The organism is Agromyces agglutinans, from assembly GCF_009647605.1.
Classification (GTDB): Bacteria; Actinomycetota; Actinomycetes; order Actinomycetales; family Microbacteriaceae; genus Agromyces; species Agromyces agglutinans.
The window spans coordinates 56,428-111,807 of record NZ_WJIF01000005.1 but is presented as its reverse complement, the minus strand read 5'-3'; the positions used below and the strand labels follow the sequence as shown (position 1 = coordinate 111,807).

Genomic DNA, 55,380 nt, shown 5'->3' with positions numbered 1-55,380 from the left:
CCGCCGTCGACGAGCAGGGCGAGGTGACCGCCCTCGCCGCCGGCACCGCGACGATCACCGCGACGTCGAAGGCCGACTCCTCGATCAGTGCGACCTCGACGATCGAGGTGCGCACGGCGGAGCATCCGTCGATCGATCTCGTCGACCAACTCGGCGACGCGGCGAACTGGCCGGTCTCGGAAGCGGTCGACTTCGACGAGGGCTCGCTGCGGATCGACCAGGAGGGCGTGTACGGCTACTCCGGCGAGACGTTCGGCGACGGCCTGCTGCGCTTCACCGCCGAGGTCGACGCCTTCGACGGCGGATGGTACGGCTTCGCCGTGCGCTCCGATCGTGCGGGCGATCCCACGTGGGTGAACGGCAACAAGGGCTACCTCGTCGTCGTGAAGGAGGACACCATCGAGTTCCAGAGCTGGAAGCCCCAGCAGACGATGATCGACGTCATCCCGAACACGGCGATCCGGGCCGGCGAAGAGCACGAGCTCGAGTTCGGCGCCGTCGCCGTCGAGGGCGGCACCCGCCTGGTGCTGCGCGTCGACGGGGAGACGGTGTGGAGCGGTCTCGACGCGGGCGCGACGAACCCGATCGCGGCCACGGGGTACCTGAACGTGTACCACTACGTCGAGTCGAACGCGCTCCGGCTCGCGCCGGTCGCGCTCGACGACGGGGCCGTCGCGGCACCGGGTCGGGCCGAGCTGTCGAACACGAGCGGGTGGATCCACGGCCTCCACGACGGGACCTACGACGTCGCGATGAACCTGTGGTGGGGCACGCCGGGCACGGTGTTCCGACTGTACGAGAACGGCGCGCTGGTCGAATCCCGCACGCTCGAGCCGACGACGGGGATGACGCAGTCCACGAGGATCCCGTTCGCGGGCAAGCCGAACGGCACGTACGTCTACACCGGTGAGCTCGTCAACTCGAAGGGCACGACGGCGACGAGCTCGACGACCGTGCGCGTGGTCGACGCGGCGCCTGCGGCACCGGTCGTCTCGCACGACGACTGGGATCGGGACGGCACCTTCACCGCCACCGCGAACCTGTGGTGGGGAACGAACGCGACCTCGTACCGGTTCGAGCTCGACGGCGTCGTGGTCGGCTCGGGCGAGCTCGCGGCGGCGACGCCGTGGGCGCAGGCGGTGCGGCTGACGGTGACCGGGGTGGCACCCGGCGAGCACACGCTCGTCGCGGTGTTCGCGAACGCCAACGGCGAGACCGCGTCGAAGCCCGTGAAGGTGACGGTCGGCTGACGGCCGACGGCCGAAGCGGCCGGCAGGCCGGGGGAGGGGGCGCCGCGTGGGCTCCCTCCCTCGCCGTGACCGCGTGAAGGAACCCGGCGCTGCCTAGGATGGGCGCCAGAACCGCGAAGGAGCGACTCCAGATGACCCGAACCCAGACCCTCGCCTTCGTCGGCGACTCGATCACCGATGCGGGGCGCGACCGGGCCGACGCCGGTTCGCTCGGCGACGGCTACGTGCGGCTCGTCGCCGACGAGTTCGCCCGGCGCGGAGCATCCGTGCGCGTGGTGAACGCCGGCATCGCCGGCAACCGGGCCGTCGACCTCGAGCGGCGGTGGGCGCCCGACGTCGCGCCGCACGAGGCAGACGTCGTGACCCTCTTCATCGGCGTGAACGACATGTGGCGCCGATACGACCACGACGACCCCACGAGCGCCGAGGACTTCGAGGCGACGTGCCGCCGGCTGCTGGCGGCCGAGGCGCAGTCGCGGCCGGTCGGGCCGAAGTGGATCCTGATGGAGCCGTTCCTGCTGCCCGTGCGCGAGGAGCAGCATGCCTGGCTCGACGACCTCGACGGCAAGCGGCAGGCCGTGCGGCGCCTCGCCGAGGAGACGGGTGCGCCGCTGGTGCCGCTGCACGACATCTTGACCGCGGCGGCTGGTGCGGAAGGCGCCGCGGCGCTCGCGCCCGACGGCGTGCACCCCACGCCGCTGGGATCGCGACTCATCGCCGACGCGTGGTTCACGGCGTTCGACGGGGTGTCCGCGTCGGGGCGTGAGGCTGCGGCGCCGGCGGCGGAGGCATCCGCCGCCACGGCGTGATTCTTCATTAACGATTGTCGATTATGAAGTAGGCTGGAGACCATGACCGACCCGCTCAGCACGTTCTCCGGGCTCAAGCGCGGCCTCCTGTCCGACCAGATCTACGACCTCATCAAGGCGATGATCAAGGACACGACGCTCGAGCCGGGCGAGCAGCTCGTCGAGTCGCAGCTCGCCCGGCGGTTGCAGGTGAGCCAGGCGCCCGTGCGCGACGCGCTCAAACGGCTCGCGCACGAGGGCCTGGTGACGCACATCCGTCACCAGGGCAACTTCGTCGCGAGCTACACCGACGAAGAGGCCGAGCAGGCCAAGGTCGCGCGCAGCGTGCTCGAGGGCCTCGCGGGCGAACTCGCATGCGGGCAGCTCGACGCGGCGACGACCGAGCGCCTCGAGGGTCTCATCGAGCAGATGCACGAGGCCGCGGCCGACCGCAACTTCTCGGAGTTCCGCGAGCTCGACTTCGCGTTCCACCGCTCGGTCATCGAGGCGAGCGGCAACGCCTACCTCCCGCGCATGTGGGACATCATCGAGCCGAGCCTGCGCTCGATGCACGTGCTCGGCGACCCGAAGTTCGGGGGCGACTGGCACGAGGTCGCCGAGTGGCACCGCAGCCTGCTCGAGCTGCTGCAGGGCGACGACGGCGAGGCCGCGGCGAAGCTCTTCCGCGCGCACGCCGCTGGCACGCTGCTCGACGACGCCGATGCCGCCGCCGGTGCCGCGGCCGCTGGTACCGCCGCGGCGCCCGCTCGCCCGGCACGCGCTTCGACGGCTCAGCCGGCCGCAGCCGGCGCGTAGCAGCGCCTCGCCGTACCCGACCAGAACTCGGTGAGCCCGGCCTCGTCGAGCTCGGGCAGCGCCAGGGTCGTGCGCCGCACCACCTCGGCGTAGGTCGCGAAGCGCGCGCTGATCGGCCAGTCGCTGCCGAACATGAGCCGGTCGGCGCCGAGCGCCCCGACCGCATGGCTCAGGATGTCGCGGACCCGCGCGTCGTCGCGTTCGCGGTCGGGCTCGGGAGCGTGGCGCACGAGTCCCGAGGCCTTGGCGACGGCGTTCGGCTGGGCGGCGAAGGCATGCAGGCCATCGAGCCATCGCGCGTCGACCGCGTCGCCTCCGATCGCGAGATGGCAGGCGACGATCGTGAGGGCCGGATGCCTCGCCGCGAGCGCGGCCGCCGCGGGCAGCTGCTCGGGGCGGATGAGGAGCTCCAGCACGCGCCCGGTGCGCGCGAGTCCGTCGGCCAGGCGATCGAGCCCCGCGACGTCGCCGAAGTCGGCGGCGCCGCCGGGTGTCGCGAGCCGGATGCCCGCGATGCGCGCGGTGCGGCCCGGTCGGGCGCCTGCTCGACCGCCGTCGGCCCCGGTGCGGTCGATCAGCGGCTGGGCCATGCCGGCCCAGGCCGAGGCATCCGTTCGCGCGTCGTACTGGAGCACGACGGCGCGCAGGAACGGCTCGCGGGCCGCGAGGCCGGTGAGCCAGTCGGCCTCGCCGAGGGTGTCGGCTGCCTGCACGGCGATCGCGCCGCGGCCGCCGACGTCGCGGGCCGCCGCGCGCAGCGCGTCGAGCGTCGCGGCGCGCGGCAGCCCGAGGTCGGCCCGGAACCACGACAGGTGCATCCGGTCGACGTCCCAGAGGTGCACGTGCGCGTCGATGAAGCCGGTCACCCGCGCTCGAGCTCCTGCCAGAGCGCGTCGGGGATCTCGACCGAGGCTCCGTCGACGAAGTCGTCGACCTCTGCGGGCGTGCGGGCGCCGACGACGACCGCCTCGACGGGCTCGCGACGCAACGGGAAGCGCGCGGCCGCGTGCGGCAGGGCCACGCCGTACGCCGCGCACGCTCGCTGCAGGCGCAGCGCGCGCTCGACCTGCTCGTCGGAGGCGGGCTTGTAGTCGAAGTACGGCGCCCCGACCGGATCGGCGAGCACGCCGGAGTTGAACACGCCGGCCGCGATGACCCCGACGCCGTGCCGGATCGCGTCGGGCAGCAGCTCGTCCTCGGCGGTGCGGTCGATGAGGGTCATCCGACCCGCGATCATCACGACGTCGACCGGCGCCTCGCGCACGAACCGGGCCAGCGGAGCGCTCCAGCCGATGCCGACGCCGATCGAGCGCACGACGCCCTGGTCGCGCAGTTCGACGAGCGCGGGCACGGCCGTGCGCAGCGCGCCGTCGACGTCGTGATGCGGGTCGTGGAGGTGGAGCAGGTCCACGCGGTCGGTGCCGAGCCGGCGAAGGCTCCCCTCGAGGCTGCGCAGGATGCCGTCGCGGCTGAGGTCGGCGACCGTGTCGGTGCCGATGCCGCCGACCGGCACCGCGGCGCCGTCGGCGTCGACGACCCGTCGGCCGACCTTCGTCGCGATGACGACGGCGTCGCGGTCGACGCCGGCGATCGCGCGGCCGAGTCGCTGCTCGCTCGCACCGGCACCGTAGTGCGGCGCGGTGTCGAAGAAGCGGATGCCGCGCTCGAGCGCCCGCTCGACCGTCGCGACGGCGTCGTCGTCGGCGAGCGGCCGGTACAGGTTGCCGATCGGCGCGCAGCCGAGGCCGAAGGCGTCGCCGACGGCGGTGCTGCCGGCGACCCGGGTGCCGGACGCGGCGCCCGAGTCCCCGCTCGAGCCTCCGCCCGCGCTCAGCGGCCGGCGGGCCGGGCCGAACGCCACGTCTCGTACTCCTCGCGCGTGTCGGGGGTGAGCGGGTAGTAGTCGCTCAGGCGCGCGCCCTCGTCGAGACGGTGGCGGCTGAACACCTCCCACTCCTCGTGGTCGCGGGCCGAGTCGGCGACCTCGCGGGCCATCGACTGCGGCACGATGACCGGCCCGTCGTCGTCGGCGACCACGAGGTCGCCGGGCAGGCACAGGGCGCCGCCGACCGCGACGGGCACGTCGTACGCCCACGGGAAGAGCTCGGACTGCGACGCGTAGTGCGGTGTGACGCCGGTCGACCAGATCGGCAGGCCGAGCTCGCGGATGCGGCCCGAGTCGCGGATGCGCCCGTCGACGACGATGCCGGCGCCACCCTTGCGCAGGAAGTACCGCGCGAGGATGTCGCCGATGCAGCCCGAGAACTTGCTGCCGTAGGCCTGGATCACGAGCACGTCGCCCGGCTGCACGGTCTCCATCACGGCCCACAGTGCGGTGTGCCGCTCGACGTACTCCTGGCCGAGGCCCGAGGCGAGGTCTTCGCGCTGGGGCATGAACTGGAGCGTGATGGCCGAGCCGACGACGCGCTGGCCGGCCTGCAGTGGGCGCGGGCCCTCGACGAAGGTGCGGCTGACGCCCAGCTCATGCAGCTTCGCGCAGGCCGTGGCGGAGGAGACGCGGTCGAGCCCGTCGATGAGTTCGGAGCCGGCGCGCTCGAACGCGCCGCCGCGCACGGGAAGCTCGATGGCTGCCCGGGGCGGGGTCGTGACGGTGTCGGTCATGGTGGTCCTCCTCGTAGGGGTGGAGCGGTCGGTGTGGTCCGGGGGTGTCATCCGACGGCGCCGATCGGGATCCGCGCGGTGGCCGGTGCGCCGACGTGGTGCGGGCGGCCGTCGGCCGGCGCGGTCATGAGCGTGAGCACGGCGCGGTGCGACGGCGGCAGCTCGACGAGCACGTCGGCGGCGTCGAGTTGCACGGTCTCGGTGAACGCCGTGCCGGGGGTCGACGCGTACGCGGTCGAGCGGCCCGGGTAGGCGCCGTCGCGTTCGCCGTGCGATTCGACGGCGACGAGCCGCTGCTGCGCGAAGCGCGATGGCCGCACGCGGAGCCGGCGCGCGTGCGAGCCGGAGAGGTTCACGAGCTCGAGCTCGATGCGGTCGCCGTCGAGCCGCGTGACGAGCGCCGCGACGTCGGGCGGCAGGCCCGGGCGGTCGCGGTCCGCGTCCTCGTAGGCGACGGCGGTGAAGGGCAGCCCGCCGTTGTAGAGCACCTGCGGCGTGCCGGTGACCAGCTGCCCGAGCACCTCGGTGACGACCGGGTTGGCCCGCTGCCAGAAGTGCAGGTGCACGTTCGCGGGGTCGACGGGCTCGGCATCCATGACGGCGAGGCGCCGGGCGACCTGGCCGAGCGCCATCGACAGCGCCCGCACGGGGTAGTCGGGCAGCTCGCCGTCGAGGAACGCGATCCACGGCGCCTCGTGGCCCGCCTCCGCCTTGTCGCGGAACGCCTTCACGGGCTCGTCGGTCGCCGGCAGCCCGTCGATCACGCGGCGCAGCCGCGCGCGGTCGGCCGGGTCGCGGCTCCACCACCACAGCCAGGTCGGCAGCTCGAGCGGCATGGGTCCGTAGTCGAACCAGCCGTCGCGGCCGTGGCGATACGGCACGAGCAGCGCGGGCTTCGAGGCATCCGCGCCGAACCGGGCCAGGGCGCCGCCGCGCAGGCTGAACGGCGTCTCCTCGACCGACGCGGTGATCGCGTGCTCGAGCACCGTGTCGAGCATCGTGCGGGTGAGGTCGAGCGCGCCGGCGTCGCCCGACACGAACGAGGCGTTCAGCTCGCCGATGAGCGTGCTCATGCCGACGGAGTGCAGGCCGTGCGGCCAGTTCCAGCCGTAGTGACCGCCGTACCAGCGGCCCTCGTGGAGCCCGCCGACGGTACCGTCGGGGGCGACGTTGTCGGGCAGCAGCCCGCCGTTGGCCGCGGCGCGGTCGCGCCATCCGTCGACGTAGCGCAGGATCCACTCGGCCGAGCCGGCGTCGCCGTCGTAGAGCCAGCGGTTGGCGACGAGGCTCGTCGCGGCGAGGTTCACGGGCACGTCGCCCGCGGCCAGGCGCTGCATCGCCTGCCCCATGGCGTCGGCGTTCGCGGGATCCTCGAGGTCCTCCCAGCGCTCGATGCCCGGCAGGTGCTCGAGCGGCAACCCGTAGGCGCGCATCTCGCCCTGCCCGGCCGAGTACGCCTGCCATTCGGGACCGAGGCCCGGCAGCGGCCCGAGCGCGCCGTTGTGCGGGGCGCGGATGACGTTCCTCGCCGGGTCGTAGTTGCCGTTCGCCGGGTCGGTGTAGAGCTCGGCGAAGCGGCGCGCGCGATCGGCGAACGCGGTGTCGCCCGGATCGGCGGCGCACAGCCCGTAGAAGAAGAGGAGCGACTCGCCCTGGTGGAACCAGTCGTAGCCGTTCTCGTACTCGTCGGTGAGCATGCCGGCCTCGGTGAGCTGCGCCGTCACGCCGGTCCAGTGGTGCTTCGCCTGGTCGAGGATGTCGTCGCTGCCGCCGAGCGCGTGGAAGGCGGGCCAGTTGAAGAACGGCTCGTAGAGGTCGTCGACGCCGTCGCGCGAGTCGAAGCCTGCGGCGAACCGGATGCGCCCGTCGGGCTCGCAGTAGCGGGCCGAGAACGCCCGCCACGCGGTCTCGATCTCGTCGAACAGCCGCCGCTCGAGCACGGCCCACGCGGGGATCTCGCGCATCGGCGTGGTGTGGATCCTGGGGGTCGCCACGGGTCAGCCCTTCGTCGCCCCGGCGACCAGGCCGCCGATGATGTGCCGCTGCATGATGATGAAGAACACGACCGCCGGCGCGATCGCGAGCAGCAGGGTCGGGAACACGGTCGTGTAGTCGGTGGAGAACTCGCCGACGGCCGCGTAGACGCCCGTGGTCACGGTGTAGATGCCCGAGCTCGGGCCGAGGATGATCTGCGGGCTGACGAAGTCGTTCCAGACGCTGATCGAGTTGAGCACGACGATGGTCGCGACGACGGGCTTCATGATCGGGAAGATGCACGACCAGAACGCCCGGATGCGTCCGGCGCCGTCGAGTGCGGCCGCCTCGTCGATGTCGCGCGGCACGGTGCGCAGGTACGCGGCGAAGAGGAAGATCGTCACGGGCAGCGTCGCGGCCGTCTCGAACAGGATGAACCCCGGGATCGTGTTGATGAGGCCCAGCAGCCGCAGGATGAACACGACGGGGATCAGGGTCACCTGGCCGGGGATGAACAGGCCCGAGACGAAGAGCAGCAGCAGGCCGAGGTGCCACTTCGAGCGGCCGCGGGCGATGACGTAGGCCACGGGCGCCGACAGCACGATGCCGAACACGTTCACGAGCGCGACGAACAGCAGTGTGATGCCGTAGGCGCCGATCACGTTGAACTTCTCGCTCGTGATCGCGTCGCCCAGGTACTCGAGCGTGAAGGTCGAGGGCGAGATCGCCAGCGGGTGCCGGATGATCTCCTCCTGCGGCTTGAACGCGCTGATCACCATGATGTAGAACGGCACGAGCATCACGAGTGCGCCGGCGCCGAGCAGGATCCACTTGATCGTCGCCGCGACCGGCGAGGTGCGGATCTTCGTCGCGGCCGCGGGCTTCTGCGGCCGGCGCGACCACGAGAACCGGCGCCGGGCACGCAGCTCGTCGGGGTCGTCGAGCAGCAGCTCGGCCGCGGGATTGATCGTCGTCTGGGTCGTGGTCGTCATCAGTCGGTCACCTTCTTCTCGGATCCGCGCCGGGCGAGCGTCACGCCGAGGCCGAGCACGGCCGTGACGATCAGCAGCACGACGGACTGCGCGGCGCCGAAGCCGAGGTCGGCGTTCGCGAACGAGTCGCTGAGGATCTGGAACACGATGGTCTGCGTCGAGCCCGCCGGCCCGCCGTTGGTGAGCGCGAGCACGACGTCGTAGACCTTCAGGAGGCCCACGAGCGTGAGCACGAGGTTGACGGTCACGACCGGGGCGATCAGCGGCAGCGTCACGTTGCGGAACTGCTGCCAGCGGGTCGCGCCGTCGACGGTCGCGGCCTCGTAGTACTCGACCGGGACCGACTTGATGCCGGCCAGGTAGAGGATCATGTTGAACCCGAAGTGCGACCAGACGATCGTGAGGATGATGCTCGCCTTCGCGAACGTCACGTCGGTCAGCCACGGCATGGCGGGGATGCCGACCTGCGCGAGGAGGCTGTTCACGACCCCGGTCGGCGCGAGCATGGCCGACCAGATGAAGCCGATGATCAGCGAGCTGATGATGTACGGGTAGAAGAAGACGGTGCGCATCACCGTGTTCGCCCGGCCCGGGCCGGAGATGAGCGCGGCGGTCGCGAGGCCGACCCCGTTGCAGAGGATGGTGCCGAAGAACGCGACGACGGCCGTGAAGATGGCCGCGTCGACGGTGCGCGGGTTGCGGAACGCGTCGGCATAGTTCTCGAGGCCGATGAACGTGAAGTTCAGGCTGTAGCCGTTCCAGTCGGTCAGGCTCAGCACGAACGCGAGGATCATCGGGATGATGAACATGGCGATGAAGACCAGCACCGCCGGGCCGCCCATGATGATGCCGGGCAGGCGGTTGCGCCAGGTTCGGAGCGCGCGGTCTCTGCGCTCGATCGGCGCGCGCAGCAGGCCGGGTGCGCGCGTCACGGTGTCAGCCATCGTGGATGAACCTCCGTCAGTGGGGGAGTAGGGGCCCGGGCGCGGCGCCGGGAGTGGTTCACCGCGCCCGGGAGTCAGGATGCCCGGTCGACCGGACGTCGGGTCACCGGACGTTGGCGGCGAACCAGGCGTCCATCGAGCTGAGCACGTCGGACGCGGGCGTTGCGCCCATGAGGGACTGCGTCTGCACGTTGATCTCGTCGGCGTAGCCGTCGGGCAGTGTGCGCTCGCCGTAGCCGCCGCCGGTGGGCGTGTAGTCGCTCGGCGGGGTGTCGGCGACGATCGCGAGCAGTTCCTCGCCGAGCGGGGTCATCTCGTACTCGTAGCCGTCGCGGAAGTTGCCGTCGACCGCGAGCTGGCTCGCCACGGCGTCCTGGTCGGTCGTGAGGAACTCGACGAGGTCCGCGGCCGCCTCCTGGTGCTTCGAGGCCTTCATGATGAAGTAGGGGCTCGCGATGTTGGCGCCCATGGCGGGGTTGTCGACGCCGGCTTCAGCCGGTGCGCGGAACACGCCGATCTCGGGCGCATCGGGCGTCTTCGCCTCGGTGCCGGCGAACCAGCTGCCCATCGGGTAGATCGCGGAGTTGCCGGCGAGGAAGTTCTGCTCGGCGTCGGGGTACTTGACGCCCAGCGCGTCCTTCGGGATGTAGCCCTCGGCGACCCAGTCGGCGTAGCGCTCGACGGCGTCGGCGTAGGTCTCGCTGAACGTGAGGTCGCCCGCGCTCATCTCCTGGAACCAGTCGGGGTACTCGGCGATGATCGTCGGCAGGCCGACGGCCTGGAGCACGTGGCTCGACATCCAGTCGCCGCCGGTCTGGATGGTGGTGTCCCAGCCGGCCGCTTTCAGCGCCGCCAGGGCGTCGTCGAGCTCGTCGAGCGTCGTCGGGGGCTCGGCGATGCCCGCGTCGGCGAAGGCCTGCTTGTTGTAGAACATGAGGCTCTGCAGCTGCACGCCGATGCCCGCCATGTAGTACTTGCCGTCGATCGAGTACTGGTCGGCGAGCGGGCCGCTCGAGGCCCATTCGTACTCCGACAGGTCGACGAGCTCGGGCACGAGGTCGGGCGTGGGGGCCTGCGACTGCACGATGTCGGGCACGTCGCCGGCGGCGAGCAGGCGCGGCACGGCCGCGGCGACGCCCTCGGCGCCCGGGTTCTGGATGACGACGTCGACGTCGGGGTTGGCCTTCTCGAACGGCGCGACGAGTTCGTTCCAGTACTCCTCGGTGAGGTTGGGCGTGACGTTGACGAGCACGCGGAGCTCGGTGGCGCCGCCCTCCTCGTCGCCGCCGGGGCTGGAGCAGGCGGCCAGGGCGAGCGTGGTCGCTGCGACCGCGCTCAGTGCTGCGATGGTGCGTCTGTTGATCATCATCGATCCTCTCGTGTGCACGACTCTGTGGGTGAGACTCTGGGGTGAGACGACTGGAACATTACACTAATCGATAATCGCTTGTCGAGTGATTCCACTACTCCTCCGGCAGCGCGATCACGGTCACCGGTCGGCCGTCGAACGAGCGGGCGGATGCCTCGTCCGAATCGGTCACGGCGACGATGCCGTCGGCGTTCGCCCAGCCCCGCCACCACGTGGCATCCGTCACCTCGAGGTCTTCGGCGGCGACCGGGCCGCGCCCGATCGTCGAGGGCTTGATCGCCGTGAGCCAGGCCGCAGCGCCCTCGAGCGTCGCACGCTGCACGCGAGGGATCTCGCCCGCCGCGGTCGGGCCGACGTTCAGCAGCAGCCGCCCGCCGCGCGACACCACGTCGGCGTAGAGCCGCGCGAGCTCGCGCGGCGACAGGGTGAGCGAGGCGTCCTCGACGGCGTTGAACCCGAACGAGTAGCCGAGGCCGCGGCAGTGCTCCCAGCCGGGATCGGATTCGTGGTCGCCGTGCGCGTCGTACTCGCTCGTGCGGAAGTCCCAGACGTCGGCGCCCCAGCGGTCGTTGACGATGCCCTCGGGCACGCGCTCGCGGTACTCCGCGATCAGCGCGTCGAGCGAGCCGGGGCCGGGTGCCTTGCCCGCGTCGGGCCAGTCGATGTCATTCCAGAGCACGTCGGGCCGGAAACGCTCGACGAGGTCGGCGACATGCGCGCGCGCGTAGGCGTGGTAGGCGGCATCCTGCGGTCGCAGGGCCTCGAGATCGGGCGTCGAGCGGTGCGGCGGCGCATCGGTCACCGACCAGTCGAGCCCGCCCGAGTAGTAGACGCCGAACCGCAGCCCCTCGGCACGCACGGCGTCGGCGAGCGGGGCGATGAGGTCGCGGCGCGGTCCGCGCGCGACGGTCGTGAGGTCGGTGCCCGGCGCATCCCACAGGGCGATGCCGTCGTGGTGCTTCGTCGTCGGCACCACGTAGTCGGCGCCGACCGCGCGGAACAGGCGAGCCCATCCGACCGGGTCGTACGCCTCCGCGCGCCACTCGTCGAGGAACGCCTCGTAGGGCGCGCCGCCGTGCACGCGCGCGTGGTGGTCGGCCGCGGGCGACCCCTCGATGCGGATGGTGTTCGCGTACCACTCGGCGTATGCGTTGTGCGTGTACCACTCGTCGTCGGGCACCGCGCCGAGCGCGCCCGAGGGTTCGGCCCACGCGGGCACCGAGTACGCGCCCCAGTGCACGAAGATGCCGAGGCTCGCGTCGCGGGCCCAGTCGGGAAGAGGGCGACCGGATGCCCCGACGGGGAGCCAGGGCGTGGATGCGGGGGTGTCGGCGGACATCGGCGACCTTTCGTCAAGCGGGCGAACGTGGGAATGATCCTATGTTCGGGGGTCGACACGTCCGGATGCATCGTCTGGAGGGGGCGTGGGCGCCCAGACATCGGATGTCGTGGGAAATCGTGGCAGGCCTCGCGGAGCACGGGGGCGACGGGCGACAATGGAAGGCGACCTGGACCGATCCTCCCGGGTCGCCGACGCCCGATCCGACATCGAGGGGAGCGTCCGATGAGCGGTGGGCCTCCGCAACGCGTCGCGGTGGAGTTCGAGTCCTCGGGGCAACGCATCGCCGCGGTGGTGTACGGCGTCGACGGCGCCGCGGACGCACCGGTGCCGGCCGTGCTGATCTGCACCGGCTTCGGCGGTACGCAGGACACGCCGTCGATCGTCGCGGCCGCCGAGGCATTCGCCGCGGAAGGCTGGCTGGCGATGACGTTCGACTACCGCAGCTTCGGCCTCAGCGCGGGTGAACCCCGGCAGGTCGTCTCCGTCCCGCGACAACTCGATGACATCCGGGCGGCGATCGCCCACCTGAGGGATCGACCCGAGGTCGACCCCGACCGGGTGGCGCTGTGGGGTTCCTCCCTCGGAGGCGGTCACGCGATCACGGTCGCGTCCGACGACCCGCGTCTCGCCGGCGTCGTCGCACAGGTCCCGTTCAACGGATTCCCCAAGCACGTCGAGGGGCGTTCGACGAAGGATGCCTATGCGCTGCTCTGGATCGCGGTCCGCGACCGGGTGCGCGGCTGGATGGGCCGACCGCCCCTCTACGTCAAAGCCGTCGGAGACGCCGGCGAGCGGGCCATCATGGTCGGCGGCGACTCCAACCGCACGATCGAGGTGCTCACCGGCGGTACCTGGCGCAACGAGGTCGCTCCGCGGGGTCTCCTCGACATGATGGCCTACCGGCCGGGTCGGAGGGCGGCAAGGATCCAGGCGCCGCTCCTGGTCTGCATCGGCGAGTTCGACCGGGAGACGCAGGGTCCGCTCACCGAGCCGCTTGCCCGTGATGCGCCTCGTGGCGAGCTCCGCAGCTACCCGTTCGGACACTTCGACATCTACCGCCCCGAGATCCGGGTGCGCGTGCTCGCCGATCAGGTCGAGTTCCTCCGGCGCGCGTTCTCCGGATCGCGGTGAGGTTGTTCGGCGCTGGCTCACGCTCTCGGCGCGATCCGGGTCGGCGCGGGTGACAATGGAGGGTGACCTGGAGGAACGAATGGGCGAGTTGACGAGCGATTCGACGATCGACGACGCGGGCGCGGCGGCGGATGCGTCCGCGACCGCACCGGCGCCCGCGACGCCACCGGCACCCGCGACGCCACCGCCTCCCGCCGCGGCGCACGGCCCGGGTCACCACGCGATCGGGTGCCCCGAGTGCTTCGAGGAACTGCAGCGCAACCGCGACTGGTGGAAGGCCAGGCCCGAGGGGTCGCGCCTCGTCGGCCTGGTGATCGCGCGCGACGGCATGCCGTCGGTCTACGAGCAGCGCGAGGCGCTGCTGCGGTTCGGCGTGCAGATCCTCGACTTCAAGCACCCCGCCCCCGAGATGCTCGAGTCGTGGGAGCAGCGCCTCGGGCGCCTGTTCGGCGTGCTGCAGGCGGGCGATGTCCTCGTCGTCGCCAACGAGCGCGCCCTCGGCTTCACGCCCGACGAGGTCGCGCGCACGATCCAGACGCTCCGACGGCACAACCTCGTCGTCAAGGTGCTCGACCGTGAGGCGCGCCACCTCGTCGACGCCGAGGCCTGAGCCGGCGCCTGACCCGGGTGCAGCTGGGTCCGGCGGACCGCCGTTCGGCTCAGCCGTTCGCGAGCACGCCAGCGAGCGCGTTCAGCTGCAGCCGCGTGCTGCCGTGGAGGTGGGCGATGTCGTGCGCCGGGTTCTCCGACCTCGCGAAGAACCGGTACTGCTCCGACCAATCGACGCGCGTTGCCGTGCCGTCGTCGACGGGTGAGAGCGCGACGGTGCGCAGGGCGGCCCAGCGCAGCACGCCGTCGAGGCGCACCGAGTACGAGAGCACCAGCCGCTCGCCGGCGACGAGGTCGATGAAGCTCGAGGCGTACTCGACGTGCTCCTCGCGATCGAGCGGCGCGAACACCGTGGTCGCCGTCTCGCCGCCGCCGACGCGGAAGTCGAGCCGGTAGGTCTGACGCGACCGATCGCCGGGCTGGCGGAACCAGCGTCGGCGCAGCTCGGGTTCCTCGAACGCCGCGAACACGGCGGCCGGCGCCGCGGCCAGCGTCGTCGAGACCTCGAACGAGCCGTCGGCCGGGCTCGGCGAGGTCTCACCTGCCGGAGCCGCCGCGACCGTGGTCACGAGCCGACCACCGGGGCCGAGGCATCCGGTGCGACGTCGATCAGCACCTTGCCGACCGCGCCCTGCTCGACGGCGTCGTGGGCGTCGGCCGTACGCTCGAGCGCGAAGCGCGTGAGCGGCAGCCCGGCGTCCTCGCCGACCGGCAGCGCGCCGTCGCCGACCGCACGGGTGACGTCCTCGGCGGCCGCCGCGAGCGGCGCATCGCCCACGGTGTAGAGCAGCAGGAACTGGTAGCGCACGTTCCGTGCGAAATGGTGCCGCACGTCGAGGCGCATCTCGGCGCCGCCGTCGGTCGCGTAGACCGAGATGGAGCCGTGGTTCGCGATGACGCGCGCGTTGAGCTCGGCGTTGCGGGCGGGGGAGACCTCGACGACCTGGTCGATGCCGTCGGGCGCGAGGTCGCGGATCGCGCGCGCCGCGGCATCCGTGCGGTAGTTCACGACGTGGTGCGCGCCCGCAGCGGTCGCGAGCGTCGCCTTCTCGGGCGAGCTGATCGTCGTGATCACGCGGGCGCCCGCCCAGCGGGCGAGCTGGATCGCGGCGTGCCCGACGGCGCCCGCACCGCCGGCGACGAGCACGGTGCGCCCCTCGAGGGCGCCGGGAGCCAGTCGGTCGGGTCCGTTCTCGTGCACCGTCAGCGCCCGGTGCGCGGTCAGCGCGGGTACGCCGAGGGATGCCCCGAGTTCGAAGCTCGCGGCATCCGGCAGGTGCACGACGCGCGAGGCCGGGAGCACCGTGACCTCCTGCGCCGTGCCGGTCGGCCGCTCGTGCGCGGCGAGGAACATCCACACGCGGTCGCCCACCGCGTAGCCGTCGACGCCCTCGCCGACGGCGTCGACGATGCCCGAGCCGTCCTGGTTCGGCACGACCTCGGCGAAGGGGGTCGCGGCGCCCGGCCGTCCGCCGGCGCGTGCCTTCCAGTCGGTGGGGTTCACGCCCGAGACGACGACGCGCACGCGCACCTCGCCCGCTCCGGGTTCGCGCACGTCGCGGTCGACGAGCTGCAGGACGGAGGAGTCACCGGTGGCGGAGTACGCGATCGCTCTCATGCTGAGGGCAACGCGCGACGCGCGGCGGATCTTCCTGCCGGCCCGCCTTCCCGATGCGCGGTCCGCCTCGCAACCCCGGTGCGTCCTGCGATCGGTGCCGCTAGCCTGACCGCGAGGAACGAACGCCGGACGAGAGGATGCCACGCATGGACGTCACCGACAACGGGCCCGAGCCGAACGCCTTCGACATCGAGCAGGCGACGAAGGCGAACGACGCCTACCGCCGGGTCGCGTGGAGCGGCAAGTACCTGCAGGTCACCCTCATGTCGATCCCGGTCGGCGAGTCGATCGGCCTCGAGGCGCATCCCGACACCGACCAGTTCCTCCGGCTCGACGCCGGGCGCGGGCGGGTGAAGATGGGGCCGGCCGAAGACGACTTGCCGTTCCAGCAGGACGTGAGCGACGGATGGTCCGTCCAGGTGCCCGCGGGCACGTGGCACGACATCGTGAACACCGGCGACGAGCCGATGCGCCTGTACGCGATCTACGCGCCCGTGCACCACGCGGCGGGCCAGGTGCAGCAGACCGCAGACGAGGCCGAACGCGACGAGCAGTCCGGCGACGACGAGCCGCCCGCCTGGGCCGTCGAGCCCGACGAGGGCGAGCCCGACCGGCACGCGTAGGCGCCGTCAGCGCACCCGTTCCGTCGCAGCCGCCGTGACGAAGCGCGTGAGTTCGGCGGCCATGGCCGCGGGCTCCCACGTGTGGTCGGCGCCCGGGATCTGCAGCCAGCGGGATCCCGGTACAGCGGCGACGATGCGCTCGGCGGCGTCGAAGAGCTCGGGGAAGGTCTCCTGCCCGAGCAGCACCTCCAGTGGCACGCGCACGTCGCGCAGGAGCGCGTCGAGCGGCGCCGACTCCACCCAGGCGAGGGACTCGCCGTCGCCGACGTAGCTGACGACCTGCGAGACGAACTGCGGGTACTCGGGGGACTGGCGCAGTCCCTCGAGCCACTCCGGAGGCATGTCCTTCATGTAGTGGGCCAGCGCGCCCTCGAGATCCCCGGCGTCGATGCGCCGCTCGACCTCGCCGGCCCACTCCCGGGCGCCGCCGTCGATGGCGCCGAAGGGCGGCTCCCACAGCACGAGGCCCGCGACATCGAGTCCGCGGGCTGCGGCCGCGAGCGAGATCGAGCAGCCCGAGGAGTGGCCGCAGAGCACCGCCGACCCTCCGGCGACGTCGATGAGCGTGGCGAGCGTCTCGAGTTCTCGGTCGAGGTCGAGGCGGCCTTCGGCGGGACTCTCGCCGCGGCCGAGCCGGTCGTACACGATCGTCGTCACACCGGAATCCGCCATGAGCTCGGCGGTCTGCGTCGTCCACGGGTCGATGGCACGGAAGGGGCCGGCGCCGGCGACGAAGACGAGCCCGGGGCCGGAACCCCGCCGATCGTAGGCGATGCGGTCTCCGGATGGGGTGGTGGCGAACTCGCTCATGGCGGTCTCCGTTCATCGGTCTCAGTGGTCGCGATTGCCCAGATCAAACTGGACTGTCTAGTTCCGTTGAATCGAGACTAGACTGACCAGTACCCGTTGTCAACGATTCAGGAGCGCACGCATGACCGCTGCATCGCCGGAACCGGCATCAAGCCCCTCGCAGCCGCTGGGGCGCAGCGAACGCAAACGACGCGACATGCTCGCCGCCGCCGAGCGCATGTTCCTGGCCGGCGGCTACCTCGGGACGAACATGGACGAGCTCGCCGCAGCGTCGGGCGTCTCGAAGCAGACCGTCTACAAGCACTTCGGCAGCAAGGAGGCGCTGTTCGTCGAACTGGTCACGACGATGACGGATGCCACGTCCGAGGCCGTGCACCGCAGCGTGCCGAGCGTCGAGCAGGTCGACGACGTCGGCGCCTATCTCGAGGAGTACGCCGACCGCCAGCTCGACGCGGTGATGACGCCGCGGATCCTGCAGTTGCGCCGGCTCGTGATCGGCGAGGTGGCGCGCTTCCCCGAGCTCGCGGAGGCGCTGCACGAACGCGGGCCCGTCCGTGCGATCGAGTCCCTCTCGACCGTGCTCACGCGACTCGACCAGCGTGGTCTCCTCACCGTCGACGATGCGAGGCTCGCGGCGACGCAGTTCAACTGGCTCGTCATGGGCGAGCCGCTCAACCGGGCGATGCTGCTCGGCGACCGCGCCATCCCCTCGGCGGCCGAGCGTCGCGAGCACGTGCGGCGCTCCGTGGGGGCCTTCCTCCCGGCGTACGCCGTGCGCTGAGGGCGGTCGCGATCCCCTCGGTCGGGGGATGGTCCTGAGGATTTCTCGGGCTATAGGCTCGGCTCGTCATCAGCGCCAGGGGGGAGGCCCCGATGCCGAGCGAGCCGACCGTCCTCGAGTTGCGCGTCCACGGCATCGCCAACGCGCCGCCCGCCGCGATGCTCTGCGTCGAGGAGAGCCGGGTCCGACGCACGGTCGGCGACGAGTTCGGATCCTTCTGGGTCGTCGCCGATCCGCCGGCGGACCACCCCGAGCTTCGCACCGAGGCCTACTCCTGGGGCAACCTCGCCCGGAGCGGCGGCTCGGCCCTGGCCGTCGTCGGCCGGGCGTTCGTGCACGTCGGCTGGCTCTTCGTGCTCCCATTCGGGCTCTGCAACCTGGCGTACTGGGCCAGGCGCCAGATCCCGGGAGAGGAGGCATCATCGCCGTGGTGGGACGGCGGCCCCGGCGCCATCGCGATCCGGATGTTCGCCGTGCTCCAGACGCTCTTCTACGTCGTCGCCTTCATGTCGGTGAGTGTCGACCTCGTCGCGGTGCAATGCCTGCGCGATCGGCAGCCCTGCGCGGCGCTGCCCGGATGGCTCGACGGCCTCGCCGATCTGGGGCCGCTCCAGCGGTCGGCGGTGCTGAGCCTCGTTCCCATCGTGCTCATGCTCGTGATCTACCTGGTGGGCCTGCGTGCGCGCGGGCGGTTCGACCCGAACCGCGACAAGCCCGATACCGCCACGAAGACCATGCCGAGCGAGGTCCGCTCGGACCACCGCAACGCGCTGCGCTGGTTGCGAGGTGAACGACCGAAGCCGGGCGAATTCCCACCGCTGCTCGAATCCAGCGGATTCTGGCGCCGGTCGAAGGTCGCGCACACGTCCGAGCGTGCGCACTTCGCCGCCTCCATCTCGCTCGTGCTGTTCCTGCTCGCCTGGGATGCCTGGATCGGCGCCTCGGGAAGCGCCAGCGAGTGGGACCCCGCCGCGTGGCTGGCGCTGGACCCCGACGGCCAGCCCGTGCCGTTCGTCGGCGTCATCGTCGGCGCGGTGCTGCTCGCCGGTTCGATCACGATCACGGCAGCGGCCGGGCTGTCGCACACGCGCTGGTCGACCCGGTCGAAGCGCGCCTGGTCCTCGATCGCCCTGGTGGCGTCCGTGCTCGCGTACCTCGCCTGGCTGATCTGGAGCTTCACCCCCGACGCGACGACGGTGCCCGACGACGGCAAGGCACTCGGCCTGACGATCGTGCCCGGCGTGATCAGCACGATCTGCGCGCTCATCGCCGTCGCGAGCCTGACGTGGGGCTACGGCGGGCACCGGGTGGCGGCCTGGGTCCTGCTCACCGGGGCGTTCGTCTCGGTGATCGTCGCGGAGCTCTGGCGGGCCGACCACGGACAGGACTGGCGCATGTGGTGGTCTGCCGCGGCGGTCGCGCTGACCGCGCTCGCCGTGATCTCTGGATACGCGTTCCATTCGAAGGCGGAGCGGGCCAACCGGAAACTGCTCGGCTGGCATGGGAATGCGGCCGCCGTGGCATTGCTCGTGGCGCTGTTCTCCTCGCTGGTCATCACGAGCCTGCTCGTGGTGGGCGCGCACGCCTGGCTCGCATCACCCGCTGAATCGCCCAAGGTGACCGGCTACCGGAGGGCGATCCCGGCACCCGGTGAGCCGCCCCTCGAGCCGCCGTTCTTCTACGAGCGGTTCGGGGCGATCCTGGTCGTCGTGCTCGTCGTGCTCATCCTCCTCGCCGCGACCGCGGCCCTCACGGCGCTCATCCGATACGCCGTCTACACCGTTCCCGACCTGTGGCCGCCCACTGCCGATGCGGCCGAGTCTCCCGACCGGAACCGTGCGGGGACGACCGACCCGCCCGACGACTATCCCGAGGTGCTCGGCGATCACGATGAGAAGGACCGGCAGGTCGTCTCCGCGAGGCGCGTCGCGAGCCTCGCGCATCGCGGCGAACCGATGCTGCGCTGGCTGGCGATCCTCACGGCGGTGGCCCTCGTGCCGCTCACCGTGCCCCTCGTCGCGGAATGGCTCGAGCAGCAGGCCGGATGGAACCGGCTGGTCGGCCTGTCGGCCTGGGCGCTCGGACTGCTCTCGCTCGCGGCGGTCGCGTGGGTCGTGACGAACGCCGCGACCTCCACCGAACGGCCCCTCGGACTGGTCTGGGACATCATCTGCTTCTTCCCTCGGGCGGGCCACCCGTTCACGCCGCCGTGCTACGCGGAGCGCACGGTTCCCGAGATGCAGGAACGCATCGCCGATTGGCTGCACGGCGACGACGCCGAGGACCGCCGTGTGATCATCGCCGCGCATTCGATGGGCGCGACGCTCGCGGTGGCGACGCTCTTCGCGATGCACGCCAGCGAGCAGGAGGCCGCGGATGACCCGCAGTCGAACGCGGCGGTTCCGCCATCTCCGGCACGCCCCGACACCGGCCGCGTCGCGCTGCTGACCTACGGCGTGCAGCTCCGGGCGTACTTCAGCCGATTCTTCCCCGAGGTCTTCGGTGCCCGGGTTCTCGGAGTGCACGGTACGGTCGGCCCCTCGCTGCTCGGCCTCGACCCGTGGAAGAACCAGGTCAAGCGCGAGTGGATCGATCGTCGACCGCCGATCCCGGACCCGGAGGAACCGCCGTCGCTGGTGGCACTGCTGGGCGGCGATCTCCAGGAGGAGACGTCGCCGCGATGGCGCAGCCTCTGGCGACGCACCGATTACCTCGGCTTCCCGGTCGCGAGTTACCGCTCGAAGGGGAACCTGATCGATCGCGGCGCGACCGAGCGGGCGCCGCGCACCTACCTCTGGACCGTCGCGCGCCACAACGGATACCTCGACACCGAGCAGTATGCGCTCGCCCGAGATGAGCTGCTCGAGATGTTCCTCGCGCCGGGTGCGCCGGGCGCTGCGCCGTCCGCGTCCCCAGCGGGGACGCCGGCCACGGCACCTGGCGGCGCGCCCACGTGACCGGTGCGTCGCAACGGGAGCGGGGCGCGTGCCCCGCTCCCAGCTCGCAGTCCGTCAGGCGCGCAGCGGCGACGCGAGGATGCTCGAGCGTTCGGCTGCGGGCCGCGGTTGCGTGATTCAACCGTGGCCCGCGGCGCGCGCCGGAGCCCCACGCGACCGGTCACTCCGGCCACGGATCCCGCCAAGCTGCCGTCAGCCGCCGTGCCGCCTGTGCCGCCTGTGCCGCCGCGCCGCCGTGCCGCCGTCAGTCGAGCCACTCCCTGGCCGCCGCGACGAGCGCGCGCACGCCGGTCGAGAGCGTGGGCTCGATGAGCGGCGCGAAGTGGGGCGAGTGGTTCGAGGGCACGTCCTCGGGCAGGCGCCCGGTCTTCAGGGCTTCGCCGAACATCGCCGGATCGAACCCGCCGAGGAACCAGTAGACGAGCGGGGCATCCGCCGCGGTGGCGAGCACGCCGACGTCCTCGCTGCCCGCCACGGGGCCGGGGTCGAGCACGCGGCCCTCGCCGAGCGCCGCCTGGAGGGCGGCGAAGGTGCGCGCCGTCGCGGCGTGCTCGTTCACGGTCAGCGGGAAGTGCTCGACGTAGTCGAACTCGGGCTCCTTCGGCGCGCCCGACGCCTGCGCCTCGGCCTTCGCGACGCGCTCGATGGCCGCGACGACCTTGTCGCGCACGGCGTTGTCGAGCGTGCGCACGCTGAGGCCGAGCTTCGCGTGCGGCGGGATGATGTTGTTCTTCGTGCCGGCGTGCAGCTGTCCGACCGTGACGACGGCGCTGTCGGCCGGCGCGATCTCGCGAGCGACGATGCCCTGCAGCCGGTTGACGACGTTCGCGGCGAGGTAGACCGGGTCGACGGTGGTCTCCGGGCGGGAGCCGTGCCCGCCTTCGCCGTGCAGCGTGATGTCGATCGAGTCGGCGGCCGCCATCGCGACGCCCGCGTGCAGGCCCGCGAACCCCGCGGGGAAGGGCGCGACGTGCTGCCCGAGCACGACGTCGGGCTTGGGCACGCGGTCGAACAGCCCGTCGGCGACCATGCGCTCGGCGCCGCCGCCCCATTCCTCGGCGGGCTGGAAGAGCACGACGAGGGTTCCCGACCATTCGCCGGTCGCTGCCGCGAGCGCTTCGGCAGCGCCCAGCAGGCAGGTCACGTGCACGTCGTGTCCGCACGCGTGCATGACCGGCACGTCGTTGCCGTCGGCGTCGGTGCCGCGCGCGGTGCTCGCGTACTCGAGGCCCGTCTCCTCGAGCACGGGCAGCGCGTCCATGTCGGCGCGCAGCAGCACGGTCGGGCCGGCGCCGTTGGCGAGGACGCCGACGACGCCGGTCTCGCCGATGCCGGTCGTCACGGCGTAGCCGAGCGCATCGAGCTGCTCGGCGACGATGCCGGCCGTGCGGTGCTCCTGGAAGGACAGTTCGGGGTGGGCGTGCAGGTCGCGATAGACCGCGGCGAGATCGATGGTCATGCCGTCAGCGTACGGCGCGCGGGATGCCTCGGAGAACGCGGTGCAGCTACTCCGCGGTCCAGGCGACCTCGAAGCGCTCGAGCACGATCTCGTGCTGCTCGGTCCACTCGAACCCGAGCGTCGGCGCCACCCGCTGCCAGTAGCGGCGGTGGTTCTCGCGCCACGACTCGAGCGTGCGGTCGTCCTCGCCCTCGTCGTACGCGAAGGCCGCATCGACGTCGCCGAACCGCGCGATGCGAAGCTCGATGCTGCGCAGGATCACCCGGGGCCGTCCGGTGGAGTCGCACGCGATCCAGTGGCCGCCGATGCGCGGCAACGGCTGGCCCTCGATCGCGAACTCCGCGACGAGGCTCGCGGTCGCGCGCTTCGCGCCGTCGAGCACGAGGCCGAGCAGCTGGTCGGTGAGCGCCGGGTGGTCGCCGAACCGCTCGACCGACGGCGGTGAGGCTCGCGGTCGCGCGCTTCGCGCCGTCGAGCACGAGGCCGAGCAGCTGGTCGGTGAGCGCCGGGTGGTCGCCGAACCGCTCGACCGACGGCGGTGAGGCGCGCGGTCGCGCGCTTCGCGCCGTCGAGCACGAGGCCGAGCAGCTGGTCGGTGCGCGCCGGGTGGTCGCCGAACCGCTCGACCGACGGCGGTTCGGCATCGATCGCGCGGTCGGGATGCGCGGCGCGATACGCCTCCCACAGCTCGGCGGCGGCGTCCTCGTCGACGGGGGCGTTCTCGGCGTGCGGCATGCGTTCCAGTCTGGCAGGGGCGAATCGCACCGCGGATGTCACAACCGGCGCCCGGCCGGTGTCTTCATGCCGAACGCATCGCGACCCGCGTCGCGATCCGCACCGACTGGAGGACACCATGACCACCTCGACCCGCATCCCGCCCGCCGACGTCACCGGCGTGTACGGCACTGTCGTGAAGTTCGCCGCCCGCAAGATGATGGGCCAGGTGCCCGACTCGGTCGGGGTGCTGTGGCACCACCAGGGCGTCATGCGCGACTCGATGGGCATCGGCCGCAAGGTCGAGGGCTGGAAGGAGCTCGACCCGCAGCTCGCCACGCTCGCGGCCATGTCGTCGGCCGCGTACATCGGCTGCAGCTTCTGCCTCGACTTCAACTACTTCATGTCCCGCAACCGCGACCTCGACCCCGAGAAGGTGCGCCAGGTGCCGCGCTGGCGCGAGGCATCCGTCTATTCGCCGCTCGAACGCAACGTCATGGCGTACGCGGAGGCGATGAGCCAGACCCCGCCGGCCGTCACCGACGAGCAGTCGGCGGCGCTGCTGGCCGACCTCGGGCCCGCGGCCCTCGTCGAGCTCACCGCTCGCGTCTCGTTCATGAACATGAGCGCGCGCATGAACATCGCGCTCGGCATCCGGTCGGAGGGCTTCGCCGACGCGTGCGGCCTGCCGCCCCTCGCCGAGCGATCGGGCGCGACGGCGCGCGGGGCGGCGCCCGAAGCGGTGCCCGAGGCATCCGTCGTAGGGTCGTGACATGACCGACGACCCGTTCGTCGCGCACCGCGGCCTCCTGTTCACCGTCGCCTACGAACTGCTCGGTTCCGCGGCCGACGCCGAAGACGTGCTGCAGGAGTCGTGGCTGCGCTGGTCGACCGTCGACCGGGCCGAGGTCCACGAGCCGCGCGCCTACCTGGTGCGCATCGTGACGCGGCAGGCGCTCAACCACCTGCGCACGCTCGCGCGCCGACGCGAGTCGTACGTGGGCGAGTGGCTGCCCGAGCCGCTGCTCACGAGTCCGGATGTCGCGGACGACGTGGAGCTCGCCGAGAGCGTGTCGATCGCGATGCTCACGGTGCTCGAGACGCTCGCGCCGACCGAGCGCGCCGTGTTCGTGCTGCGCGAGGTGTTCGACGTGCCCTACGACGAGATCGCGGAGGCCATCGGCAAGTCGACGGCCGCCGTGCGGCAGGTCGCGCACCGCGCGAAGGAGCACGTCGCGGCCCGGCGACCCCGCGTCGCCGTCGACCGCGCCGAGCAGGAGGCCGTCGTCGCGAGGTTCGTCGCCGCCGTGAACTCGGGCGACCTGCAGGGCCTGATGGACGTGCTCGCGCCCGACGTGGTCTCCGTCGCCGACGGCGGCGGCAAGGTGCGCGGCGCCGCCCTGCGGCCGATCGTCGGCGCCGACAAGATCGCCAGGTACCTGCTCGGCGGGCTCGCGAAACTCGGCCTGCCGTTCGAGGCGCGCCCCACCTGGGTCAACGGGCATCCCGCGATCCGCGGGGAGGTCGACGGCGCGCTCGCCGGGGCGATCTGCTTCGAGGTCGAGGGCGGGCGCATCACCCGCATCTTCTCGATCGCGAACCCCGACAAGCTCGGTCGTCTCGACGAGGCGGCCGAGCTGACGCGCTGAGCTCGGCCGACGCCCATCTACGATGAGCGGGTGGACTTCTCCTTCGCCTTCACGCCCGACCTCATCGCCGTGTTCCTGACGCTGTTCGTCCTCGAGATCGTCCTCGGCGTCGACAACGTCATCTTCATCTCGATCCTCGCGTCGAAGCTGCCGAAGGAGCAGCAGGCCCGGGCCCGCAACCTCGGCCTCACGCTCGCGATGGTGATCCGCGTCGTGCTCGTCTTCTTCGCCGGGTGGATCATCACGCTGAAGGAGGACGTGGTCGTCTGGTTCGGCATGGGCTTCTCGGTGAAGGACTTCATCCTGATCGCGGGCGGGCTCTTCCTCGTCTACAAGGCGGTCACCGAGATCCACCACAAGCTCGAAGGCGCCGAGGACGAGCACGGCGCCGCGCCCAAGCGCATCACGTTCAGCTCGGTGCTCATCCAGATCCTGCTGCTCGACATCGTCTTCTCGCTCGACTCGGTGATCACGGCCGTCGGCATGACCGAGAACCTGGTCGTCATCGTCACGGTCGTCGTGCTCTCCTTCGGCATCATGCTCTTCGCGTCGCGGTTCATCTTCACGTTCGTGAACCGCCACCCGACGGTGAAGATGCTCGCGCTGTCGTTCCTGCTGCTCATCGGCGTCTTCCTCATCGCCGAGGGCTTCGGCATCAAGATCGACAAGGCGCTCATCTACGCGCCCATGGCGTTCGCGATCCTCGTGGAGGCGCTGAACCTCATCGCGTCCGGTCGCAAGGCCAAGCGCGAGCACCGGCGCCAGCAGGCCGTGCAGCTGCGCCCGCAGTACCCCGACGTCGACGAGTCGGTCGCGGTCGCGGCGGCGCTCTCGAAGGGCGAGGCCGGCGCCGGTTCGGTCGGCCTGTCGAATCGACCGGTCGCGGGCGAGGCGGATGGCCCGAAGGATGCCTCGGAGGAGCGCGCCGGGCTCGGGTGACATCCGGCCCGGATCGGAGCATGCTGGGCGCATGGGAACCGTGACGATCTCATTCGAAATGACGCTCGACGGGGTCTTCGACCAGATGGAGCATTGGTTCGACGAGAACGACCCCGACCTGGTGCGGCACTCCGACGCCCTCGTGTTCGGTGCCGACGCGGTGCTGCTCGGCCGCGAGAGCTACGAGTTCTTCCGCGAGTACTGGCCCGCCCAGACCGATGACCGCGGCTTCGCCGCGCACTACAACGCGCTACCGAAGTTCGTCGCCTCGACGAGCCTGGAAGGGCCGCTCGACTGGAACGCGACGCTCATCGAGGGCGGCGTGGCCGACACGGTGCGCGACCTGCGCGAGCGATACCACTCGATCATCTCGCACGGCTACGGGCAGCTCGCCGCGACGCTGCTCGACGCCGGGCTCGTCGACGAGATCCACGCGGGCATCCACCCGTTCCTCGTCGGCAACGCCGAGGACCGCCTGCGAACGCCGCACCCCGTCGGGTTGCGGCTCATCGACGTGGAGGCGTACGAGTCGGGTGTCATCCGGGCGCGGTATGCGCCGGCATAGCGAGTGACGGCACGGATGCGGCGACCACCCGCGCGGCGGACGGCGTCGGCTTCGACGCGGCCCGCGGCGGTCCTGCTCGCGCTCGTCGCGGGCGGTGTCGCGTGCGCATTGCTGGCCGGATGCTCCCCGCCGGGCACGGCGGAGCAGCCGCAGCCGGGCGAGGCATCCACCGATGGTGCCGAACCGCGTACCGGCGTGGCGTTCGCCGCCGTCGGCGACTCGATCACCGACGCCGACAGTGTCGACTTCGCGGCCGGCGACCTCGGTTCGGCGTCGTGGGCGACGTACGCCGTCGATGCGGGCTTCGACTTCGCGGGCGGCTGGGCGGAGTGGGGCGCGACGACGGCACGCATGGCCGGGCAGGTGGCGCCGTCCGACGCCGACGTGCTCGTGCTGCTGGCGGGAACGAACGACGTCGCGTTCGGCATCCCGTTCGACGAGTCGGCTGCGAACCTCGAGCGGCTCGTCGACACCGTCGGCATCGCGGACGTCGTCGTGGTGTCGATTCCGCCGATCGACGCGATCCCCGAGGGCGCCGAGGCGTACAACGATCGGCTCGACGACCTGGCCGACGATCGCGGCTGGCGGTTCGTCGACGCGTCGGCCGGGCTTCGCTCCGACGACGGTTCGTTCCGCGACGGGATGTCGTCGGACGGCCTGCATCCGTCACCCGCGGGCGCGAGGGTGCTCGGCGAGGCGATCGCCGAGGGGCTGGGCGGGGACTGACCGGCGACGAGCCCTGCCGGCGTCCGGCCGATCGCCGATCGCCGACCTACGGCCGCCGACGCCGATCGCCGACCTACGGCCGCCCGCTCATGCGCCGGTCGCGACCGCATCGTCGAGGGTGGGCGCCGCGAAGCGACCGAGGAACGCGGATGCCTCGGCGATGCCGCCCCGCACGCGCAGGTCGCCGCGCTCGATCGCGTCGTCGAGCGTGCGGCGGTGGAACATGACCGCTCGCAGGACGGATTCGTCGGCCTCGAGCACGGTCGAGGGATCGCCACCCGCGGCGCGGGTCACCTCGACGCGGTCGGGGCGCACGTCGACGTCGAAGGCGTCGCGCGTGAGGCGCAGGCGGACGCGCCCGACGAACGCGCCGGCCGGTGAGTCGGCCGGGGCACCGGCCGCCGCCGGCACGAACAGGGCCCTGAGCGCGAGCGCGAATGCGTCGTTGCTCATCTTCGCGCCCGGCTCGGGGGGCGTGAGCGCACCCCACCGCGACATCGCGAGCAGCACCGGCTCGAGCGAGTGCCCGAGCGCCGTCAACTCGTAGGCCTGCGTGCTGGCGGGCGGCCCGAGCACGGTTCGCGTCACCACTCCGGCGGCCTCGAGGTCGCGCAACCGCTGGCTCAGCACGTTCTGGCTGATGCCCTGGAGCCCGGCCCTCAGGTCGGTGAACCGCTTCGGTCCGAACACCAACTCGCGCACGACCAGCAGCGCCCAGCGCTCGCCGATCACGTCGAGCGAGCGGGCGATGCCGCACGCGTCGGAATATCTCCTCGTCGCCATGGGAATAGAGTACGCCGTTCGCACGGTTGAGTCTCCTATCAGGATCAAATGGTCCTAAATCAGGAGGAAAGCGATCATGGAACTCAAACTCGAAGTCATCGTCCTTCCCGTCTCCGACGTGGACCGGACGAAGGCCTTCTACCAGCGGCTCGACTACCGCCTCGATGCCGACCTCGTCGTCGACGAGGGCTACCGCATCGTGCAGCTGACGCCGCCCGCATCGACCGCGTCGATCATCTTCGGCACGGGCGTCACCACCGCGCCCGCGGGATCGGTACGAGGCATCCTCGTCGCCGTTCCCGACATCGAGGCCGCCCGTGCCGAGATCGCCGAACGCGGCGTCGAGGTCTCCGAGGTCTTCCACGAGGCCGACCCGTTCGTGCGGGCCGGTGTCGAGCACCGCATCCCGGGTGCCCATCCCGAGCGGGCCAGCTACAGCTCGTTCGCGACCTTCAGCGATCCCGACGGCAACGAGTGGCTCCTCCAGGAGATCACCGACCGCCTTCCCGGACGATGACCGGCGACGAGCGAACGGATTCGATCATGGACACCCCGAAGCAGATCATCCTCCGCCTCCTCAAGTCCGCCGCGGCCGCTCACGGCGTGTACGAGGCGGAACGGCTGGGCGGCATCTACGACGACGAATGGCCCGAGTGGTACGCGGGGTACATGGCCGTCGGCCTGACCAGCGAGGGCTACCGCGTCGTTCGCGACCGGCACGGCGAGGCATCCGAACCGATGGACTTCCTGCCGCCGGCCGCGCGCCGTCCGGCCGGAGCCGGAGAGGGGCGCTGACCATCATGCGCACCATCGACACGACCCTCATCGAGGAATACGACCTCATCGCGCCGGTCGGCGGGGCGGTGGGCGAGAACATCGCCGACCGCGCGGTCCAGGGCGGGCTGACTTCCGTCATCGTCGAACACGAACTGGTCGGCGGCGAATGCTCCTACTGGGCGTGCATGCCCTCGAAGGCGCTCCTGCGCTCGGCGGCCGCGCTCCGCGCCGCCCGCAGCGTGCCCGGCGCCGCCGAGGCGATCACCGGCGACCTCGACGTGGCCGCCGTGCTCGCCCGCCGCGACACGTTCACGAACCACTGGTCGGACGCCGGCCAGGTCTCGTGGGTGCAGAGCGCGGGCATCGACCTCGTTCGCGGTCACGGCCGGCTCAGCGGCCCCCGCGAGGTGACGGTCACCACGCCCGACGGCGGCACCCTCGTCCTCGTCGCCCGGCACGCCGTGGCGATCGCGACGGGCTCCGACCCGCTCATCCCCGGCATCGAGGGACTCCGCGCCGCCCGTCCGTGGGCGAGCCGCGAGGTCACGAGCGTGCAGGAGGTGCCCGAGAGCCTCGCCATCATCGGCGGCGGCGTGGTCGCCGCCGAGATGGCGACGGCGTACGCGGGCTTCGGCACGCAGGTGACGCTGGTCTCGCGCGGCACCCTGCTCGCCGGCATGGAACCGTTCGCCGGCGAACGCGTCGCCGAGTCCCTGCGCGAGCAGGGCGTCGACCTGCGGCTCGGCATCGAGCCCGTGCGCGTCGACCGCGACGAGTCGGGCGTCCGGATCGAGACCTCCGACGGCCGGACGGTCCTGGCGCAGGAGGTCCTGATCGCGACGGGGCGCACGCCCCGCACCGTCGACCTCGGCCTCGAGACGATCGGGCTCGAACCGGGCCGCTGGCTCGACACCGACGACACGCTGCGGGTTCCCGGCTTCGACTGGCTGTACGCCGTCGGCGACGTGAACCACCGGGCGCTGCTCACGCACCAGGGCAAGTACCAGGCGCGCGCCGCGGGCGACGTCATCGCGGCGCGAGCCAACGGCACGGCGGTGTCGGATGCCCCGTGGGGCGCGCATGTCGCGACGGCCGACCATGCGGTGGTCCCTCAGGTCACGTTCACCGACCCAGAGGTCGCGTCGGTCGGCCTCACGGCCGATGCCGCGACGGCCGCCGGCTACCGCGTGCGCGCGGTCGACTACGAGATCGGATGGGTCGCGGGTGCCAGCGTGCACGCCGACGGCTATCGCGGCCAGGCCCGCATGGTCGTCGACGAGGATCGCCAGGTCGTCATCGGCGCCACGTTCGTCGGACCCGACGTGGCCGAACTGCTGCAGGCCGCCACCATCGCGATCGTCGGGGAGGTGCCGCTCGACCGCCTCTGGCACGCCGTGCCCGCCTACCCGACCGTGAACGAGGTGTGGCTGCGGCTGCTCGAGACCTACGGGCGGCAGAGCGCCTCACCGCGGGTCGAACCCGATCGTGAGGGCGAGGTCACGGCAGCCAGGACGTTCGTCCTCGCGAACCGGTGACATCCGTCCCTGCCGGACGCCGCCGGTCATTCGTAGCGTCGAAGGCATGAACGAGACGACGACGAATCATCCGTCCATCGACCCCACCGCCGACGACGACCGCGCACCGGATGCCTCCGGCGCGCGGCGCCGCCGGCTCGGTCGCGCGGCGACGGTCGCGATCGCGGTCGTGCTGCCGCTGCTCCTCTGGGTGGTGGCCGTACCGGTGGCCGGCCTCGAGCTGGCCGTCGGGTCGGGCGCAGCGGCGCAGACCATCGGCCCGGCCGCGATCATCGGCGCGGCGCTCGTCGCCGGACTCGCCGCCTGGGGCGTGCTCGCCCTGCTCGAACGGTTCACCGGGCACGGCCCGCGCACCTTCGCCATCATCGGGTGGACCCTGCTCGCCCTCTCCCTGCTCGGACCCGTGACGATCGGAGCGGCCGGGCCGATGCTCGTCGTGCTGCTCGCGATGCACGTCGTGACCGGCGCGATCCTCGTGATCGGCCTGCCGCTCGCGGGCCGGCGACGCGTCGACGGCACGGCCGATGAACGGCTCCCGTGACGACCGCGCTGAGCGGGCGGGGCACTGACAGGATGGGCGACGGGAGCGTGACACGATGACCACGATCGACGACCTCGACGCGAGCCCCTCGCCACCGCCGATGGCGTGGCTCGCCTACCGGCCGGGGCCCTGGCTGTCGCTCATCGCGGCGCCGGTGCTGCTGGTCGCCCCGCTCGTCGCGGCGCTCGCCGCCGCCGACTGGGCGCGCGTCGCCGCCGTGCTGCTGCTGGGCGGGGTCTTCGGCCTGACCGTGACGCTGCCGTTCGGCTCGCGCCGCCGGCCGACGGTCGCGACCGAGCTGCTGTTCGTCGCGCTGCTGCTGCTCTGCAGCGGATACCTGGTGCTCTGGCGTACCGGGCAGGCCCTGCTGTTCCCGCTGCTCGCGGTCGCCGCCTCGCTCGCGATCCGCCGCCGATGGGCGATGGGCGTGGTCGGCGCGGTCTCGGTGAGCGGCGCGCTCGCCGTCGGCTTCGAGACCGGCTCGCTCGAGGCAGCGGTGCTCGTCGGGTTCGCCGCGTTCGCGGGCGGCGCCGGCAACTACCTGGTGCAGTACTACGTCGCCCTGGCGCGCGAGCTGGATCGCACGCGCGAGCGGCTCGCGGTCGCGGCGGTCGGCGAGGAGCGCCTGCGCTTCTCACGGGACCTGCACGACCTGCTCGGCCACTCGCTCTCGGTGATCGCCGTGAAGTCCGAGGCGGCGCGCCGCCTGATGCCACGGGATCCGGATGCCGCGGCCGAGCACGTCGCGGAGGTCGAGGGCATCGCTCGCGAGGCGCTCAGTGAGGTCCGCTCGGTCGTCGCCGGTGCGCGGTCGGTCAGCCTCGCCGAGGAGCTCGCGAACGCGCGCCGCACCCTCGAGGACGCGGGTGTCGCGACCTCGGTCAGCGTGCCCGACGGTTCGCTGCCGATCACGGTCGACGCGGTGCTCGGCTGGGTGGTGCGCGAAGGGGTCACCAACGTGCTGCGCCACTCGGATGCTCATCACTGCGCGATCGAGGTGACCGTGCAGGCGGGCGGTGCACGTGTCGAGATCGCCGATGACGGCCCGGTGACGGGGCGCGGCGCAGCCGCGGAGGCATCCGTCTCGGATGGCTCTCGAGGCGGACGCGGACTCGAGGGGCTTCGCGAACGCGTCGCAGCGGCGGGCGGCGAACTGCGCGCCGGGCCGACGCCCTCGGGGTTCCGGCTCACCGCGGTCGTGCCGGTGCCAGAGGACCGGGGGCGGTGAGCCACGGCATGCCCGAGCCGACGACCATCCTGATCGCCGAGGACCAGCGCCTCATGCGATCGGCGCTGACGACCCTGCTCGACCTCGAAGACGACCTCGCCGTCGTCGGCGGGGTCGAGCGCGGCGACGAGATCGTCGCCGCGGCGCGGCGCCTGCAGCCCGACATCGTGCTCCTCGACATCGAACTGCCCGGGCGCAGCGGCCTCGACATGATCGCACCGGTGCTCGAGGCCGTGCCCGGCTGCGCGGTGGTCGTCGTGACGACCTTCGGCCGGCCCGGCTACCTGGCACGGGCGCTCGCCGCCGGGGCGCGCGCGTTCCTGCTGAAGGACCACCCGGTCGAGCAGCTCGCCGCCGCGATCCGCCGCGTGCGCGCGGGGGAGCGGGTCGTCGATCCGCAGTTGGCCGCCGAAGCGCTCGGCGCCGGCGACAACCCGCTCACCGATCGCGAGGCCGACGTGCTGCGCGCCTCGGCCGCCGGCGAGACCATCGCCGGCATCGCCCGGCAGCTCTCGCTCGCGCCGAGCACGGTGCGCAACTACCTCTCGAACGCGATCGGCAAGCTCGGCGCACGCAACCGGCTCGAGGCCCTCACGACCGCGCGCGATCGCGGCTGGCTCTGAGCCGCCGGAAGGGGATGCTCGCCGCCGCGATCAGCAGGAGCAGCAGCGCGAGGTCGAACACGGCGAGCCAGGCGCCGCGCGGCGAGGCCAGGCCGAGCACCTCCCCGCGCAGCAGCGGCCCGGTCAGCAGCGCGACCGCGACCGAGAAGCCGACGGCGAGCGCGCCCGCCACCGCTCGCGGCCATCTCGGACGGCCGCCGTCGAACCCGAATCCGCCGAGGACCGCCAGGAGCGCGATCGCCGCGGCACCACCGCCGAGCCCCTGGGTGAGCAGGTCGACGAGGGCACCGGGTACCGCGAGCGGCGCGACGGCGAAGGCCAGCGGCGCCGCGGCGCACCAGCGGAGCATCCGTCGTTCACCGGGCGTCGCGTCGTCGCCGACGACCGCCGCCCAACCGAACGCCGCGCCGACCACGACGCCCGGAAGCAGGACGCCGACGAACGTGCCCCAGCTGAAGGCCGACATCAGGCCGTTCAGCTCCGCCATCCACGCCCGCAGCGCCGCCGCCCACGCGAGCCCCGCGAGCGCCCCGACCGCCACGAACGTCGTCCGTGCGCGTCGGCGTGATCGCATCCGGCCGGCCGCCGGCGTCGTGATCTCGCTCACCGCCACCCGTCAGCCCTCCTCCGTCGCGCATCTGCGGACGGCCATGAGCGTACGGGCGAGCCGACCGACGCGGCATCCGTGCGATCACGTACTCGCGGGCACCCGGAACCGGCCCCGCGTGAACGGCAGCATCGGCGCCCGGTATTCGACGACGGGCGCATGCCCCGGCTCGAGCGCGAACTCGGCGCGGCCGAACCGCCACACGCGGTTGAACAGGAACACGCCCACGACGACCGTCTCGTCGGTCGGCACCTGCCAGGTGCCGACGCCCCACTGCGCGGGCTGGCCGCGCCCGCCCATGACGACCGTCGGGCGGATGCCGGCGTAGAGCGTCAGCCACGGCTTGCGCAGCGTCAGCTCGATGCGGCGGGTGGTCGGCGCAGGAGCGGTCATCGGGCAAGGCTAGCCGCGTCGGCCGGTGCGCTCGCACGCCTGCGGCCGGCGGCCCGGTACCACTGTGCGCAGAAGACCAGGATGACGGCCGCCTCGACCCAGCCGCCGAGCGAGTACATGAGCTGCGCGCCCGCCTGGGCGTCGTCCGCGGGCACAGCGGCGGGCGGGTCGGCGGCGAGGTGCTTCGCGAGGATGCCGTGCGAGGCGACCGCGATGACGAGCACGATCGCGAGGAGGGTGCGACGTGACGGGTGCGGTCTGGGGTCGAGGCCGACGATCGCCGCGGTGAAGAGGCATCCGGCGACCAGCAGGTGGGCGTGCACGACGAGCCGCAGCAGCGGGTCGGCGTGCATCGCCTCGAAGACCGGCGTGCGGTAGATGAGCCACAGGCCGCCGGAGCTGAGCGCCAGCGCGGTGACCGGATGCGCGACGAAGCGAGCCGGTCCGCTGCGCAGCAGTCGCGAGAGCCGTCGTGCGGGCGTCACGTGCAGGGTGCGGAGCGCGAGCGTGACCGGTGCGGCGAGCACGAGCAGGAGCGGCGCGAGCATGCCGCCGAGCAGGTGCGCCCACATGTGCGCGACGAAGCTCGCCTCGGCTGCCGACGCGAGCGGGCCCGCCGCCGAGATCGCCGCGAGCACGACCCCCGCCGTCCACAACGCCGGGCGAGGCCACGGCCACGGGCGTCCGCGTCGGCGCGAGACGACGACGCCCGTCGCGTAGGCGGCGATCGCGCTCGCGGCCGCCGCGACCACGATCAGCTCGATCGGGGAGCCCGCGCCGGTCGCGTGCGCGCCGGGCGCGGCGAAGGGCAGGCCCGCGGGATTCACGATGCCGCCGCCGCACCGGGCCGGTGCGCGCGCGTTCGCGACCCGCGCGTGCGCACGAGCAGGATGCCGCCGGCGACGATCAGGGCCGCGGCGATGAGGTTCCACGTCAGGTCGTAGGGGAGGAGGTCCTCGACGTACCGGATCTGGTGGATACCCATGAGCTTGTGCTGGACGGTGCCGTCGTAGAGCTGGAACGCGCCGGCACCGAGGAGGACGCTGCCGATCCAGCGCGCCCACCGCAGCGCCCCCCGACGCCGCAGGTCGGCGAGCAGGAACAGGCCGGCGATCGTCGCGAACCAGCCGAGGGCATGGAAGAACCCGTCGGACACCAGACCGAGGTCGGTCGTTCCCAGATCGTAGAAGTGATGCCAGTGCAGCACCTGGTGGAACACGGCCTCGTCGATGAACGCGACGAGCCCGACCCCGAAGAGCACGCCCGACCACGCGTTCTGCGCCGATCGTTCGCCCGGTTTCGGAGCCGCGGCGGTCGCATCGATGTCGCTCATGGTCGGATCCTCGCGGCCATCTCCGCCGCCCGGAATGGAGTGGACTGCCGCCGGGCCGTCTGCTACGCGAGCCGTCGCCCCCTTGTCGCATGAGGGCGGCTGCGACAGGGTGGCAGCATGCACTTCGCGGGCAAGCTCACGCCGGACGAGTTCTGGGCGACGGTCGACCAGACGGAGGCCGAGGTGCGCCGCGGGTTCGGGCTGCGTCCCGCGTACACGGTGAGCGGATGGGCGGGCCGCACCATGCTCGCGGAGTGGGCGTTCGGCGAACGGGGCATCCGTTCGGTGGTGTGCGTGGCCGACGACTGGAAGGGCGCCGACCCGACCGGCGCCGACGCGGTGCCGCGCGTCGAGGTGCTCGTCGACGACGTCGAGCCTCGGCAGCTGGTCGCCCATCGGCAGGGCCTCGAGCGACTCGCGGCCGGCGACGGCCCTCCGTGGCCGGTGGAACCGCCGGAGGCACCCGATGCGGTCATCGACCTGCCGGTCGACGGGGTGGCCGAGCCGTTCGAACTCTGGATCGGCGACGCGCGCGCGTGGGCGGCCGGGCGGATCGGCACGGCCGGTGTCCTCGTCGTGGCGGTCGGGTATCCGATGGTGGATGTCTCGCTCGAGCGCCTGCGCGACATCGACCCGCTGCTCGCCGAACGGCGACGGTGGATCCGCGCGGTGCGGGGCGAGGAGTGAGCCGACCCGTGACCGAGCCGGCGACCGAGGCGCCGAAGGCGCGCCCGTTGCCGCCCCGGCACGGCGTGATCGCCCGCGTGCTGCACTGGCTGACGGTGCTCGCGCTGCTCGCGCAGTACCTCGTCGGCGCTGCGATGGTCGGCGCAGAGGGTGTGCTCGAACCGTGGATCGAGGAGGCGTACGACGGCGATGAGGATCTGCTGCTTCCGGTGCACGTCGTCATCGGATGCAGCATCCTCGCCCTCACCGTCGTGCGGTTCGCGTGGCGACAGGTCGTGACGCTGCCCGCGTGGCCGCCGACGGTCACGGCCGGCGGCAAGCGGTTCATCGTCGCCACCGAACGCGCGCTCTACGCGCTGCTGGTCATCACCCCGTCGAGCGGGCTCGCGCTCGTGCTGCTCTCGGGCGAGGACTGGGAGGTCGGCGACCGCGCCGAGTGGATCGCACCCCTCGACCTCGTCGACGACGACCTGCTCGTGGGCATCCACGTCGCCTCGCAGATCCTGCTGCTCGTCACGATCGCGCTGCACGTCGGCTTCGTGCTGAAGCACCAGTTCGTCGACCGCGACCGGTTCATCCGGCGGATGGTCTGAGCGGCGGCGCTCAGCCGAGCCGGTCGAGCTGGTCGCGGCGGCGCGACAGGTACCCGACCTCGGCCGTGTTGCCCGCCAGCGCGATCGCGCGGTCGTAGGCGTCGCGCGCCTCGGTCGGGCGCTCGAGCCGCCGCAGCAGTTCGGCCTGCGTGGCGTGGAACGCGTGATATCCCGCCAGGGCGGGGTCGTGCGCGAGCGCGTCGACGAGCGCGAGCCCGACCGCCGGGCCATCCACCTCGGCGACGGCGATCGCGCGGTTCAGGGAGACGATCGGCGACGGATCGAGCCGCACCAGCTGGTCGTAGAGCGCGACGACCTGCGTCCAGTCGGTGTCGCTCGCGTCGGGGGCATCGGTGTGCACCGCGTTGATCGCCGCGAGCAGTTGGTAGCGGCCGGGAGCGACGCCGGCCTCGAGGCGCTCGCGCACGAGGCGGTGCCCCTCGGCGATGAGCGAGGCATCCCATGCCGCGCGGTCCTGCTCGGCGAGCGGCACGAGCTCGCCGTTCGAGCCGACGCGCGCGGGGCGGCGAGCCTCGGTGAGCAGCATCAGCGCGAGCAGCCCTGTCGCCTCGCCGTCGTCGGGCAGCAGCGCGTGCACGAGGCGGGTGAGCCGGATCGCCTCGGCCGTGAGATCGGCGCGAACGGGGTCGGTGTCGGCGCCCGTCGCCAGGTACCCCTCGTTGAAGACGAGGTAGAGCACCGCGAGCACGCCGCTCACGCGCGCGGGCAGGTCGTCGGGCGCCGGCACCCGGTAGGGAATGCGCGCCGCCGCGATCTTGGCCTTCGCGCGCGTGATGCGTCGGCCGATCGTGCCCTCCTGGACGAGGAACCCGCGCGCGATCTCGGGCACGGTCAGCCCGCCGACGAGGCGGAGGGTGAGCGCCATCCGCGCCTCCATCGACAGTGCCGGGTGGCAGCAGGTGAAGATGAGCCGGAGCCGGTCGTCGTCGATCGCGCCGAGCGGCTCGAGCTGGGTGTCGTCGGCGATCATGAGCGCCTCCCGGTGCTTGTCGGCGCGCGCCTGCTCGCGCCGGATGCGGTCGATCGCCTTGCGGTTGGCGGTCAACGTGAGCCACGCGCCCGGATTGGCCGGCACGCCGTCGGCCGGCCAGCGCTCGACGGCGATCGCGAACGCCTCGGCCGCGGCATCCTCGGCGATGTCGAGATCGCCGAAGCGCTTGGCGAGTGAGGCGACCACCCGGGCCCACTCCTCGCGGTGGGCCAGGGCGATCGCGGTGCGCGCGTCGGTCACGCCCCAGGCCGCGTGAGCATCGGTCGCACCTCGAGGCGGCGGTTGCACGCCTTCGACCCCTCCGCCATGAGGGCGAGCGCGACGTCGAGGTCGGGCGCCTCGATGATCCAGAGACCTGCGATGTGCTCTTTGGACTCGATGAACGGCCCGTCGGTGAACACGGGTTGCTCGCCGCGGCCGTCGATCACGGTCGAGGTGGCGGGGTCGGCGAGGCCGGCCGCGAACACCCAGTGGCCTCTCTCGCGGAGGCGTTCGTTGAACGCGGCGATCTCGACCATCTCCTCGGGCGTGCCGGAGTTCGTGCGGTCGTCGATCACCGAGACGAAGTAGAGCATGTCGTTCCTCCCGGCCTCATGCATACCGCGGGCGACCGACGGGGCGGAAGGTCTGCATCGTGATGCCCGGTTCGAAGGTGCGGGATTCGAGCAGTTCGAGCGCGAAGTCCCGGCCCGTCTCGGCGAACAGCCGCCGGCCGCCGCCGACGATGACGGGATACGTGATGAGCGTCAGTTCGTCGACCAGCTCGCGTTCGAGCAGCCAGCGGATCAGCCGGCCGCTGCCGTGCACCTGCAACTCGCCGCCCGGGCGCGCCTTCAGTTCGCGAATGGATGCCTCGACGGCGTCGCCGTCGCCCGCGAGCACGGTCGTGTCGGCCCATTCGGGCTCGGTGATCGTGTTGGACACGACGAACTTCGGACGCGAGTTCAGCGACCGCACGAACGGGTCGTCGACGTCGTCCTTGCGCACGCCGCCCCAGTACCGGGCGAACAGGTCGTACGTGTTCCGGCCGAACAGGAACGCGTCGGCCCGCAGGTAGTAGTCGCCGATCGCGGCGTTCGACTCGTCGTCGTCGAACGGCATCGCCCATCCGCCGCGGTCGAAGCCGGGGTCGATGAGCGGGTCGTTGCCGCCATTGGCCTGCATCACGCCGTCGACGGAGACCTGGGTGTTGGTGACCAGTCTCATGATCGGTTCCCTCCTCGGATGCCCCTCCTGGGCAGCCTCTCACCACTGCTACGAACGGGGGCGGGCGGATCCGACAGCGGCACCGGGATCCATTCGTCGCGGGTCGATTCCGCTCGTCGCCGTTCGACGTCAAGATGAGGGTGTCTCGCGCCGCGCCCGCGAAAGGACCGACCATGAAGCTCGTCGTCGCCATCTCCACCTCACTCGATGGAGTCGTGCAGAGTCCCGCCGGCCCCGGGGAGGACCGGTCCGGTGGCTTCACCGAGGGCGGATGGCTCGTCCCGTACTTCGATGAGGAGGTGGGTGCGTTCATCGGCGCCGCCTTCGACACGGCCGATGCGCTGCTGCTCGGGCGCGGCACGTTCGACCTGCTCGCCGCCCACTGGCCCAAGCTCACGGCGGAGCAGGATCCCGGTTCGGTGCTGATGAACTCGCTGCCGCGCTTCGTCGTCGGGACGCCGTCGCTGCCGATCGAGTGGGCGGGAACGACCGTGCTCGACGGCGACGCGGTCGAGGCGGTCCGCGAACTCAAGCGCCGGCCCGGGCGCGACCTGCTGGTGCAGGGATCGCCCGGGCTCATCCAGACGTTGTTGGCAGCAGACCTCATCGATGAGCTCCGCCTCGCGGTCGCGCCGGTACTGCTCGGAGTCGGCAAGCGCCTGTTCGGCGCCGGCACGGTGCCGGCCGGACTCGAACTCGTCGAGACGTCGTCGTCGGCATCGGGCGTCGTGTTGTCGCGGTACCGGCCCGCCGGGCCGGTACCGCACGGCAGCTGGATGCTCGAGGACACGGCCGCGAACCCCGCAGCCGACCGTCACACCCGCACCGGCGTCGAGTCGCTGCGGATCCCACGACCCGACGGTGCGGTGATCGCGGCGGAGCTCATCGGCTCGCCGGGGCATCCGCTCGTGCTGCTCGTCGCCGGCGGCGAGTCGTCCATGGACTGGTGGCGGCCCGAGTTCTGCGACCTGCTCGTCGCCCGCGGGCTGCGGGTCGCCCGCTACGACCAGCGCGGCATGGGGGAGACGATCCTCGGGCCCGTGCACGCGCGGCGCGACGGGCTCGCCGTCGCGCTGGGCGATGCCCTCGCCGTGCTCGACGCGGCCGGCGTGCGCGAAGCGCACTGGGTCGGGTTCTCGGCCGGTGCCTGGGTGTGCCAGCTCGCTGCGCTCGACCACGCCCACCGCGTGCGCGCGCTCACGCTCGTGTCGACGACGCCGACGATGGGCGAGGCCGACGCCGACCTCCCGGGGTCGGCCGCACACCTGCATGAAGCGTGGGCGAATCCTCCCCGCGAGCCCGACTGGAGCGATCACGACGCCGTGGTCGAGTACCACGTCGAGATCGACCGCGACTATGCCGGCGACGAGTTCGACGAGGCCCACGACCGTGCGATCTGGGCCGACACGGTGCGCCGGTCGCCGGGCATGCACCACGACGAGGAGGCCGGCGAGTTCGAGGAAGTCCCACGCTGGCGCGAGCGGCTCGGGAGCATCGACGTGCCGACGACCGTGGTGCACGGCACCGCCGACCCGATGTTCCCGATCGGCAACGGCGAGGCGCTGGCCCGCGACATCCCGGGTGCCTCTCTCGTGCGGGTACCCGGATTGGGGCACGAGCTCCCGCCGAGCGCGTGGCCGTTCGTCGTCGAGGCGGTGGCCGGGTGACCGTCGTCGATCGGTGGAGCGGCTGCCGCGGCGCCGCGCCGAGGCGCGCCGGAGCGCGGCGAACCGCGCCGAACCGCGTCGCGCCGCGTCAGCGGGGCAGTGGCACCAGCGTGACCGGGCGATCGTCGAGCGAACGGGCGGATGCCTCGTCCCGATCGGTCACCACGACGACGCCGTCGGGTGTCGACCAGGCGCGCCACCACGAGGCATCCGTCACCTCGATCGCGGCGTCATCGACCGGCCCGCGGTCGATCGTGCGAGGCTTCAGCGCGGTGATCCACGCGGCGGCGCCCTCGAGGGTGCGCCGCTGTACGGGGGGTATCTCGCCCGCCGCGGTCGGCCCGACGTTCAGCAGCAGCCGCCCGCCGCGCGAGACGACGTCGGCATAGAGCCGGGCGACGTCGCGCGGCGAGAGCGTGTGCGAGTCGTCTTCCACGGCGTTGTACCCGAACGAGAGCCCGAGGCCCCGGCAGTGCTCCCACCCGGGCACCGCCTCGTGCTCGGTGCCGGCGTCGTACTCGCTCGTGCGGAAGTCCCACACGTCGGCGCCCCACCGGTCGTTGACGATGCCGTCGGGCACGGCGGCGCGGTAGTGCTCGATCACCGCCTCGAGCGAGCCGGGCCCGGCCGGCTTGCCGGCGTCGGGCCACTCGAGGTCGTTCCACAGCACGTCGGGTCGGTAGCGCTCGACCAGGTCGAGCACGTGCCGGGCGGCGTGGGCATGGTACGCGGCGTCCTTCGGGCGGTGCCGCTCGATGTGCGCGTTCGACGTGTGCGGGCGCGTGTCGGCGACCGACCAGTCGAGACCGCCCGAGTAGTACACGCCGAAGCGCATGCCCTCACCGCGCACGGCATCGGCGAGCGGCCCGATGAGATCGCGGCGCGGACCGCGCGCGACGGTCGAGAGCGAGGTGCCCGGGGCATCCCAGAGGCAGATGCCGTCGTGGTGCTTGGTCGTAGGTACCACGTAGTCTGCGCCGACCGCGCCGAACAGCCGCGCCCACTCGATCGGGTCGTAGGCTTCCGCACGCCAGAGGTCGAGGAAGGACTCGTACGGCGCCCCGCCGTGCACGCGGTTGTGGTGGGCCGACGCCGGCGAGCCGTCGATGCGGATCGTGTTCGCGTACCACTCGGCATAGGAGGTGTGCGCGAACCACTCCTCGGCGGGAGCGTCGCCCAGCGTGCCCGACGGCTCGGCCCAGGCCGGCACCGAGTAGGCGCCCCAGTGCACGAAGATGCCGAGGGTCGCGTCGCGCGCCCATGCGGGCAGCGGTCGCCCGCGCGCGCCGACGGGCCGCCAGGGCCGGTGCTGCTCCACGTCTACCTCACGTCGATCTGCACGAGGTTGCGGTCGCGCATCGTGTACATCCGGCCGTCCTCGTCGGCCGAGATGTCGATACCGCCGCCGTACCACGCACCGTCGAGCGCCGGCACGACGATCGTGCTCCGGTACGTGGTGGTGTCGATGCGCCGCAGCTCCTGGGCGGTCACGGCGAAGACGCGGTTGCGGCTGGTGACGAGGCCCCAGGCCTTCGGCGCGAACGCGACCCGCTCGCTGTGCACGATCCGCCGCTTCGCGCGGTCGACGACGCGGAAGCCTCCGCCGTGCAGGGCGACGTAGAGGAAGCGCCTGGCCACAGCGAGGCCCGTGACCTGCTTGGTGTCGGCGGGGTCGAGGCGCCAGAGCACGCTGCGCGTGACGGGATCGAACGCGACGATCTCGCCCGCGGGGCTCGTCGCGCCGCCCGTGCCGCCGCCGAGGTAGACGACGCCCTCATGTGCGAGCACGTACGACACGGACTGCCCGGGTCCGAGCGGCAGCTCGACGACCTCGGTCGAGCCCGTCGCCGGGTCGTGGATGCCGAGGCAGCTGCCGCCCTCCGCATCGGAGAGGGCGACGATGACGACGAGGCAGTTCACCTCGTCCCAGGTGATCGATTGCGGCCGGTTGTACGACGGGGGCAGCGGCGCGGCCTGGCCCGGCGTGTGGGTCACCGGGTCGTACGCCCAGAGGCCGTGTCCGCTGTACTGCGCCATCCACAGCCTGCCGGCGGCCCAGACCGCGTCCTTCGACTCGCCGGGGGCGATGATGTTCGCGGTCGCGCCGGTCGCGAGATCGTGCCGACCGAGGATGCCGCTCGCCGCGACGTAGGCGCTTCCCCCGCCCGCGGTGACGCTCATCGCGAGCTGCGCCTCGGGCGGTGCGCCCGCGTCGATCAGGCCGGTGGTCTCGAAGGCGCCGGATGCCACGTCGATGTGCGCGACGAACCCGTAGGCCGAGACCGCGTGCAGCTGGTCGCCGACCCAGCCGAGGCCCCAGACCTCTCCGATGTCGAGGCCGGGTACGGAGACCGGGCTGATCTGCATCGTGTCCGTCGCGCAGACGCGCAGGTCGCCGGCCTTCGCGAGGAAGTACACGTCGCGCTCGTGCACCAGCGTCGCCTTCGTGGTGATGCCGTCGTGCACGGCGACGCGGTAGTCGGCGGGGTTCGCGAGGTCGAGCACGGCGATGCTCGAGCCGGTGCTGTTCGCGGTCGTGACGACGAGTCGGTCGCCGGCGAGCCGCAGCTCGCGCACGGTGTCGTCGTCGGCGAGCTCGGGCGGCAGGATCGACGTGAACGTCCCGCTCGCCCGGTCGTACGCGGAGAGCACGGCCTTGCTCGAAGTGCCGCCGCCGAGCGTGTTCCCGGCGCCGAAGTAGACCGTCGTCTCCGTCGCGACGATCGCGCGGGCACCGGTTGCGGTGGGCTCGGCGATACCGAGCGGCACGACCTCGCCGACGGCCGGGTCGTAGCTCCACAGGTTGCCGCCGGGTTCGCGTCCGCCGAAGAAGACGACGCCGTCGGGGGCGACGTCGAGCGCCCAGACGCGGACGTCGCCCGCGCGGCCGAGCGGTTCGGCTTCGGCCTCGGCCTGCTGCAGGTCCCATCGGAACAGGGTGGCGGTGTTCACCTCGTTCTCGGTGCCGATGTAGAGGTACCGGCCGGTGGGATCGGCGCAGATCGCCTGGGTCGAGCGGCCGTTCGCGATCGTGGTGTAACCCGTGACCGTCGCAGTCGGCACGTGGTAGGCGATGACGTACATCGGCTCGAGGTTGCGCGATCCGATGTAGAGGGTGTCGCCGAACTGGTAGGCGCTCTTCGAACCGAACTGCACGGCTCCCGGGCCGAGGTCGGTGACGGTCACCGAGGGCTCGGCGCCGTACGCGCGGTCGGCTCCGGCCGACGCGACGAGCGCGGCGAGCGCGCCGGCGCCGCCGGCCTGGAGCAGTGTGCGCCGGCTGAGTGCGGAGTGATGCGTGGTCATCGTCGACCCTTTCTCTGAGGTTGGGGCGGTGGTGTGCGGGGCCGGTCAGGCCGTGACGGAGACCGGTTCGCCGAGTTCGCGACTTCGTGCCGCGGCCTCGACGATCGCGACGGTCGCGAGGATCTCGGCCGCGGGCACGTTGGACGTGTCCGTCCGGCACGACGAGATGAGGCTCTCGAGCAGGCCGGCGAGCATCTCGGCGCTCGCCTCGATCTCGAACGCCTCTTCGCCGGCTGCCGTGCCGATCACGCCTCGGGTGATCGGCGTCCATTCGGCGTCGCCGCGGAGCGTGGCGACGCGCCCGTCGTTCCAGGTCGCGGTGACCCGGTCGCCGGTCGCCTCGACGGTCTCGCAACCCGGTCCGAACGCCGCCACCGCGAGGTCGACGAGGTGCACTCCGTACCAGGCGAGGAACGGGTGATGCGGCTGCTCCGGCAACGGGCCGTCGAGGTCGATCCGCTCGACTCCGCCGGCAGCGCCCAGCGCCGCCCGGAACTCGGGCGTGAACCGCTTCGGCGATCCGGCGAGGACGAGGCATCCGTCGCCGGTCGCCTGCTCGAGCATCTCGACCGCTTCGCGTCGCGTGGGCGCGAAGCGGGTGTCGACGAAGACGGGCTTGCCGAAGCGCGTGAGCCGACGCAGGTGGGCGGGGTGGGTGCGCACGTCGCTCGCGACGATGAGCAGGGCATCGGATGCCTCGGCCACGGCCCCCGGCGAGTCGAGCAGCGGCATCCCGAGCGCTTCGAGTTCGGCGGCGAGCCAGTCGTTGCGGTCGCGGCTCGGCGGGAAGTCCTCGACCGTCGGAGCCTTCCAAGCCGCGACGACCGTGCCGCCGGCGACCCGTCCGGTGCGGCCGTCGCCGAGCATCGTCGTGAACTGCACCGAGTGCGAGGAGTCCACGCCGATGAGCCCGAAGCGCACCGGAGCGGCATCCGTCACGCTCACCCCTTGACCCCGCTGGAGGTGATGCTCGCCACGATGTGGCGCTGGAGCACGATGAAGATGACGAGGCAGGGGATGAAGCTGATGAGGGCCGCCGCCATGATGCTCGAGTTCGAGACGGTCTCGGTGTTCAACGATGCGAGGCCGACGGTCAGGGTTCGCGCCTCGTCGGACTGGCCGATCACGAGGGGCCACAGCAGGTCGTTCCAGTGCCAGAGGAAGACGAAGATCGCGAGCGTCGCGAGCACCGGGCGGATGAGCGGCAGCACGATCGCGACGAACGTGCGCCACTCGCCGGCCCCGTCGATCCTGGCCGCGTCGAACAGCTCGTCGGGCAGGTCGCGCACGAACTGGCGGATGAGGAACACCGCCTGCGCGTTCGCGAGCGTCGGCAGGATGAGACCCCAGAGCGTGTTCACGCCGCCCCAGCCCGCGATCATGATGAACGTCGGGATGAGCGTCGCCTGCATCGGCACCATGAGCGTCGCGACGATCGACCAGAGCACGAGGTTGCGACCCGGGAACCGCTTGCGGGCGAGGGCGTACGCCGCCATCGACGCGGTCAGGAGCACGAGGACCACCGAGACGACCGAGTACACGAGCGAGTTCCAGAACCAGAGCGGGAACTCGCCGACGTTGAAGATGCGCACGAGGTTGTCGAAGGTGAGCTCCGACGGCAGCGCGTAGGGGATGGTCGGCGCGTCCTCGGGGGAGAGCGCGAGCACGATCACGGCGATGAGCGGGGCGACCGTGAACAGCGAGATGACCACGAGCGCGACGATCGGCCAGGTCTGGCCGCCATCGGCGCCGCCGCGGCTTCGGCGTCGGCGGGGTGGGCGGACGGAGGATCCCGGGGTGCCGGTGGGCAGGGTGCCGTCACCGGTGACGGGGACGTCGAGTGCGAGGGACGCGGTGGAGGTCACTGCTCGTCCTTTCCTTCGAAGAAGCGGCGCTGGATCAGCGAGAGGATGAGCACGATGGCGAACAGGACGATGCCGATGGCCGCCGCGTAGCCGAAGTCGAAGAATCGGAAGCCCTGGTCGAACAGGAAGTAGATCAGGCTGTAGCTGGCCCTCGCCGGGCCGCCGCCCGTCATGACGTAGATGGTGTCGAAGACCTGGAAGCCGACGATCGTCTCGATGACGAGCACGAAGAAGACGACCGGCTTCAGCAGCGGCAGCGTGATGTGCCAGAAGGACTTCCAGTTGCCGGCGCCGTCGATGCGTGCGGCCTCGTGCACCTCGGCCGGCTGGGCCTTCAGGCCGGCGAGGAAGATGAGCATCGAGTAGCCGAAGCCCTTCCACGCGGCGACCATCGCGAGGCTCGCGAGCACGAGCCACGCCTCGCCGGTGAGGAACGGCACCGGCCCGAGGCCCACGCCGTCGAGTGCGGCGTTGAGGGGTCCGTCGGCGGCGAAGATCCACTTCCAGATGATGCCGGCGAGCACGAAGGAGCTGAGGTACGGCACGAACAGCAGGGCGCGGAAGACGCCGCTCGCGCGCACCAGCCGGTTCAGCAGCAGCGCGCCGACGAGCGAGACGACGATGATCAGCGGCACGAAGATGCACACGTACCCGAGCGTGACGCCGAGGCTCTGCCAGAAGTGCGGGTCGGCGAAGAGCCGCGTGTAGTTCTCGGCGCCGAGGAAGGTGACGTCGCCGTTCAGGCGGTACTGCGTGAGGCTCATCGCACCGGCGCCGCCGATGGGGATGAACTTGAACACGACGAAGATGACGATGGTCGGCAGGACGAACAGCAGGCCGGCGATCGCCTCGCGGCGCCGGCTCGCCGTGCGGCCGGGCCGCCCGGCGGCGCGCCCGGTGGGCGACGCGGCTGCGGTGGGAACGGACATGGCGGAGACCAATCGTGTCGGGGTGGGTCGCGGGCGATCGCGGATCGCCCGCGACCCGATGGATCAGTTGCGGTCGAGGATGCCTCGGGCCTCGTCGGCTGCCTGGTCGAGGGCTTCCTCGGGCGAGAGCTCGCCGCGGAGGGCCGACTGGATGTAGGGCGCGAGCGCGGCCATCACCTGGCGGGCGGCGGGGTTCGGCTCGCCCGGGATGGCGTACTCGAGGGCGGCCTCGAGCGTCTCGTAATCGGCGCCCTCACCCGGCGCGGGCACGTCGGTGCGGCTCGAGAAGTTGCCCGACGCCACGCTGAGCTCGGTCTGGAACTCCTTCGAGGAGAGGAACTCGAGCACGGCGTAGGCGGCCTCGCGGTTCTGCTGCTTGTTGATCGAGGTGAGCGCCATCAGGCCGGGGTTGCCGAAGGTGGCGCGGATCTCGTCCTCGAACGGCAGCGCGGCCTCGACGCCCTCGCCCCCGACCGCCGCGCGCAGCGGTGCGAGCTCTGCGGGCAGGCCGTTGGTGTGGATGCCGACCTTGCCGGCAGCCCACGGCGAGCCCTCGATCGTGATCGACGCAGTCGCCGAGTCGGCGGGCAGTCCGCCCATCTCCTGCAGGTCGACGAGGAACTCGAGCGCGGCGACGCCCTCCTTCGAGTCGAAGGCGACGTCGGTGCCGTCGTCGGTGAAGACGGAGCCCCCGGCCTGCCAGAGGAACGGGTAGAAGGAGAGGTTGAGGGTCTGCTCGGTCGTGCCGGCGTAGTCCATCACGGCGATGCCCTGCTCGGCGAGCACCGGGGCGGCTTCGAGGACGTCGTCCCAGGTGTCGGGGATCTCGAGCCCGGCGTCGGCGAAGACCTTCGTGTTCACCACGTTGGTCGCGATGTTCTGGAAGATGGGCACGCCGTACACCTCACCGTCGAACGTGCCGGCCTCGATCGTGGAGGGGTAGAACACGTCGGGGTCGTCGATCGCCTCGCCGACCGGCTGCACGCCGCCGACGTTGAGGTAGGTCGCCGCCATGTCGGGGGTGACGAGGGCGAGGTCGGGCCCCGAGTTCGCGGCGAGCGCCGCGGAGATCTGCTCGTCGCGCTTGGCGAACGGCTGCAGTTCGATGGTGAGGTCGACGCCGGGGTGCTCCTCCTCGAAGTCGGCCTCGGCACCGGCCCAGAACTCCTTGCTGGCGGCCTCGTCCTTGATGACGGGGTACATCCACATCGTGACCTCGCCGCTGACCTCGCCGTCTTCGGCGGGTGCGGTCGACGCGCCGTTCGAGGCGCAGGCCGTCAGGGCGAGCGCGCCGGCGGCGGCCACGGCCGCGAGCCGGAGGTGTCGTCTGGTCATGCTGTTCTCGCTTTCTGGGTGTTCCGGAAGCCTCGTCGGTCCCGGGAAGGGGTTGGATTCAGGGCAGGGCGGGTTCGAGGAGACGCGCGGCCTCCTCGAGGGCGGCGAGCGCCTGGCGGTGGCGTCGGTGCCCGGGCTGCGGGGCGAGCAGGGGATCGCCGGTTTCGCGCATCCAGTCGAGGAGCGCGGCAGCGAGGGCGGCGAAGGTCGCGCGCCGGTCTTCGTCGCCGTTGCGGTCGTCGCCGGCGAGATTGGAGGTCTCGTGCGGGTCGGTGCGGAGGTCGTACAGTTCGACCGTGGGGCTGGTGCCGATGGTGGGCCCGGCGAGGTCGGCCGGCAGGCTGCGATGCACCCAGGATTGGGTCGGGTCCATGGCGCGCGGCGCATTGGAGAAGTTCACGATGAGCTTGTGGGTCGCCGAGCGCACCGACCGCTTGGGGTCGTAGTAGGTGTGGTAGGTCAGTTGGCCGAACGCGTGTTCCCGCGCGGGCACGCCCTGCTCGATCAATGGGACGAGGCTCCGGCCCGCGACCCCGTCGGGCGCCGGCAGGTCGACGAGCTCGAACAGTGTCGGCACCACGTCGACGTGGCTCACGAGCTCGTTGACGCGTCGGCTCCTCCACTCGCGGCGGTCCGGCGTGCGGATGAGCAGGGCGACGCCCGTGCCGGCATCGTAGAGCGTGCACTTCGCGCGAGGGAGGGCGAGGCCGTGGTCGGTCGTGAACACGACGACGGTGTGCTCGTCGAGGCCGAGTTCGCTCAGCCGGGCGAGCACGCGGCCGACGCCCTCGTCCATCGCGCGGACCGCGCCCTGGAGCTCGGCCATCTCGGTGCGGGCGCCCTCGTCGTCGCGGAGATGGGCCGGCACCGTGATCCCGCGGCTGGCGTCCGGTTCCACGTGCTCGCCGAGGAAGCCCATGACGCCGAGCGGGTCCCGGTCCGAGGGCGAGCGGTGCGGCTCGTTGAACCCGACCTGCAGGTAGAACGGAGCGCCGGCCTCGTCGGCGGCCTCGGCCGCCCGGTCGAGCGCCTCGATCGCGCGCCGCGCGACGACGTCACGGTCGCCTCCGGTGCGCACGCGGTCGAATCCGAGCCGCGCCGCGACCTCGTCGTCGGCGAGCACCTTCGACTCGTGGTGCACCCCGACGAGCTCGGTGCGGTAGCCCGCACCGCGCAGCCGGTGCGCGAGGTGCGTCGAGGGATCGCGCAGGTCCCATCCGAACGGCTCGTGCGTGAGGCCGAGCACGCCGTTCTGCTGCGGATAGCTGCCGGTGAAGAGCGAGGCTCGGGCGGGGCTGCAGTGGGGCGCGGTCGAGAACGCGTGCTCGAACACGGTCGACTCGGCGGCCAGCGCGTCGAGGTGCGGCGTCGAAACCGTCTCGACGCCGTAGGCGCCGAGGAACCGGCCGAGGTCGTGGCAGTGGATGATCAGGATGTTTCGGGCCATCGTCATCCCATCCGTTCGACGTCGGCGCGGGTGAGCGCGTAGCGCAGGGGGACTCCGCCGACGAATCGGCGGATCTCCTCGACGACGATCCGGCCCGCGCGTCGCCGGGACTCGACGGTCGCTCCGCCGAGGTGAGGCGTGACGAGCACGTTCGGCAGACGGCGCCACCGGTCGTCGAGCGGCTCGGCCTCGAAGACATCGAGGGCCGCGTCGATTCGGCCCGATTCGACCTCGGCGTAGAGGGCGTCCGCGTCGAGCAGCTCGGCGCGGGCGGTGTTGACGACGAGCGCGCCGTCCCGCAGCTTCGCGAGCTCGGTCGCGCCGAGCATGCCGCGCGTCTCCTCCGTGGCGGGAGCGTGCAGGGCGAGCACCTCGCTGTCGCGCAGCAGGCCATCGAGGTCACGCTGCACGGCGCGCAGGGGGTCGCCCTCTGGAATGTAGGGGTCGAAGACCATGACCTCGGCGCCGAGCGCGGTGACGAGCTCGAGGTAGTCGCGACCGGTGCGGCTCGCCCCGACGACGCCGATCCGGCTGCCGCGGATCTCGCGGGCGCGCGGCGTGAGGCGCGCCTCCCACCAGTCGCCGCCGCTGCGCAGCGCGTGGTCGGTGCGATGCGTGCGGCGCAGCAGGGCCATCGTGAAGGCGAGGGACAGCTCGGCCACGGCGGGGGACATCGCGGCACCCGCCTGCGAGACGGGGATGCCCGTCGCCCAGAAGTCGTCGCTCGTCAGCGCCCTCAGCGAGGAGGCGGCGTGCATGACGAATCGCAGATCGGGTGCGTCGGCGAGCCGGGCTGCGTCGAGCCTCGGGAAACCCCAGGCGGTGATGGCGACCTGCACGCCCGCGAGGGCGGCGCGGAACGCGGCCGGGTCGGCGAGGTCGTCGGGATCGTGCTCGACCACCTCGCCGAGTTCGTCGAGGGCTGCTCGGGTCTCGGCCGGGAACATCGCCTGCAACTCGTGGGCGGGCACGCTCAGCAGGATGCGCAGCTGCTCGGGGGAATCGGATCGCGCGGTCGCGCCGACTCCGTTGTCGTCGGTCATGCGAGCAGCGTAGATCGGAGAAATGTGTTTTGTCAATGACCGAAGTAATAGGATGGCCGCAGAACGAGATGGATGCATCCACTCGCGGCACCGACTCGACAGAATGGGGTTCGACGATGACCCGGCACACGACAGGACGACGGCGATGAAGCTGCGGACGGGAAGCAAGGCGCTGATCCGCGAGATCAACGAGGCGCTCGTGCTCGATGTGGTGCGTGCCCGTGGACCCGTCGCGCGGGCCTTCATCGCTGCGCAGACCGGCCTCAGCCCGGCGACCGTCACGGGCATAACCGGTCGACTTTTGCACGCCGGCGTGCTCGTCGAGACCGACGTGGTGCGCGGAACCGGCGGCCGGCCCGCGCGCCTGCTCGCGCTCGGACGGGAGGCGGTGTTCGCCGTCGGCGTGCGCCTGACCGCGCGCGAGGCGTACGTCGCGCTCACCGACCTCGCCGGCGAGATCGTCGCCGACCATCGCGAGCAGCTCGCCTCGACCGCGCTCGCCGACGCCGTGGACGCCGTCGTCACATCGGTCGACGCGGTCACCCGGCGGCAGGCGAGCGGCGAGGTGGTCGGCATCGGCATCGCGGTGTCGGGTGTGGTCGACCAGGCCGGAGGTCGGGTGCGGCACAGTGGCACACTCGGCTGGGAGAATGTGCCGCTCCGCGCCGAGCTGGCCCGGGCGCTCGACGCACCGGTCGTGCTCGACAGCCACGTCAACGCCTTCGCCTCGGCCGGCCTGCTCTACGACGGTCGCCTCGAGGGGCGCGACCTCATCGTCTTCAGCGTCGGGCAGAGCCTCGGCGCCTCGGTCGTCGTGCAAGGCCGCATCCACCGCGGTTTCGACGCGTCGGCTGGTGGATTCGCGCATTGGCGAGGCGTCGGCGACGCCGATCGGCCCTGCCACTGCGGCGCACAGGGCTGCCTCGAGACGTGGGGCAGCCGCTGGGGCATCGAGCGCGAGCTCGCGAGGCGGGGCATCGAGGCGGGGCTCGACGCCGATCCGGGCGAGGTCGAACCGGTGCTCGACGAGGCCGCGCGCCAGCTCGGCGTGGCCATGGCGAATGCGAGCAAGATGTTCGGACCCGAGGGCGTCATCGTCGCGTTCGCGCCCGAGCTCGACCTCGAGCGGCTCTCGCGCGGGGTCGAGGCGGCGTTCCAGGCGGAGTTCGCGCACGGCAATACGGCCGCCCCCTCGCTCGACCTCGTGATCGGGGCAGAGGCCGAGGTTGCGAAGGGTGCCGCCTACGAGGTTCTCGCGCCGTTCTTCACGGCCGAGGTCGCGCAGTTCGACGATGCGGATGCGGCCGGCGCGCTGGCCTGAGGCGCCCGCTCGGGCAGTCGAGGCCGATCCCGCACGGCGGCCTCGACGGAGTGTCGCGCCATCGTCGCCCTCGCGGCCAGGACCATGTAGAGGCCGTATGCGCTCGTCACGGCTGCCGCGCCGGTACCGGTGACGCCCCACACGACCGCCCACTCGACCTGCGGTTGCGCGGCGAGCGCGAGCCCGACGCCAGCGACGAGCAGCATCACCGCGCCCAGGTGGTAGTCGATCGTGCGCCCGAAGATCGCCGGCATCGGCAGGAAGTGGAGCGCGACGATGAGCACGACGGTCGGGAGGATCCAGACCGGGCGCCCCAGCACGAGGAGCACTGCCGGACGGCGGTCACGAGCAGGTAGGCCGACCACGTGAGCGCGGCGGCGAACAGGAGGCCGCCCGGCAGCGGCCAGGCGACGAGGGTCCAGACGGCGTAGACCGGCGTGAAGACCGCCATCGGGATCAGGCCCGATGCGGTTCCGTTGAGAATGGTGCCGATCCGGGAGGTGTCGTCGCTCGAGGTCTCGTCGTTCATGGGGGTGCCTTCGCACGGGGAGCCCCCAGCCTCGCGGTCGCCGCTCGCCGATCGCAAGGGGCTGGCCCCCGTTGCGCGGGTTCGCTCTTCGGCCCGCTGTTCAGCCGCCCCGCTCAGCCCACGTGCTCCGCCAATGCGACGATGATGCCCGCTGGCCCGCGCAGGTAGCAGAGCCGGTACACGCCCTCGTAGTTCGCGACCGTGCCGAGCAGTTCGGCGCCGTGCGGGCGCAGCCGGTCGAGGGTGTCGTCGAGGTCGTCGACGGCGAACATCACGCGATGCATCCCGATGATGTTGTGCGGCGGGTTCGGCGGCGAGAATTCGGATGCCTCGGGCGACAGGTACCGGCTCAGCTCGAGCCGGCCGTGGCCGTCTGGGGTTCGCAGCATCGCGATCTCGCACCGGATGCCCTCGAGCCCGACGGTCTGGTCGGCCCATGGCCCCTCGATGTCCGCGCGGCCCTCGAGCTCCATGCCGAGTTCGGTGAAGAACGCGATCGCCGCGTCCAGGTCGTCGACGACGATGCCGACGTTGTCCATGCGCTGGATGCTCATGCGGGTGAGACTACGCGCGGCACCGGGCGGTCGCCATGCTTGCGGCCGTGCCCGGCGCGACCCTCGTCAGTCCGACAGCCGCGCGCTGACGACGCGCATCGCGTCGCCGTCGCCGCGCACGACGCAGCGGATGGCGGCGTGATCGGTGCGGCCGGCCTCGTCGACGGATGCCACGGATCCGGAGACCCGGTGGGCGTCGTCGGCCTGCGTGACGCGCATCGTCTGCGCGACCCTGACGTCGGCGTGCCCGCGTGACTCGAGTGTCGACTCGATGGCCGTGCGGCACAGCGATTCCGCGCTCGCCGGCTGGGCGCCTGCCGTGCCGACGCCGACGTTGAGAGCGACGATCGCCGCCATCGCGCCGGCGGCGAGCGCGAGGGCCGCCGCGACGCGTGCCGGCATCGGCATGCGCGCGAGGCGGCCCGCCGGCGCGCCGGGCGCTTCGGACACTCGTTCGCCGGGTGCGCGTTGCTCGGGTGGGCGTTCGTCTGTTGCAGCGGTCATGGCTGCACGGTAGGTCGCGCCGTTCGCCGCGGCATCCGTGCAGCCCACGGAGATGCCCTCGGGGCGTGCCCGGGGCTGGTCGCGCCCCGCACCTCACCGCACTCCCTCACTGCAGCCCGTGACGCTCCGCCCACCGCGCGATCTCGTCGGCGATCGCCTGGGGCCGATCCTCCTGCGCGTGGTGGCCGGCGAGGCCGCCGTCGACGACCTCGAGCGCGGCGATCGAGGCCGCGCACCACGCCGCCATCGCGTCGTCGATGAGCAGGGTCGGGGAACCCGAGAAGGTCAGCAGCAGCTTCGGCACCGAGTCGCTCGTGGCGAGCCATCGATCGTACGCCTCGATGCGTTCGACGAGTTCGCGCGGTTCGCCGCCGAGCGGCAGTTGCCGAGCCCACGCGAGGACCGGTCGGCGGCTCTCCGGAGTGGGGAACGGCGCGAGGTAGGCGTCGAGCTCGGCGCCTTCGACGGGGGTCAGCACCCCGCCGGTGAACGCCTGGCGGATGAAGGCGTCGGTCGCGAGCACGCGTTCCTCGCCGAGGCCGGGCGTCCGCACCGCTTCGGAGCGCGCCCGCGCCTGCGGCGCCAGGTCGCCCCACTGCATCGGCTTCACGATGCTCTCGAAGAACGCGACGCCGAGCACGCGATCCGGATGCCTCGCCGCCCAGTCAAACGCGAGCGCGCCGCCCCAGTCGTGGCCGACGAGCACGACTCGCTCGATGCCGACGGCGTCGAACCAGGCATCGAGGTAGCGTGCGTGGTCGGCGAAGGCGTAGGCGAGGTCGGGCTTGCCCGAGCGACCCATGCCGATGAGGTCGGGCGCGAGCAGGTGGCCGTCGCCGAACCGATCGAGCACGTGGCGCCACTGGTGCGAGGAGCCCGGGTTGCCGTGGAGGAACACGAACGTCGTGCCGTCGCGGCGGCGGCCGCGCTCGTCGAAGTGCATCGTCGAGTCAAGTACGGGTATCGCGGGCATGTTCGTCGCTTTCGCTCGACGGAGGCATCCGAAGAGCATCCGGGGGGATGCAGCCCGGGAAGCGGCATCCGGGTAGGCCTCCAAAAGATTGGCCGCGCCAACGATACGTTGAAAACGTTGGCCGCGTCAATGAATCGGTAGGATGCCTCGCATGGTCGATGAACTCGCCGCCCGCTTCGCGCAGCGGCCCACCTGGCGACTCTCGACGCTCGCGCACCGGTCGCATCAACTGCTCGCGGCGGCGTTCGCCGAGCGCGGCCGGCGCGGGCACGACTTCCGCGTACTCGCCGCGCTCGACGAGTTCGGCGAGCTGCACCAGGCGGCGATCGGCCGGCATGCCGGCCTCGACCCGAGCGACGTGACGCAGACCGTCCGCGACCTCGAGGCGGCCGGCGACCTCACGCGACGGCCGAGCAGCGACGACCGGCGCCGCATGGTGATCGCGATCACTCCCGCCGGCCGGCGCACCCTCGAAGAATTGGATGCCGCGATCGACGAGGCCGAGGCGGCGCTGTTCGCGCCGTTGAGCGAGCCGCAACGCGGGCGGCTCCGCACCACCCTCGCGGCATTGACCGACGCTCGCGACCTACCCTGACGACCCTGGCGACGCTGACGACCCTGGCGACGCTGACTACCTTGACGACCCTGGCGACGCTGACTACCCTGACGACGCCGCTGACGACGTCCGCCGCCGACCACGCCCCGGCAGCAGGAGCGCCGCGGCGAGCCCCGCCGCCGCGAACACCGCGGCGGCCGCGAACGCCGCCCGCAGCCCGTCGGTGAGCGTCTCGGGCGACGGCGGTGCCGGGGAGCCGCCGGCGTCGATGACCGCGACGGCCACGGCGGAGACGACCGCGATGCCGAGTGCTCCGCCGAGGTGGAACGACGTGTCGACGAGACCTGCGGCGAGCCCCGATTCGGCGTCGGGCACGCCGTGCAGCGCGGCGATCTGCGCGGTCACGAACGCGGCGCCCATGCCGGGCCCGAAGATCACGAGCGGCCAGAACAGGTCGCCGAAGAAGGTGCCGCCGGTCGAGACCGACGTGAGCAGCACCGTGCCCGCCACGATGAGCAGCGCGGCCGCCACGGCGACCGGACGCATCCCGAATCGGGTGACGGCCGCCTGCCCGGCGAACGCCCCGACGACCGACATGCCCGTCATCACGGCGCTCATGAGCCCGAACTGGAGGGCGGTGAACCCGAGCACCTGCTGCGCGTACAGGGTCAGCGGGAACAGCATGCCGTCGACGGCGAGGCCGATCGCGAGGATGAGGAGGTTGCCGGCTGTCAGCGTGCGCAGCCGGAAGATGCGGAGCGGCACCAGCGGTGCCGCCGAACGCGACTCGATCGCCACGAACAGCACGAAGAGTGCGACGGCACCCGCGAGTTGGATGAGCGTGGTCGCGCCCGTCCAGCCCGCATCGGGTGCGTTCACGACCGCCGAGATCAGGAGCACGAGGGCCGTGGTGATGGTCACCGCACCGGCGACGTCGAACCGTCGCGGGGCGCCGTGCTCGCGGCTCTCGCCGACCAGCGGTGGCACGAGCACGAGGACGGCGATGCCCACCGGAACGTTGATGAGGAAGATCCACTCCCAGCCGAGGCTCGCGGTGATCACGCCGCCGAGCAGCAGGCCGGCGGTCGCGCCGACTCCGCCGAGCGCGCCCCACAGTCCGAGCGCCCGGTTGCGCTCGGCCGGGTCGCGGAAGACACCGATCACGATCGCCAGGGCGCTCGGCGCCATGATCGCGGCCGACACGCCCTGTGCCAGCCGGGCGATCACCAGCACGGCAGCGGTGTCCGCGAGTCCGCACACGGATGACGCGATGACGAAGACGACCGTGCCGACGAGGAAGACCCTCCGGCGGCCGAGCACGTCGGCCACGCGCCCGAAGAAGAGCAGCAGGCTGC

At 72.1% G+C, this 55,380-nt stretch carries 59 protein-coding genes (2 of these 59 cut by a window edge); 25 read left to right on the top strand and 34 right to left on the bottom strand.

Annotated features, from left to right (window positions below; all coding sequences use genetic code 11):
* The 3 genes from GE115_RS10495 to GE115_RS10485 form a co-directional block, all read left to right on the top strand.
* Nucleotides 1-1,250, top strand: the final stretch of a protein-coding gene (locus GE115_RS10495; protein WP_216648815.1) for an Ig-like domain-containing protein. The gene continues 3,175 nt to the left of window position 1, outside the view; only the last 1,250 of its 4,425 coding nucleotides appear in the window; its start codon lies off the left edge, out of view; its stop codon occupies nt 1,248-1,250.
* Between the two features lie 131 nt (nt 1,251-1,381).
* The gene (locus tag GE115_RS10490; protein ID WP_153684743.1) at nt 1,382-2,059 is read left to right on the top strand and encodes an SGNH/GDSL hydrolase family protein; all 678 of its coding nucleotides are present in this window, start codon (nt 1,382-1,384) and stop codon (nt 2,057-2,059) included.
* A gap of 42 nt (nt 2,060-2,101) precedes the next feature.
* Nucleotides 2,102-2,854: a GntR family transcriptional regulator gene (locus GE115_RS10485; protein WP_153684742.1), complete on the top strand. Its 753-nt coding sequence runs from the start codon at nt 2,102-2,104 to the stop codon at nt 2,852-2,854.
* On the opposite strand, the gene GE115_RS10480 is transcribed toward GE115_RS10485, so the two are convergent.
* The 8 genes from GE115_RS10480 to GE115_RS10445 all read right to left on the bottom strand — a co-directional run bounded on the left by GE115_RS10480 (nt 2,830) and on the right by GE115_RS10445 (nt 12,094).
* Nucleotides 2,830-3,720, bottom strand: coding sequence for an amidohydrolase family protein (locus GE115_RS10480; protein ID WP_153684741.1), 891 nt, complete (start codon nt 3,718-3,720; stop codon nt 2,830-2,832). The genes GE115_RS10485 and GE115_RS10480 overlap by 25 nt on opposite strands.
* A complete protein-coding gene (locus GE115_RS10475) occupies nt 3,717-4,715 on the bottom strand; it encodes an aldo/keto reductase (RefSeq protein ID WP_312855073.1) in 999 nt (332 codons plus the stop codon). Before GE115_RS10475 ends, GE115_RS10480 begins: the two co-directional genes overlap by 4 nt.
* Nucleotides 4,685-5,476, bottom strand: coding sequence for an RraA family protein (locus tag GE115_RS10470; RefSeq protein ID WP_153684740.1), 792 nt, complete (start codon nt 5,474-5,476; stop codon nt 4,685-4,687). Before GE115_RS10470 ends, GE115_RS10475 begins: the two co-directional genes overlap by 31 nt.
* 47 nt (nt 5,477-5,523) lie before the next feature.
* The gene (locus tag GE115_RS10465) at nt 5,524-7,470 is read right to left on the bottom strand and encodes a DUF8034 domain-containing protein (protein WP_312855072.1); all 1,947 of its coding nucleotides are present in this window, start codon (nt 7,468-7,470) and stop codon (nt 5,524-5,526) included.
* A 3-nt stretch (nt 7,471-7,473) separates the two neighbouring features.
* Nucleotides 7,474-8,442, bottom strand: coding sequence for a carbohydrate ABC transporter permease (locus tag GE115_RS10460; RefSeq protein WP_153684739.1), 969 nt, complete (start codon nt 8,440-8,442; stop codon nt 7,474-7,476).
* Entirely contained in the window at nt 8,442-9,386 is a 945-nt protein-coding gene (locus GE115_RS10455; RefSeq protein ID WP_153684738.1) for a carbohydrate ABC transporter permease, read from the bottom strand. The genes GE115_RS10460 and GE115_RS10455 overlap by 1 nt, the downstream gene beginning before the upstream one ends.
* A gap of 103 nt (nt 9,387-9,489) precedes the next feature.
* On the bottom strand, nt 9,490-10,752 hold the full coding sequence (locus tag GE115_RS10450; RefSeq protein ID WP_153684737.1) for an ABC transporter substrate-binding protein: 1,263 nt from the start codon (nt 10,750-10,752) through the stop codon (nt 9,490-9,492).
* A gap of 97 nt (nt 10,753-10,849) precedes the next feature.
* Nucleotides 10,850-12,094, bottom strand: a complete 1,245-nt coding sequence (locus GE115_RS10445; protein WP_153684736.1) for an alpha-L-fucosidase — start codon at nt 12,092-12,094, stop codon at nt 10,850-10,852.
* A gap of 225 nt (nt 12,095-12,319) precedes the next feature.
* Here GE115_RS10445 and GE115_RS10440 point away from each other — a divergent pair, with 225 nt between their 5' ends.
* Nucleotides 12,320-13,228 (top strand): alpha/beta hydrolase, encoded by a 909-nt coding sequence (locus tag GE115_RS10440; protein WP_153684735.1) that lies wholly within the window; start codon nt 12,320-12,322, stop codon nt 13,226-13,228.
* 79 nt (nt 13,229-13,307) lie between these two features.
* Nucleotides 13,308-13,838, top strand: a complete 531-nt coding sequence (locus tag GE115_RS18560; RefSeq protein ID WP_216648814.1) for a dehydrogenase — start codon at nt 13,308-13,310, stop codon at nt 13,836-13,838.
* Nucleotides 13,839-13,887: 49 nt separating this feature from the next.
* Here the strand turns inward: GE115_RS18560 and GE115_RS10430 are convergent, their stop codons facing one another.
* Nucleotides 13,888-14,406, bottom strand: coding sequence for an SRPBCC domain-containing protein (locus tag GE115_RS10430; RefSeq protein ID WP_153684734.1), 519 nt, complete (start codon nt 14,404-14,406; stop codon nt 13,888-13,890).
* Nucleotides 14,403-15,455 (bottom strand): NADPH:quinone reductase, encoded by a 1,053-nt coding sequence (locus tag GE115_RS10425; protein WP_153684733.1) that lies wholly within the window; start codon nt 15,453-15,455, stop codon nt 14,403-14,405. The genes GE115_RS10430 and GE115_RS10425 overlap by 4 nt, the downstream gene beginning before the upstream one ends.
* Nucleotides 15,456-15,601: 146 nt before the next feature.
* Between GE115_RS10425 and GE115_RS10420 the strand changes: the two genes are divergently transcribed.
* A complete protein-coding gene (locus tag GE115_RS10420; protein WP_153684732.1) occupies nt 15,602-16,078 on the top strand; it encodes a cupin domain-containing protein in 477 nt (158 codons plus the stop codon).
* Between the two features lie 6 nt (nt 16,079-16,084).
* On the opposite strand, the gene GE115_RS10415 is transcribed toward GE115_RS10420, so the two are convergent.
* On the bottom strand, nt 16,085-16,888 hold the full coding sequence (locus GE115_RS10415) for an alpha/beta fold hydrolase (RefSeq protein ID WP_153684731.1): 804 nt from the start codon (nt 16,886-16,888) through the stop codon (nt 16,085-16,087).
* A gap of 121 nt (nt 16,889-17,009) precedes the next feature.
* Between GE115_RS10415 and GE115_RS10410 the strand changes: the two genes are divergently transcribed.
* Entirely contained in the window at nt 17,010-17,669 is a 660-nt protein-coding gene (locus tag GE115_RS10410; protein ID WP_153684730.1) for a TetR/AcrR family transcriptional regulator, read from the top strand.
* Nucleotides 17,670-17,761: 92 nt separating this feature from the next.
* The gene (locus tag GE115_RS10405) at nt 17,762-20,626 is read left to right on the top strand and encodes a hypothetical protein (RefSeq protein WP_153684729.1); all 2,865 of its coding nucleotides are present in this window, start codon (nt 17,762-17,764) and stop codon (nt 20,624-20,626) included.
* Nucleotides 20,627-20,870: 244 nt separating this feature from the next.
* Here the strand turns inward: GE115_RS10405 and GE115_RS10400 are convergent, their stop codons facing one another.
* Both GE115_RS10400 and GE115_RS10395 read right to left on the bottom strand, forming a co-directional pair.
* Complete coding sequence (locus tag GE115_RS10400) at nt 20,871-22,085, bottom strand: amidohydrolase (RefSeq protein ID WP_153684728.1); 1,215 nt, start codon at nt 22,083-22,085, stop codon at nt 20,871-20,873.
* Between the two features lie 46 nt (nt 22,086-22,131).
* Nucleotides 22,132-22,467, bottom strand: a complete 336-nt coding sequence (locus tag GE115_RS10395) for an ASCH domain-containing protein (protein WP_376765709.1) — start codon at nt 22,465-22,467, stop codon at nt 22,132-22,134.
* A 19-nt stretch (nt 22,468-22,486) separates the two neighbouring features.
* Between GE115_RS10395 and GE115_RS18365 the strand changes: the two genes are divergently transcribed.
* The 6 genes from GE115_RS18365 (at nt 22,487) to GE115_RS10370 (ending at nt 26,678) form a co-directional block, all read left to right on the top strand.
* Nucleotides 22,487-22,627 (top strand): hypothetical protein, encoded by a 141-nt coding sequence (locus tag GE115_RS18365; protein ID WP_172979812.1) that lies wholly within the window; start codon nt 22,487-22,489, stop codon nt 22,625-22,627.
* A gap of 311 nt (nt 22,628-22,938) precedes the next feature.
* The gene (locus tag GE115_RS10390; RefSeq protein WP_153684727.1) at nt 22,939-23,571 is read left to right on the top strand and encodes a carboxymuconolactone decarboxylase family protein; all 633 of its coding nucleotides are present in this window, start codon (nt 22,939-22,941) and stop codon (nt 23,569-23,571) included.
* Between the two features lies 1 nt (nt 23,572).
* Entirely contained in the window at nt 23,573-24,448 is an 876-nt protein-coding gene (locus tag GE115_RS10385) for an RNA polymerase sigma-70 factor (protein ID WP_153684726.1), read from the top strand.
* A gap of 30 nt (nt 24,449-24,478) precedes the next feature.
* Nucleotides 24,479-25,387, top strand: coding sequence for a TerC family protein (locus GE115_RS10380; protein WP_312855071.1), 909 nt, complete (start codon nt 24,479-24,481; stop codon nt 25,385-25,387).
* Nucleotides 25,388-25,418: 31 nt separating this feature from the next.
* Nucleotides 25,419-25,952 (top strand): dihydrofolate reductase family protein, encoded by a 534-nt coding sequence (locus GE115_RS10375; RefSeq protein WP_216648813.1) that lies wholly within the window; start codon nt 25,419-25,421, stop codon nt 25,950-25,952.
* 15 nt (nt 25,953-25,967) lie between these two features.
* Complete coding sequence (locus GE115_RS10370; protein WP_153684724.1) at nt 25,968-26,678, top strand: SGNH/GDSL hydrolase family protein; 711 nt, start codon at nt 25,968-25,970, stop codon at nt 26,676-26,678.
* 87 nt (nt 26,679-26,765) lie between these two features.
* Here the strand turns inward: GE115_RS10370 and GE115_RS10365 are convergent, their stop codons facing one another.
* Complete coding sequence (locus GE115_RS10365) at nt 26,766-27,461, bottom strand: winged helix-turn-helix transcriptional regulator (RefSeq protein ID WP_153684723.1); 696 nt, start codon at nt 27,459-27,461, stop codon at nt 26,766-26,768.
* Nucleotides 27,462-27,537: 76 nt separating this feature from the next.
* Between GE115_RS10365 and GE115_RS18360 the strand changes: the two genes are divergently transcribed.
* The 6 genes from GE115_RS18360 to GE115_RS10340 are packed head-to-tail and all read left to right on the top strand — an operon-like array spanning nt 27,538 to nt 32,165.
* Entirely contained in the window at nt 27,538-27,978 is a 441-nt protein-coding gene (locus GE115_RS18360) for a VOC family protein (RefSeq protein ID WP_172979831.1), read from the top strand.
* 26 nt (nt 27,979-28,004) lie between these two features.
* On the top strand, nt 28,005-28,256 hold the full coding sequence (locus GE115_RS18355; RefSeq protein ID WP_172979828.1) for a hypothetical protein: 252 nt from the start codon (nt 28,005-28,007) through the stop codon (nt 28,254-28,256).
* A 5-nt stretch (nt 28,257-28,261) separates the two neighbouring features.
* Nucleotides 28,262-29,773, top strand: coding sequence for a dihydrolipoyl dehydrogenase family protein (locus GE115_RS10355; RefSeq protein WP_153684722.1), 1,512 nt, complete (start codon nt 28,262-28,264; stop codon nt 29,771-29,773).
* 46 nt (nt 29,774-29,819) lie between these two features.
* A complete protein-coding gene (locus tag GE115_RS10350) occupies nt 29,820-30,314 on the top strand; it encodes a DUF6069 family protein (protein WP_153684721.1) in 495 nt (164 codons plus the stop codon).
* A 55-nt stretch (nt 30,315-30,369) separates the two neighbouring features.
* On the top strand, nt 30,370-31,542 hold the full coding sequence (locus GE115_RS10345) for a sensor histidine kinase (protein ID WP_153684720.1): 1,173 nt from the start codon (nt 30,370-30,372) through the stop codon (nt 31,540-31,542).
* Between the two features lie 8 nt (nt 31,543-31,550).
* Nucleotides 31,551-32,165, top strand: coding sequence for a response regulator transcription factor (locus tag GE115_RS10340; RefSeq protein ID WP_153684865.1), 615 nt, complete (start codon nt 31,551-31,553; stop codon nt 32,163-32,165).
* Here GE115_RS10340 and GE115_RS10335 read toward each other — a convergent pair.
* The 4 genes from GE115_RS10335 to GE115_RS10320 all read right to left on the bottom strand — a co-directional run bounded on the left by GE115_RS10335 (nt 32,134) and on the right by GE115_RS10320 (nt 34,498).
* Nucleotides 32,134-32,772 carry a hypothetical protein gene (locus GE115_RS10335; RefSeq protein ID WP_153684719.1) on the bottom strand — a complete coding sequence of 213 codons (639 nt, stop codon included), beginning with the start codon at nt 32,770-32,772 and terminating at the stop codon, nt 32,134-32,136. The genes GE115_RS10340 and GE115_RS10335 overlap by 32 nt on opposite strands.
* 84 nt (nt 32,773-32,856) lie before the next feature.
* The gene (locus GE115_RS10330) at nt 32,857-33,165 is read right to left on the bottom strand and encodes a hypothetical protein (protein WP_153684718.1); all 309 of its coding nucleotides are present in this window, start codon (nt 33,163-33,165) and stop codon (nt 32,857-32,859) included.
* Nucleotides 33,162-33,992, bottom strand: a complete 831-nt coding sequence (locus GE115_RS10325; RefSeq protein ID WP_312855070.1) for a cytochrome c oxidase assembly protein — start codon at nt 33,990-33,992, stop codon at nt 33,162-33,164. Before GE115_RS10325 ends, GE115_RS10330 begins: the two co-directional genes overlap by 4 nt.
* A complete protein-coding gene (locus GE115_RS10320) occupies nt 33,989-34,498 on the bottom strand; it encodes a DUF2243 domain-containing protein (RefSeq protein ID WP_153684717.1) in 510 nt (169 codons plus the stop codon). The genes GE115_RS10325 and GE115_RS10320 overlap by 4 nt, the downstream gene beginning before the upstream one ends.
* Before the next feature lie 117 nt (nt 34,499-34,615).
* Here GE115_RS10320 and GE115_RS18350 point away from each other — a divergent pair, with 117 nt between their 5' ends.
* Nucleotides 34,616-35,185, top strand: a complete 570-nt coding sequence (locus tag GE115_RS18350; RefSeq protein ID WP_172979826.1) for a hypothetical protein — start codon at nt 34,616-34,618, stop codon at nt 35,183-35,185.
* 8 nt (nt 35,186-35,193) lie between these two features.
* Nucleotides 35,194-35,778, top strand: coding sequence for a cytochrome b (locus GE115_RS18345; RefSeq protein WP_172979825.1), 585 nt, complete (start codon nt 35,194-35,196; stop codon nt 35,776-35,778).
* A 10-nt stretch (nt 35,779-35,788) separates the two neighbouring features.
* On the opposite strand, the gene GE115_RS10310 is transcribed toward GE115_RS18345, so the two are convergent.
* The 3 genes from GE115_RS10310 to GE115_RS10300 are packed head-to-tail and all read right to left on the bottom strand — an operon-like array spanning nt 35,789 to nt 37,996.
* Nucleotides 35,789-37,030 (bottom strand): RNA polymerase sigma factor, encoded by a 1,242-nt coding sequence (locus GE115_RS10310; protein WP_312855069.1) that lies wholly within the window; start codon nt 37,028-37,030, stop codon nt 35,789-35,791.
* A complete protein-coding gene (locus GE115_RS10305) occupies nt 37,027-37,365 on the bottom strand; it encodes a YciI family protein (protein WP_153684715.1) in 339 nt (112 codons plus the stop codon). The genes GE115_RS10310 and GE115_RS10305 overlap by 4 nt, the downstream gene beginning before the upstream one ends.
* A gap of 16 nt (nt 37,366-37,381) precedes the next feature.
* Nucleotides 37,382-37,996: a dihydrofolate reductase family protein gene (locus tag GE115_RS10300; protein WP_153684714.1), complete on the bottom strand. Its 615-nt coding sequence runs from the start codon at nt 37,994-37,996 to the stop codon at nt 37,382-37,384.
* Nucleotides 37,997-38,169: 173 nt separating this feature from the next.
* On the opposite strand from GE115_RS10300, the gene GE115_RS10295 reads away from it, so the two are divergent.
* A complete protein-coding gene (locus tag GE115_RS10295; RefSeq protein WP_153684713.1) occupies nt 38,170-39,663 on the top strand; it encodes an alpha/beta fold hydrolase in 1,494 nt (497 codons plus the stop codon).
* 88 nt (nt 39,664-39,751) lie between these two features.
* Here the strand turns inward: GE115_RS10295 and GE115_RS10290 are convergent, their stop codons facing one another.
* From GE115_RS10290 to GE115_RS10255, 8 genes are all read right to left on the bottom strand, one after another.
* Nucleotides 39,752-40,981, bottom strand: coding sequence for an alpha-L-fucosidase (locus GE115_RS10290; protein WP_312855068.1), 1,230 nt, complete (start codon nt 40,979-40,981; stop codon nt 39,752-39,754).
* Nucleotides 40,982-40,983: 2 nt separating this feature from the next.
* Nucleotides 40,984-42,969 carry an NHL repeat-containing protein gene (locus GE115_RS10285; RefSeq protein WP_153684712.1) on the bottom strand — a complete coding sequence of 662 codons (1,986 nt, stop codon included), beginning with the start codon at nt 42,967-42,969 and terminating at the stop codon, nt 40,984-40,986.
* Between the two features lie 45 nt (nt 42,970-43,014).
* Nucleotides 43,015-43,908, bottom strand: coding sequence for a Gfo/Idh/MocA family oxidoreductase (locus GE115_RS10280; protein WP_216648812.1), 894 nt, complete (start codon nt 43,906-43,908; stop codon nt 43,015-43,017).
* A 2-nt stretch (nt 43,909-43,910) separates the two neighbouring features.
* Nucleotides 43,911-44,834: a carbohydrate ABC transporter permease gene (locus GE115_RS10275; protein WP_312855067.1), complete on the bottom strand. Its 924-nt coding sequence runs from the start codon at nt 44,832-44,834 to the stop codon at nt 43,911-43,913.
* Nucleotides 44,831-45,763 (bottom strand): carbohydrate ABC transporter permease, encoded by a 933-nt coding sequence (locus GE115_RS10270; RefSeq protein ID WP_153684711.1) that lies wholly within the window; start codon nt 45,761-45,763, stop codon nt 44,831-44,833. The genes GE115_RS10275 and GE115_RS10270 overlap by 4 nt, the downstream gene beginning before the upstream one ends.
* Nucleotides 45,764-45,826: 63 nt before the next feature.
* Entirely contained in the window at nt 45,827-47,098 is a 1,272-nt protein-coding gene (locus GE115_RS10265; protein WP_153684710.1) for an extracellular solute-binding protein, read from the bottom strand.
* A gap of 58 nt (nt 47,099-47,156) precedes the next feature.
* Nucleotides 47,157-48,545, bottom strand: coding sequence for a sulfatase family protein (locus GE115_RS10260; protein ID WP_153684709.1), 1,389 nt, complete (start codon nt 48,543-48,545; stop codon nt 47,157-47,159).
* Nucleotides 48,546-48,547: 2 nt separating this feature from the next.
* Nucleotides 48,548-49,588, bottom strand: coding sequence for a hydroxyacid dehydrogenase (locus GE115_RS10255; RefSeq protein WP_153684708.1), 1,041 nt, complete (start codon nt 49,586-49,588; stop codon nt 48,548-48,550).
* A 145-nt stretch (nt 49,589-49,733) separates the two neighbouring features.
* Here GE115_RS10255 and GE115_RS10250 point away from each other — a divergent pair, with 145 nt between their 5' ends.
* A complete protein-coding gene (locus GE115_RS10250; protein ID WP_153684707.1) occupies nt 49,734-50,909 on the top strand; it encodes an ROK family protein in 1,176 nt (391 codons plus the stop codon).
* On the opposite strand, the gene GE115_RS10245 is transcribed toward GE115_RS10250, so the two are convergent.
* The 4 genes from GE115_RS10245 to GE115_RS10230 form a co-directional block, all read right to left on the bottom strand.
* Nucleotides 50,831-51,238 (bottom strand): hypothetical protein, encoded by a 408-nt coding sequence (locus GE115_RS10245; protein WP_153684706.1) that lies wholly within the window; start codon nt 51,236-51,238, stop codon nt 50,831-50,833. The genes GE115_RS10250 and GE115_RS10245 overlap by 79 nt on opposite strands.
* A 313-nt stretch (nt 51,239-51,551) precedes the next feature.
* Nucleotides 51,552-51,992 carry a VOC family protein gene (locus GE115_RS10240; protein WP_153684705.1) on the bottom strand — a complete coding sequence of 147 codons (441 nt, stop codon included), beginning with the start codon at nt 51,990-51,992 and terminating at the stop codon, nt 51,552-51,554.
* A gap of 66 nt (nt 51,993-52,058) precedes the next feature.
* Nucleotides 52,059-52,496 (bottom strand): hypothetical protein, encoded by a 438-nt coding sequence (locus GE115_RS10235; protein ID WP_153684704.1) that lies wholly within the window; start codon nt 52,494-52,496, stop codon nt 52,059-52,061.
* 106 nt (nt 52,497-52,602) lie between these two features.
* A complete protein-coding gene (locus GE115_RS10230; protein WP_153684703.1) occupies nt 52,603-53,469 on the bottom strand; it encodes a haloalkane dehalogenase in 867 nt (288 codons plus the stop codon).
* Between the two features lie 151 nt (nt 53,470-53,620).
* Here GE115_RS10230 and GE115_RS10225 point away from each other — a divergent pair, with 151 nt between their 5' ends.
* Nucleotides 53,621-54,064 (top strand): MarR family winged helix-turn-helix transcriptional regulator, encoded by a 444-nt coding sequence (locus GE115_RS10225; RefSeq protein WP_172979823.1) that lies wholly within the window; start codon nt 53,621-53,623, stop codon nt 54,062-54,064.
* A 63-nt stretch (nt 54,065-54,127) separates the two neighbouring features.
* Here the strand turns inward: GE115_RS10225 and GE115_RS10220 are convergent, their stop codons facing one another.
* Nucleotides 54,128-55,380, bottom strand: partial view of a DHA2 family efflux MFS transporter permease subunit gene (locus tag GE115_RS10220; RefSeq protein ID WP_172979820.1) — the 3' portion only. Its footprint extends 220 nt past the window's final position; the window shows 1,253 of its 1,473 coding nt (coding positions 221-1,473); its start codon lies off the right edge, out of view; it ends in the stop codon at nt 54,128-54,130.

Bases quoted from the DNA above. Each gene is read 5' to 3' on its own strand.
- GE115_RS10470 (WP_153684740.1), bottom strand. From the start codon at position 5,476: ATGACCGACACCGTCACGACCCCGCCCCGGGCAGCCATCGAGCTTCCC.
- GE115_RS10400 (WP_153684728.1), bottom strand. From the start codon at position 22,085: ATGACCATCGATCTCGCCGCGGTCTATCGCGACCTGCACGCCCACCCC.
- GE115_RS18360 (WP_172979831.1), top strand. From the start codon at position 27,538: ATGGAACTCAAACTCGAAGTCATCGTCCTTCCCGTCTCCGACGTGGAC.
- GE115_RS10385 (WP_153684726.1), top strand. From the start codon at position 23,573: ATGACCGACGACCCGTTCGTCGCGCACCGCGGCCTCCTGTTCACCGTC.
- GE115_RS10240 (WP_153684705.1), bottom strand. From the start codon at position 51,992: ATGAGCATCCAGCGCATGGACAACGTCGGCATCGTCGTCGACGACCTG.
- GE115_RS10415 (WP_153684731.1), bottom strand. From the start codon at position 16,888: ATGAGCGAGTTCGCCACCACCCCATCCGGAGACCGCATCGCCTACGAT.
- GE115_RS10405 (WP_153684729.1), top strand. From the start codon at position 17,762: ATGCCGAGCGAGCCGACCGTCCTCGAGTTGCGCGTCCACGGCATCGCC.
- GE115_RS10340 (WP_153684865.1), top strand. From the start codon at position 31,551: ATGCCCGAGCCGACGACCATCCTGATCGCCGAGGACCAGCGCCTCATG.
- GE115_RS10425 (WP_153684733.1), bottom strand. From the start codon at position 15,455: ATGAGAGCGATCGCGTACTCCGCCACCGGTGACTCCTCCGTCCTGCAG.
- GE115_RS10255 (WP_153684708.1), bottom strand. From the start codon at position 49,588: ATGACCGACGACAACGGAGTCGGCGCGACCGCGCGATCCGATTCCCCC.
- GE115_RS10420 (WP_153684732.1), top strand. From the start codon at position 15,602: ATGGACGTCACCGACAACGGGCCCGAGCCGAACGCCTTCGACATCGAG.
- GE115_RS10225 (WP_172979823.1), top strand. From the start codon at position 53,621: ATGGTCGATGAACTCGCCGCCCGCTTCGCGCAGCGGCCCACCTGGCGA.
- GE115_RS10265 (WP_153684710.1), bottom strand. From the start codon at position 47,098: ATGACCAGACGACACCTCCGGCTCGCGGCCGTGGCCGCCGCCGGCGCG.
- GE115_RS10365 (WP_153684723.1), bottom strand. From the start codon at position 27,461: ATGGCGACGAGGAGATATTCCGACGCGTGCGGCATCGCCCGCTCGCTC.
- GE115_RS10460 (WP_153684739.1), bottom strand. From the start codon at position 8,442: ATGACGACCACGACCCAGACGACGATCAATCCCGCGGCCGAGCTGCTG.
- GE115_RS10350 (WP_153684721.1), top strand. From the start codon at position 29,820: ATGAACGAGACGACGACGAATCATCCGTCCATCGACCCCACCGCCGAC.
- GE115_RS10260 (WP_153684709.1), bottom strand. From the start codon at position 48,545: ATGGCCCGAAACATCCTGATCATCCACTGCCACGACCTCGGCCGGTTC.
- GE115_RS10330 (WP_153684718.1), bottom strand. From the start codon at position 33,165: ATGACCGCTCCTGCGCCGACCACCCGCCGCATCGAGCTGACGCTGCGC.
- GE115_RS18560 (WP_216648814.1), top strand. From the start codon at position 13,308: ATGGGCGAGTTGACGAGCGATTCGACGATCGACGACGCGGGCGCGGCG.
- GE115_RS10305 (WP_153684715.1), bottom strand. From the start codon at position 37,365: ATGCTCTACTTCGTCTCGGTGATCGACGACCGCACGAACTCCGGCACG.
- GE115_RS10450 (WP_153684737.1), bottom strand. From the start codon at position 10,752: ATGATCAACAGACGCACCATCGCAGCACTGAGCGCGGTCGCAGCGACC.
- GE115_RS10390 (WP_153684727.1), top strand. From the start codon at position 22,939: ATGACCACCTCGACCCGCATCCCGCCCGCCGACGTCACCGGCGTGTAC.
- GE115_RS10490 (WP_153684743.1), top strand. From the start codon at position 1,382: ATGACCCGAACCCAGACCCTCGCCTTCGTCGGCGACTCGATCACCGAT.
- GE115_RS10300 (WP_153684714.1), bottom strand. From the start codon at position 37,996: ATGAGACTGGTCACCAACACCCAGGTCTCCGTCGACGGCGTGATGCAG.
- GE115_RS10455 (WP_153684738.1), bottom strand. From the start codon at position 9,386: ATGGCTGACACCGTGACGCGCGCACCCGGCCTGCTGCGCGCGCCGATC.
- GE115_RS10485 (WP_153684742.1), top strand. From the start codon at position 2,102: ATGACCGACCCGCTCAGCACGTTCTCCGGGCTCAAGCGCGGCCTCCTG.
- GE115_RS10285 (WP_153684712.1), bottom strand. From the start codon at position 42,969: ATGACCACGCATCACTCCGCACTCAGCCGGCGCACACTGCTCCAGGCC.
- GE115_RS10440 (WP_153684735.1), top strand. From the start codon at position 12,320: ATGAGCGGTGGGCCTCCGCAACGCGTCGCGGTGGAGTTCGAGTCCTCG.
- GE115_RS10230 (WP_153684703.1), bottom strand. From the start codon at position 53,469: ATGCCCGCGATACCCGTACTTGACTCGACGATGCACTTCGACGAGCGC.
- GE115_RS10295 (WP_153684713.1), top strand. From the start codon at position 38,170: ATGAAGCTCGTCGTCGCCATCTCCACCTCACTCGATGGAGTCGTGCAG.
- GE115_RS10320 (WP_153684717.1), bottom strand. From the start codon at position 34,498: ATGAGCGACATCGATGCGACCGCCGCGGCTCCGAAACCGGGCGAACGA.
- GE115_RS10355 (WP_153684722.1), top strand. From the start codon at position 28,262: ATGCGCACCATCGACACGACCCTCATCGAGGAATACGACCTCATCGCG.
- GE115_RS10370 (WP_153684724.1), top strand. From the start codon at position 25,968: ATGCGGCGACCACCCGCGCGGCGGACGGCGTCGGCTTCGACGCGGCCC.
- GE115_RS10375 (WP_216648813.1), top strand. From the start codon at position 25,419: ATGGGAACCGTGACGATCTCATTCGAAATGACGCTCGACGGGGTCTTC.
- GE115_RS10445 (WP_153684736.1), bottom strand. From the start codon at position 12,094: ATGTCCGCCGACACCCCCGCATCCACGCCCTGGCTCCCCGTCGGGGCA.
- GE115_RS18355 (WP_172979828.1), top strand. From the start codon at position 28,005: ATGGACACCCCGAAGCAGATCATCCTCCGCCTCCTCAAGTCCGCCGCG.
- GE115_RS10410 (WP_153684730.1), top strand. From the start codon at position 17,010: ATGACCGCTGCATCGCCGGAACCGGCATCAAGCCCCTCGCAGCCGCTG.
- GE115_RS18350 (WP_172979826.1), top strand. From the start codon at position 34,616: ATGCACTTCGCGGGCAAGCTCACGCCGGACGAGTTCTGGGCGACGGTC.
- GE115_RS10235 (WP_153684704.1), bottom strand. From the start codon at position 52,496: ATGACCGCTGCAACAGACGAACGCCCACCCGAGCAACGCGCACCCGGC.
- GE115_RS10250 (WP_153684707.1), top strand. From the start codon at position 49,734: ATGAAGCTGCGGACGGGAAGCAAGGCGCTGATCCGCGAGATCAACGAG.
- GE115_RS10345 (WP_153684720.1), top strand. From the start codon at position 30,370: ATGACCACGATCGACGACCTCGACGCGAGCCCCTCGCCACCGCCGATG.
- GE115_RS10270 (WP_153684711.1), bottom strand. From the start codon at position 45,763: ATGTCCGTTCCCACCGCAGCCGCGTCGCCCACCGGGCGCGCCGCCGGG.